The sequence below is a fragment of the Nisaea sp. genome, assembly GCF_034670185.1.
Lineage (GTDB): Bacteria > Pseudomonadota > Alphaproteobacteria > Thalassobaculales > Thalassobaculaceae > Nisaea.
Window position 1 is genome coordinate 569889 of the sequence record NZ_JAXMNY010000002.1, and the last position, 56882, is coordinate 626770.

A 56882-nucleotide genomic window follows, 5' to 3' on the forward strand; every position below is an offset into this window, starting at 1 on the left:
CTCGAGTACGATGAGTCGCGTATTCAGAAACGACCAACCTTCAAGCATAGCTTAAACGAACTGGAGATGAGGTTTGGGTGAATCAAACGCAAACGATGCCGAATTACACAACAGCATTCTGATCTCCGTCTATACAGCCGAAAACGCAGAGCAATTTGATGTTGCGGAAGAGATTCTCGCGAAAGCGATCCGACAGCAAATATCGCCGGGGCATACGGCCCTCTATCTTGGCGAGCTCGCCCTTATCAATCTTGCACGCGGACGGTACGAAAAGGTTTTGGATATCTGCGGAAACTTGCTTGCCAACAGTTCCCAAATCGAAGCTCAATTCCCATACCTCTATTTGAACCTCCTTGCCTGTCAGGAGATAACGATCTTTCTGCAGGCAGGAAACGATGTCGCTGAAGTCCCGTTCCACGGCCATACCCTGAAATTCGCGATCTCCGGGCTCAACAGCGAACTCGAGATTCAGCATATCCGGCAGAAGCTTTACGAACCGGAAGAAGTCGACCTTATTCTGAAGCATATGGGTGAGGACGATATCGTCCTCGATCTCGGAGCGAATGTTGGCAACCACGCCATTGCGTTGGCAACGGCCCGCCCGAACGCAACAATCCACGTCTTCGAGCCGATCAAGAAAACCTGCGAGCTTCTGCGCCGGAATATTGCGCTCAACGACCTGAAGAACATCGACGCCTCGAACCTCGATATCGCGGTCGATGCTGAAGACGGTGTGCTCAACATGGTGCAGCGAATCAACCTGGCTAGCAGCCGCGAAGCCACCGAAGGCATCGGCCCTGCGATTCCGAAACGCGCCTTAAGAGCGCTTTGGCCCGAGCGGGTCGATTTCATCAAGATGGACGTCGAGGGTGCGGAGCTGCGCATTATCAAATCGGTGCTGGATCTCATCCGCAGAGACCGCACCAAAATCATTCTAGAATGCTACAAAACCACGGCAGAGCAGGATTTTGCGGACCTGGCCGCACTCGGCCTGGAACAGATCGAGTGCATCGAACAATCGGCCGTTTTCAACGTCCTCGTTCAGCCCAGATAGCGCTCCGGCAGGCCGGCTTCTCAGCTGTATCGGATATACGGCGCGTCAGTTCTGTAGCTGAAGAATGGATATTTTTCCCGCGGCGCCAGGTTTTCCGCATATCGGCGCTGCACCTCCAGCAACATGAACTCGGTCACGTCCACCAGGGGAAGCTTCAGGGCTTCAGCCAGAGGGAAAAAATCGAGGTCGCTCAGCTCACCGCTGCCGCCGATATCGCCCGTCATATCATCGGCCCAGGCGAAGAAGAACCGGGCATTGAAGCGCGCCTTGCGCTTCGCGGGCGTGATCGCATGGCCAACATAGCCGAGCTTGCCAAGATCCGGTGCAATGCCGCGCTCGGCAAAACCCGTCCAGGTCTCGTGCTTGGTCGCGCCGACATCCGCTGGCCCCGCCAGCAACAGGCCGGTTTCCTCGAACGTTTCCCGAACCGCCGCCACGGAGAATCCCCGCGCGCGGCGCTGGTCTTTGGATATGCGGGTGAGGACATCGGGTGCGAGATCGCTGGCGAAACCGACAGAGCGGTCCGCAGCATCGACCTTGCCGCCCGGAAAGACGTAGACACCGCCGAAGACGGCCTTCTTGGCCCGCCGTCCCATCAGGACATTGAGGCCATCACCCTGACGCTGGAGCACAATCAGGCTGCCTGAATCCTTCGGGCGTACAGGCTTCTGTCCAGGCTCGGCAAGGCTGGGGAGGGATTTCGGCGGGGCGCGTCTCATGAGAACTCATAAACCAAGCGTAATTGATACCGCCCAGTCTAGGCCGGTTGGAGCAAGACCTCCAACCCCGATCGCGCGCCCTTCCGAAAGAGCAGGTGTTAGATGTTGTTCATCGCACCGTAATAAGCGACGGAACCAAGCAGGCTGAGAATGCCGGCACAGGTCAGGAGGGTCTGGGTGATGCTGAACTGGTTCATGTTCGTGTTCCTTTCGAAGGTGAACGAATGCACAAACCGAATATAGGTCGCGAAGAGCCATGCAAGATTCGCATATATTGCAATGCACAATTGCGCAAAATTCATGGGTTGCGCAAAACAACCTCCATTAATGCCCAAACATCACGAGTAATGCTTTCCTTACGCGGACACTCCCCCGTCCGCCCGAGAGGCATCCATCAATACGGAAAGGCGTCTTGCGGCCGTTCTCGCCAGCTTCAAGGTAAGGGACTTGCGACGCGCGGCATTCAATTTCGTCAGCTCCGCATCCCGGACAATCACAGCGTCATATTGATCCGCCAGAATCAGCCCGCAACGCGGATCGTCCGGCAGGATCTGGCGCGGGAAATCCGGCGTTACGGCGAAATAAAACCGGTCGCAGAAATCAAGGTACTCGTGCCATTTCCCGTCTGCATGATAGTCGGCCTGATCTGACTTAACCTCGACAATCGCGATGCCTCCGGAGGCATCCAGCGCCATGACGTCAACCCGACGCCCGGACCGCAACGGCATCTCGGTCACATGACACCAGTCGAGATTGGAAAACAGGCGCGTAACCCCGCGGGTAACCTGGAGCGTTATTTCGGGCCGGATCAGCATGCCCGCAGCCATCAGTCCAGAACGAGATTGGTCGCCCCGCGCGTATCCGCTCCGGAGAGGTCCGCACCACGCAGGTCCGCGCCATCGAATTCTGCATCGCGGAGCACTGCCCCCCGCAGATCACAGTCCCGCAGATCGGCACCGGTGAAAACAGCGCCACTCATCTCCGCCTGATGGAAATCACCGCCGCGCAGCACAGCTTTGTCGAACCGGGCCCGATCGAAATGCGCAGGCCAATGTTGCGTTTTCGCCCCGACAATCTGCACCGGGCTTGCCTGTACGCCAACAAGCTGCGCTTCCATCAGGTTGGCGCGGCGCATGGTGGCTCCGCGCAAATCCGCATTGGACAGATCCGCTGTCCGCAGATCGGCCAGCGCCATGTCCGCCATCAGCAGATTGATGCCGGAGAGATCGCATCCCGTCAGGACGCAGCATTCCATATTCGCCGCCGCCAGGTTAAGACGGCTGAGGCTCTGACGGCTGATGTCCCGGCGCGCAAGATTGGCCCGCTCGCCTTCCTTGCCGTTACTTTTGATCCAGACGTCATGGCGGACCATGATATCCGCCATTTCCGGACCGAGGGTATCCAGCAGCTTCGGCATCCGCGCCAGGCGGAACTGCGGGTCACCCGGGTTCATGTTGGAGAACACCGCTCCGGCAAGATCCGCGTCCGTCAGGTCCGTGCCGCTGAAGACCACATTGTAGAGGATGGCTCCGTTCAGGATCGCGCCGGTCAGCACTGCCTCTGTCAGGTCCGCTCCTTCAAGGTCAGCCCCTGTCAGGTTGGAGTGACTGAGATCTGCGCGAACGAAGCGTGTGTTGCGCAACTTCGCGTCCGTCAGGTCGGTCTGCACGATGAAGGCGTTGGAAAGGCGGGCCCTGCTCATATCCGCGCGGGTCGCGTTGGCGACAGCCAGATCCGCATCGACGGTATTGTAGGTCACCGCGACGAGATTACCCTTCCGGTCCGGCTTCAGCAGAACTCCGTCCCGGAGATCCGCCTCCATGAGCAATACATCGCAGAGATCTGCCCCGCGCAAGCAGGCGCCCCGGAGGTCGGCACGGGAAAGATCAGCGCCCTTCAGGATGGCTTCACGCATGTCGCACGCGAAGAGATTCGCCGTCTGAAGGTTTGCCCCCTCGATATTGGCGTTTCGCAATGAGGAGCCGGACAACTCGGCACCGCGCAGGTCCTTGCCGGCAAGATCCATATATTTCAGATCGTAGCCCGGCAAGTTGGCGCGCCCGCCACCGCTCTGGCCTCGCAGAAACATGCCGTGACGCTCGATGATATCTTCGAGCTCCGGAACAGAGATTTTCCTCAGGGGAAGGTCGCCGGTCGCGGAAGCGCCGAGATCCAAACGTTTTTCCGATGCCGCCCAAGCGACTTCGGACGGGATGCCCGTCACCGCATCGATGTCAGGGTCTTGATCGTTGTCAGGGTCTTGTCCCGGCAAGAAGCGCGCCTACTCTCCAACTCTGTGCATCGGCACGAAGCCTGAATGCGTATCTTTCAGTAAATTGTGTTTTGAGCGTGGATTGCAAAACAATAGTGACGGAAGAGACGCTACATCCAATCCTGGGCTTGCGGAAAATTATACGCCACAAACCTATAAGTTGACTGAACTGCCTCACGAATGCCCTTGGAGCGCGTCGAAAGGTCAATCTCCCAGGTCTCAATCACCTCATCCCAGATCATGATCTTCTTGTGCAACTCGTCCCGCATTTCACGAATGAAGTTGATCGTCTTGTCATAACTTCTCAGCACCGTGAGGATTTCACCGGTCTGGGCATCGACCTGATCGAAGATGAAGCTGAAATCGCGGATCGGCGGCTCCATCAGGGTGCGCACGCGCTGCACCTCACTGATGAACTGTCTGTCACCGCGATGCAGGGCAATCACCTGGACCAGTTTCGTTTGGATCGCGCTCGCATGGGCAAAGCGGTCGCGCAGGGCTTCAATATAGGCGAGCTCACGCGCGACCCGGTCCACCAGGTCGAGCACTTCCTGTTTACGCTCCTTGCCGAGGCCCAGCTTTTCAGCAATGTCGGCAACGCCGTTCTGGATGCGTGCTTTGGTCTCTGGCTTTGCCAGCTCAGCCTGAATATCCGACTCCTCCATGGAGACATTTTCGCCGGAGACCCATTTGGCAATCTGCGCCATCAGGCGGTTCTTCGCGCGCTCGAGATGCTTTTCTTCAATTGACCAACTGGCCGAACCGTCAAGCAACTCGCGCGGTATAGTATCGCCAGGCCGGATATCCTTGACGAAATTCAGCCCCTTACGGACCGTGACAAGCAGTTTCCCGTCCTGGGAATCCTCCTCGATACCAAACTCCGTACACAGGGATTCAAGCGGGACCGACGCTTCAAGATCGCCGACTTTCACGCGCAAAGCCGGAATCCGGTCCTGGCCGGTCAGCTTGAAATGCGCGCCGTTAACCTTGAAAATCTTATGCTCGAAAGCGAAGTGCGTGGACGGGTCCAGCGCGCCTTCTTCTTCAGCAGCGGTCATTTTCGCTCCAGATCACAGGGCCCAGATCACATGTAAAGGGCCGGTCGCCCTGTCTCATAATGCCGTCATACGCCAGAAGACTGAACGAATTGCTAACATCATTATCAATCTAATCCAACGTATGCCATCAACAGAACTTTGATAGACAAAATTGATTAACGGAAAATTAGGAACGCTGAGGTTATGGTGTAGTCTAATTGGAGTGGCGTCGCACAGAGTAAAAATCGGGCGCGCCCTGAAGTCTAACAAGTGCTGAGGTCGCGCCGTGGGTGATGCTAAGGGAAGAGTTTTCTCGGTGGAGCGCCGCGCTCAAGAACGCGGATATCCGGTCCAATCGCCAACCACTGCGAAGGACATCATGCCATCTTTCTCTTCCAGCGCGTTCGAAGAAGCCCTTCTCGCCGAAATTTCGAGCTTGAGAACCGAGCTTTCCGAGATTCGCAAGGCCATCGGAATGGGTGTGACGGCTCCCGAGCGGCTGCCCGAGCCTGAAGAGACCCACGAAACCCAGGAAACCGGGGCGCATCAGGAAGCAAACCCGATCGACCACGATCTGCGAATCGAAATCGCGCAGATGGTCCGCTCGATCGGTAAGGCCAAGACCCAGATCGCAGCGATCAAACACCCGATGTCAGCGGAAGACCAGATGCAGACAGCTTCCCTGCAGCTGGACACGATCGTGCAGACGACGGAAACCGCGACCAACGAGATCATGGAATCGGTCGACGCCATTGAAGGCACGCTGAAGCAGATTCACGGCTTCACGCTCGACGATCCGGAAGTCCAGCAACTGATCGATCAGGCATCCAATCAGCTCATTTCGATCATCGAAGCCTGCAGCTTCCAGGACCTGACCGGCCAGCGGATCAATCAGGTGGTGAAGACACTGCGCTTCATCGAGAGCCGGATCCTGGCCATGATCGACATCTGGGGCGGCCTTGAAGCATTCAAGGATCTGCCGATCCCCGAGGACGAATCCAGAACCGGTGACGGCGTGTCAGAGGAGGAAGCAGGCCTTCTCAATGGACCCGCACTCGGGGCCCCGGGCCTCAGCCAGGACGATATCGACGCCCTTTTCGACTAGGGTTTCCCGCAAACGGCCTGTGCCGCGTGTCAGGGTAAATTCACCGGGAAACACGGGACGAAGGAGCCGGATCTTGATCCCGGCCCGAGGATCACCTACATGAAGTAGGCGCGTGATCAATGAGGATGCGCGCCCTGAGTGCCGCGACGCGGGCTCGAAGATCGTCTCGCTCATGCCATGAGGGGTTGGTCCCATGTCACGTATGTCAGTTTTCAATTCTCCGCTCCTGCTCGGATTCGACCATTTTGAGCGGACGCTCGACCGGATATCGAAGTCCACGGCCGACGGTTACCCGCCCTACAATATCGAGCAAACCTCCAGTGACGGCCTCCGCATCACGCTTGCCGTAGCCGGTTTCGGCTCCGACGAACTCAGCGTGCAGATCGAGGACAATCAGCTGGTCATTCGCGGCCGGCAGATCGAGGAAGACGACAGGATTTACCTGCATCGCGGTATTGCCGCGCGCCAGTTCCTGCGCACGTTTGTTCTGGCAGAGGGTATCGAGGTTCAATCCGCAGACCTCGACAACGGCCTTCTCCACATCGATCTCCGCCGCCCGATGCCCGAGGTGAAGGTTCAGACGATCGAGATCAATGCCGGCAAGAAGCCGGCGGCATCGAACACAAGCACAAAGCTCGATGTCGAGCGGGCTGACTAACGTCCGTCGACTTGCGGATTAGCAATCAGGACGTCAACAGGACATTGTCCGGAATCGGAGATGTAAATGGGAACCGAAATGAACGGATCTAACAGCGTGCGCCAGCTGAATACGCGGGACTTTGCCGCGCTCGGGCTGTTCGATATCGCTTTTGTTAAGCCGGTGACCAGTGATGGTGAAGAGAATTTCGAAATCCGCACCGCGGATGGAAAGCTGGTCGCCGACGCGCCGAGCTGGGAGGCCGCTGTCTCTCTGATCGCCGAGAACGAAATGCAGGCGGCCCGCATCCAATAGGATGCGGACACGCTTGAACCATTCAAAAAATAAAGTGTAACGGAGGCGTCAGGCCGCGTTGCTGGCAGTCGCTTCAGTCAGAAGCGCATAGATCGCATCGACACTGTCCGCGCCGCGGATCTTCTCGCAGATCCCCTTGTCGCGCAGAAGGCGGGAGACCCGGGCCAGGGCCTTCAAATGATCCGCACCGGCGGATTCAGGCGCAAGCAGCAGGAAAATGACGTCCACCGGCTTGTCGTCGATCGCATCGAACTCGACGGCACGGTCGGCGCGCGCAAAGATCCCATAGAGACGATCAAGCGATGGCAGCTTGCCATGCGGTATCGCAATGCCATTGCCCATGCCGGTCGTGCCCAGGCGCTCACGCTCCAGCAGCACGTCAAAGATTTCTCTCTGCTCAAGTCCGGTCACGTCGGCAGCACGGCGGGAAAGCTCCTGCAGTGCCTGCTTCTTCGAGGTGACCTTCAGATGAGGGAGAACTCCCTCCGGAATTAGGATGTCCGCGATTTCCATCGGGTCTACCCTGCTCTCGTTTCATATCTGGCACCGCGCAGGCTTTCTCCATCGAGGGAGCAGCCTGGACGCCGTGCCGGTCCACAAAGGGACAAGCTCATCCCTGAGCCAGCCCCTTCGGATCGATCCAACCGATATTTCCGTCACTGCGACGGAAAATCACATTCAATTCACCGTGTGCCCTGTTCCGGAACATCACGACCTGTAGTTCCCCGAGCTCGAGACGCATCACGGCTTCTTCAACCGAGAGATCTTCGATCGAGGTCGTCATTTCCGCGACAACCACCGGCTGCCACTCATCCTCGACCACGGGTTCCGTAGCGGCTTGGTCCGCTGCGAGGACATACTGCTGCGCTGCAACTTTTACGCCAGCCTCCCCGCGATGATGATCGCGGACGCGGCGTTTGAACCGGCGCAGGCGTTTGTCGATATGCTCGCCGGCCTTGTCCGCGGACGCATAAGCATCCGCCGCAATACCCTGGCCGCGCACGAACATCTCGCGCCCGACATGGACAGCGATATCGGTACGGAAATCGCTCCCCTCCTTGGAAACGGTCACGCTTCCGTCGAGAGGATCGCCAAAGTATTTCTCGGAGATCGCAGTGACTAGACGCTCAATATGTTCATTGAGTGCCTCGCTGACCTGGACCTGCTTGCCTTTAATCGATAATTGCATGCTTCTTTCGCGGTCGATGAAATCGGACCTGTCTGTGTCTGGCTCGAGGCACGCAAGCCCAAAAAATCCAGCCTGAACGTCGCCTCTCCGACGAAGGCGCGGAACTTATTCGCGCCCAAGGGGAGAGTCAAGCGTTGCACTTACCGGATTCCTAAGTGCCCGACAACTAGATCAAATTCGCATCGATTTTTCGCGCCTCCTCTGAACCGACGAGGGAATTTTCATCGCTTCACGATACTTTGCGATTGTTCGACGTGCGATATCGACGCCTTGCCCCTTCAGTATTTCCACGATGCGATCATCCGATAGCACTTTGGTTGGTGGTTCCTCGTCGATCAATTTTTTGATTTTGAACCGAACCGCCTCCGCGGAAAGGGCATCTCCACCCGCCGATGATGCGATGGCACTGGTGAAGAAGTACTTAAGCTCATAAATACCGCGCGGTGTCGCCATGAACTTGTTCGATGTGACGCGGCTGACGGTGCTTTCATGCATCTCGATCACCGTCGCGATGTCCCGCAACACAAGCGGCCGGAGATACTGAATACCATGCTGGAAGAAGCCATCCTGCTGACGGACGATCTCGCCTGCCACTTTCAGGATCGTCGTCGCCCGCTGATGCAGCGAGCGCACAAGCCAGTTTGCCGACTGATGACACTCGCTTAGATATTCGCGGTCGGACTTCTGTTTCGGCGCCCGGCTGACCTGCGACAGATACGCGTTGTTCACCAGCACGCGCGGCAAGGTGTCCGGGTTAAGCTCCACAATCCAGGTTCCGTCCGGTGCCGGGCGTACCAGCACATCCGGGATGACCGCCTCGCTGGTATCCCGCTCGAAGGCGAGACCCGGCTTCGGGTTGAGGGAACGGATCTCCTCGACCATCTCGGTCATGTCCTCGACATCGACACCGCAGATCTTTAGCAGCCCCTGCATGTCGCGCTTGGCCAGCAGAGGCAGGTTATCGAGCAGTGCCTGGATCGCCGGATCGAGCCGGTTCCGGTCCTTCAGCTGCAAGGCGAGGCATTCCGAAAGGTTTCGGGCAAAGATACCGGGCGGGTCCAGGCTCTGCATTTTTCCGAGTACGGCCTCGACTGTTTCGAGGGGACAGGCAAGCTGCTCCGCCACGTCCTCGAGGTCGCCGGTGTAGTAGCCGGCATCGTCCAGAGAATCGAGCAGATCGGCGGCGATGATTCGCTCGTCCGGCTGCACGATATCGAGTGTTATCTGTTCAAGAAGATGCTCGCGCAGGGTCTTGTCCTGGCCGACGGACTCTTCCAGGCCCGGCAGATCCTCTCCGCCACGCCCGCCGCCGCTGCCCGCGTTCTCCCAACTACCGAGGGTCGGCGACAGGGACGGGTCCGCCTCCTCGACACTGGCACTGCTCCAGTTGTTGTCGTAATCCGCATCACCGGGATCATCGTTGCCCGCAGGCAAGGATTCCGCACTTGTCCGGTCCATCGTATCGGGGCCGTCGGGCGCCTCTTCCCAGCCGCTGTCGGCGGCTGCATCGCTCGGAGCACCCTCCCCCTCGACCGCCTTGTCATAGGCCGCAATATTATCCGCCTCGAGCGCTTCAAGCGTCGCCGGCCCGTCGCCGTCATCCCGCTCAAGCAGCGGGTTCTGTTCGATTTCCGCTTCGACGAATTCGTTCAGCTCAAGGTTGTTGAACTGCAGCAGCTTGATCGCCTGCTGCAGCTGCGGCGTCATGACCAGGTTCTGGGACTGCCTGAGGTCCAGTCTGGCAGAGAGCGCCAAATCCGGTCTCCCTAGAGCCTGAAGCGCTCGCCGAGATAAACCCGGCGGACGTCATGATTGGACACGATCTCATCCGGCGCGCCGTCCATAAGGACCTTTCCATCGTGCAGGATGAAAGCTCGGTCGACAATATCCAGGGTCTCGCGCACGTTGTGATCGGTGATCAGGACGCCGATGCCGCGATCCTTGAGATGGGAGATCAGATCGCGAATTTCCCCGACCGCGATCGGGTCGATACCCGCCAGCGGCTCGTCGAGCAGGATGAAGTTCGGATGCGATGCCAGGGCGCGGGCAATCTCCACCCGGCGCCGCTCGCCGCCCGACAGCGCGATGGATGGGGTCCGGCGCAAATGGCTGATCGAGAATTCGGCAAGCAGGTCTTCCAGCAACGCATCACGTTGGCTGGGATTGTCCTCGACGATCTCAAGGACCGCGCGGATGTTCTGCTCGACCGTCAGTCCCCGGAAGATCGAGGCCTCCTGGGGCAGGTAGCCGATACCGAGACGGGAGCGCCGGTACATCGGCAGATCCGAGATATCGGCGCCATCGAGATGGATGGAGCCGTAATCCGCTGAGATCAGCCCGGTAATGACATAGAAACAGGTGGTCTTGCCGGCGCCGTTCGGGCCGAGCAAACCGACCGCCTCGCCACGCTGCACGGAAAGGCTGACATCGCGCAGCACCGGCCGCGATTTATACCGCTTGCCGAGATTCCGCACGACAAGCCCGCGATTGCTGCTGACAAGGCGCGGGCCATCGCCAGTTCCCGAGGAGCTGTCCGTCTCGCCGATATTACTATCGTTCATCCCTAGCCTATGCCCCGCTTTCCGGTGTGCCGTTTGCCGTGCCGGGTCATTTCTTGCCCGACTTCGGATTGAACAATCCCCTGACCCGCTGCCGTGTGCCGTCCGGACCGGCCAGCAATTTGCTGATACCAGTCTTGAGATTCACTTCGGCCCGTTCGCCGTTCAGCTGGTTCTCTCCCCGGGTAATCCGCACATTTCCCTGAAGGATGGCGGTCTCCGAATCAACATTGTAGATGCCTTCGTCCCCGCGCGCGACCTCCTCGGCCGTGGTGATCACAACATTGCCGACCGCATCCATGCGTTTCGCGACCAGAGTACCCGCGGCATCTTCCTCGAAACGGGCAATCAGTGTATCGGCCCGGATCGTCCGGTCATCCTTCTTCGCCTCCGCATTTCCGCGAGCAACGGCGATCTGACGCTTGTCCCAATATTCCAGACTGTCGCGTGCCGTGATGGTCTCGGTTCCGGTTTCCAGCCGGGGCGGCTGCTTGGTGCCGAGCAGGACGGCAACCGCCTCGTCCAGATCATAAACCGCCCGCTCGCCATATCCGGTCTGCTTTTCGGAGGTAATCACCACATTGCCGATCGCCTCAATCCGATAGATGTCCGTGGCACCGCTCTGGTCACGATAAAGCGCGGTCAACGTATCGGCGGCGACAACCACCCCGCCCCGCTCGGCCCTGGCATTGCCGCGCGCCACATACATCTGGTCTTCGCGGATCCATTCAATACCGTCATCCGCCTCGACAGTGACAGGCGCGTCGTCGCCGTTGGCAGATTGAAGGGATTGGCCATAAGCGCCGGCAGAGCCATAGAGGATTACGGCGAGAAGGGACACGGCACCAAAAACAACGCTGAAATACCGATGAAAAGACTGATTGTGCATTAATTCACGCCCTGGGGCTTGCCGCCCTGGAGTTGAGCCGGGAAGAAGATGATCTTGCTTTTGCCGGTGAACACAACGCGTGCGCCCCGATCATAGATCCGGAAGCCCTCTCCGGTCGCGATGCCGCTCTGGCCATGGGCGCTTACCGGATCGTCGCTCCTCGCCATGCCCTTATCCAGCAACACCTGCGCGGTATCGGACGTCACCGTGTAGCCCTGATCGTGGAATACCGTCACACCGCCCGCCAGATCGATCGTCTTCTGCTTTTTATCATAGACCCCGGTGGCGGCGGAAAGTGCCATCCATTCATCGTCGCTGACCTCAAGGTCAGCCTGCGGATTGACCAGATCGAGCCGATCGTCGCCATGGGACTGCTGGCTCGCGCGGGAGGCCGTTACTTCGTAGGGCCGGTGCTCCTCATCGACGCCGACATAGCGCGGCTGATCCATGCTGAGACCGTCCGTCGCCGCGACAAAGACATTCTTTACCTTGTCGCCGAGCCGGAATTTCGTGTGATCAGGGATCAATTGAGGCCAACTGACAATGAGCGCGATGATGGCCAGCGCCAATGCCGGCAGGATCAGCTTCATGAAGACCACAAGGCGACTGGCGCGAAACTGGGCTGCTCTCAGCGTGCGCGGGCCGTCCGGAATGAAACGCCGACCGTCGGGGTTTCCACCCACATTTTCCGCGATATGGTCGGCCATCCAATCCTCTTTCGTGAATCCCATGGAATCACTTCGGATTCCCGCACGCGGCACCAGTCCGTTCAGGTCGGCACCACCATGCGCGACATTTTGGCCCGACAATTGCTTGTCTATACGGCGGAAGTATGGCGAATGAGCGCCAAAGGGTCAACGAATCCCGATGGTTCCGCCATCAATGAGAGAAAATATCCTCGCCGCCATAGCCGATCAGATCAAGCGCAGCGCGGGTCGGCAGGTAGGCAAAGCTCGCAGCGGCGATCGCATCACGACCCTCACGCACGAGCCGACGATCCAGCTCTTCGCGCAACTTGTGCAGATAGAGCACGTCCGATGCCGCATAGGTCATCTGCTCCTCGGTCAGCTCGTCCGCGCCCCAATCCGAGGATTGCTGCTGCTTTGACATGTCGACGCCGAGCAACTCCCGGCAAAGATCCTTGAGACCGTGGCGGTCCGTGTAGGTGCGTACCAGCTTGGACGCGATCTTCGTGCAATAGACCGGAGCCGTCACCACGCCGAGATAGGCCTGCATGACAGCCACGTCGAAGCGGGCGAAGTGGAACAGCTTCAGGACATTCGGGTCCGTCAGCAGCCGGACCAGGTTCGGGGCGTCATGAGCGCCCTTGGCGAACTGAACAAGATGCGCATTGCCGTCGCCTGAGGAAAGCTGGACCACGCAGAGCCGGTCGCGCTCCGGGCGCAACCCCATGGTCTCGCTGTCGATCGCCACCACCGGCCCGAGATCGAGGCCATCCGGCAGATCGCCCTTGTGCAACGTAATCGTCATGGGGCTCTCCTGCTCCATCTGGTCCAAGGCCTCTGAACGGCCACACGCAAATCAGGTCCTACGACAGAATATCGGGACCCGCCAACGGTTTTGCTATTTCTTTTAGGAGAGTCGGTGCCCAAGTCGAAGCCGGATCGGATAAGCATCCGGGTATCAGATCGACTTTAGGAGAGATGGTGCCCAGGAGAAGACTCGAACTTCCACGACCTTGCGGCCACTGGCACCTGAAGCCAGCGCGTCTACCAATTCCGCCACCTGGGCACAACCAGCGGGTAGGTGTCCGCCGGTGAGGCCGGGTAAATGCCAGCACGCGACGCGTCTGTCAAAGGCTTTTTACGGCGATATGACAATCCGCCTGCCCATCATGTCGTTGGTCGGGATTTTTGATCGCCCGGGCCGCTCTGCTATATTATAAGCGGCGGTAAGATTATGGAATGCGCCTCCGGTTTTGCTGGGACCGAAATGGCGCGCTTGAAAAGGACACCAACCATGTTCCGAGGCAAGAAGGTCACCGTTTTTGGCGGCTCCGGTTTTATCGGCCGTAACATCGTGCGCGAACTCGCACAGCAAGGCGCCCGGGTGACCGTTGGCTGCCGCGATGTCGAGGGGGCCAAGCATCTCAAGGTTCAGGGTGTCGTCGGACAGGTGACCCCGGTGCATATCGACGTGACCAAGGGCGACGGCATTGCCGCGGCCCTGGAGGGCGCGGACATGGCCATCAATCTCTGCGGCATCCTGTTCGAGAGCGGGCGCAACCGGTTCGACGCCGTGCAGAGCACCGCCGCGGGCCTGATTGCTACAGAAGCAGCGAAAGCAGGCGTCACCAAGTTCGTCCATGTCTCCGCCATCGGCGCGGATGCCAATTCGGCATCCCGTTACGCCCGCAGCAAGGCCGCTGGCGAAGCCGCCGTGAAGAGCGCCTTCCCGACAGCGACCATCCTGCGGCCGAGCATCGTATTCGGTCCCGACGATGATTTCTTCAACCGCTTCGGCACGATGGCGGAAGCATTTTCCTTCCTGCCGCTTATCGGTGGCGGTCAGACGAAGTTTCAGCCGGTCTATGTCGATGATGTCGCCCGTGCCGCGCTTGCGGTGCTGACGTCCGACGCGGCGGAAGGCCAAACTTACGAGCTCGGTGGCCCGACGATCTACAGCTTCAGGGATCTGATGGAACTGGTGGTGGCGCAGACCGGTCGCAAATGCCGACTGGTCCAGATCCCGTTCTGGCTTGCCTCCCTTGAGGCAACCTTCCTCGAACTGTTGCCGACACCGCCGCTGACCCGCGATCAGGTGGTTTTGCTGAAATCGGACAATGTGGTTTCGGAAGGGGCGGCAACTCTGGCAGACTTGGGTATTAAGCCGACAGCCTGCGAGGCGATCCTGCCGACCTATCTCGACCGGTTCCGTTCCGGCGGCCGCTACAACCGCTTTCGCGCCGCCTAGAACCGTCAGCTATCGGTAGCCGGACCTGGAGGCCGGTGCGGGGCAACCCGCATCGGGGTTTCCGCGTCCAACGATGACTCTACGTTCCCCATGAAGATATGATTGGGCTGCACCGGGTCGCCACGACTCCGGCAACAGAGCCCCAGAGTTGCAGCATCCCGTCATGATGGGCCGGGCGATATCGGCCCATTCCGCGCAGATCATCTCTCATGAACGCTTTGCCGCTCGTCGCCCCCGCAAAAATTTGAAAAAAAATCACGCATACATCAAACAAAAAACCGCCCTCGACGACAAAGTTATTAAATAGTTATTTTATAATATTCAGCATTTTCCTGTAATTTTATTTCTCGTCGTGCCTATATGTATAAAGTCAACTTCTGTAATTATTTTGCTTGTACGAAGCGAAGCACCAGAATTAACGCTGCAGTGCGCTTCGATATTTTCAAATTATTGCATATTGGGAAAGACGGCGCTCACTGAGTGCGCCTTATTCTGCCTGAAGAAACGCGACACCCGGATATGAACCTGCGGCCATGGCGCCGCCAGATGGAGTATACACTTTGACATTACCTGAATGGGTTAAGCCGAGCATTCTTGGCTGCGGATTTGGTGCTATCGCCATCACAATAGTCGGCTTTACCTGGGGCGGCTGGATTACCAGCAGCAAGGCGGACAAAATTGCTTCCGACAGGGCGCAAACAGAAGTCGTTAAAGCCTTTGTCCCAGTCTGCGTCGCCCGATCCAAGACAGACCCTAATGCGGCCAAAATACTGGCCGACCTGGAAAAAGCGCAATCCTACCAGCGTGACGATGTAATGATGGATTCCGGCTGGGCCACACTGCCTGGCGCAGGTAGCCCGTCACGCCCGCTGGCGCTGGCCTGCATCGAAATAGTCATGGCAAAAGCCTGACGAACACTGAGCCGCTTCGGCGGCGCAGTGTCCAGCATGCCCCCATAACCGGGCAAGCGGGATCCCATTGGGATGCTTGCTTGCTCGGCACCAATTTGATCAGGTCCCAAGCTGTGATGACCGACATTTCCCGACACCTTCGCGCAGAAATTATGTCGCTGCTTCCACCGCGGCAAAAAAGGAAGCCGTGTCTCCGCTGGCTCCATAGCCCTGGGATGACCGGGATCAGAGCGGACTCGAGCCCGAACTATTTCCGGGCGCCGTGATGCAAGCCGACACCTATCTCCGATAATGCGCTACATAGTCACGGTTCGCGTAGGGCCCCTGTGCTGAAGTCAGGACGGCGTAGATATATGCCGGAGCGAGAGCCGAAATACAGGCAAACGGAACAGTAAGTATATCCGAGATCAGTGCGACGCCCGGCTGATGGCCAAGAAACAGGTATGCTTCCCAGAGAGTGAACGGGAAGCGCGCGTCAAACCGACCATCGTACCATGAGGTTACCAGCCAATACCCATACTGGACCATTGTCTCTGACAGCACGGTCGCCAGGAAGAGAAGCGTGATAACTCCCAAAATCTGGAGCTGGTACCCGCGCACCATCGCTGCGCTGCTTTCAGTTGCCTCGAGTGGACCGACGCGCTCCATCGCGGCAATCGGCGCTGCGAGGAACCAGGAACAAAGCGCCATCACACCTGGCACGACAAGTAGCAGGAATCCTATCGTGATTCCGAGCTGAGCCAATGCCGTCGCCATGAAGACCCAAGGGGCGCACGATGATCCGGCCCTTACAGCCGCTGATGACGAAATGCGTGCTGAGCGAAGCTGCTTGATAGAGGCAACGGAAACGATCGCGATGCTAAGACTCCAGACGAAGTGTTTGAGTCCCACGATCCACAAAACTTCCCAACCACGCGGCCACCATCCACCGAACTCGCGTACGATGAGAAGCGCTGCGTTCAGAGCTATCCCCGGCAAAACCAGCACGAGCGTGTAGAACAAGAACCGATCGCTGTACAAACCGAATGTGTTCGTCAGAATTTCCCTGAGCGTCAAGCCAAAGGCCTTCACGTGGTAATAGGAATCCATTGGCTAGAACCATAATTCTGTGAGATTCGACGCTAATAATCAGCCGCATCGATCCCTGCTTGGCAATACCGGAATTCTCCGGCCGCTCGGTCGCGTCGGAATGTGCGACCTGCCCCAGAAGCACCAGTCATCCTGTCGGAAACAAACCCAGTAACGGACGAAGCCCGCAGGTTTCCCTGCGGGCTTCGATGGTGGAGCCAAGCGGGATCGAACCGCTGACCTCTACAATGCCATTGTAGCGCTCTCCCAGCTGAGCTATGGCCCCGATAACCATGCGCCGGTTTGGGCCCCGGCGCGGGTGGGCTCGCTATGTAGCGAGCCCAGCCCAATGGATCAAGTGCTTTTTAACGATATCGTCAAAACACCCGTGATCAGAGATCATCGTCATCTTTTTTGACGACAACGACATCAGCGTCGTCATCGTCATCGTCATCGAGAAGAGAGTCGTCAACAACATCATCATCATCGTCGTCGAGATCGGCAATCAACGTGTCTTCACCGTCATCGTCATCGTCATCGTCATCATCGCTGTCATCATCAGCGTCATCTGCGACGACGACCTTGTCCTCATCCGAGGCAAGCTCCTCGACACCATCGTCCTCTTCTTCGAGTTCGGCGTCCTCAGCCTCGGCTGGTTTCTTTTTCTTCACATCCGCCACCGGAACCGGACGCGCCCGACGGCTTTTCAGCACCGCCTCGGGATCGTACTCGGTTTCGCATTTTGGGCAGACGATGGGAGATTTCATCAGGTCATAGAAGCGCGCGCCGCAGGATTGGCAGGTGCGCTTGATGCCCCATTCCGGTTTCGCCACGTCGTTCCTCCGACAGTCACTTGACTCTGGATCGCTATTGCAAGAGGCGCCGAATAACTGTGATGCGCCCATCTGTCAAAGTGAAAATGCGCAACGGAGCCCCCGGAATCCCGCCAATCGTGCCTATTTCCCCCAGACAGGCCGCCAGCCTCTGTGATAGAGAGCCTGCGGTCAACCCGAAGCCGACGCGATTTTGTCCGCGAAAAGCCCGTGAGAATCCCATGACATCCCTTACCTCATCAAAAAGCGCTGCACTCACCGGAACCCTCAAGGTGCCGGGCGATAAGTCGATTTCCCATCGCTCCCTGATTCTTGGCGGCCTCGCCATCGGCCGGACCGCGGTTTCGGGCCTGCTGGAAGGAGAGGATGTGCTCGCGACGGCCGCCGCCATGCGCGCACTCGGCGCCAGCGTGAACCGGCTGGACGACGGCACATGGGAAGTCTTCGGACGCGGCATCGGCACGCTCGACGAGCCGGAGGACGTGCTCGACCTCGGCAATTCCGGAACCGCCGCCCGGCTTCTTATGGGACTGGTCGCCGGTCATCCGATCAATGCCGTCTTCACCGGCGACGCTTCCTTGCGCCGCCGCCCCATGGGCCGCGTCATTACCCCGTTGAGCCAGATCGGCGCCGCCTTTCACGGCCGCGCCGGCGGCCGCCTGCCGCTGTGCGTCGAAGGCGCCACTGACCCGCTGCCCATCCGCTACACACTTCCTGTCGCCTCGGCCCAGGTGAAATCGGCGATCCTGCTCGCCGGCCTGAACACGCCGGGCGAGATCACAGTGATCGAGCCGGAGAAAACCCGCGACCACACGGAAACCATGTTTCGCCATTTCGGCGCGGACGTGCGGGTCGAGGATCTTCGCGAGGGGCGCGTCATCACGCTGACCGGTCAGCCCGAGTTCAAGGCAAGCGATATCGTCGTTCCAGCCGATCCCTCCTCCGCCGCCTTTCCGGCCGTGGCCGCACTGATCACCCCGGACTCCGACATCACCCTGCCGGCGGTCGGCCTCAATCCGCTGCGCTTCGGCGTGTTCGAAACGCTGATCGAGATGGGCGCGGATATCGAGATTTCGAACCGCCGTATCGAGGCCGGAGAGCCTATCGGCGACATCCGGGTACGCAGCAGCGCGCTGAAAGGCATCGAGGTTCCGGCGGAACGCGCGCCGAGCATGATCGACGAATATCCGATCCTCTCCGTCGCCGCCGCCTTCGCCGAGGGCGCCACCATCATGCGCGGGGTCGGCGAGTTGCGGGTCAAGGAAAGTGACCGTCTGGGAGCGATGGCACGCGGCCTTGCCGCCACGGGCGTCCGTGTCGAGGAGGGCGAGGATACGCTAGCCGTCACCGGCTCCTCGAATGGCGTGGCTGGTGGCGCAACCATCGCAGCCGATCTCGACCACCGGATCGCCATGTCCTTCCTCGTCCTCGGCATGGGGGCCCAGGCTCCGGTCGCCATCGACGATGCCAGGACCATCGACACCAGCTTCCCCGGTTTCGCCGACCTGATGCGCGGCGCCGGTGCGAAGATCAACAGCGGAGCTGTCGCATGATCATCGCCATTGACGGGCCGGCAGCGGCCGGCAAGGGCACGCTCGCACGGCGTCTGGCCGATCATCTGGGATATGCCTATCTGGATACCGGCTCGCTTTATCGCGCTGTTGCCGTGATGGTGCTGCGCCGGAACGGCGCACCCGACAATGCGGAGGCCGCCACAGAAGCGGCCCGCACGCTGGATCTCGACCTGCTGGGAAGCCCCGATCTGCGCACGGGCGAAGCCGGGGCCGCTGCCTCCAAGGTCGCGGCAATCCCCTCAGTCCGGGCAGCGCTGACAGATTTTCAACGGCAGTTCGCCACGCATCCGCCGGGCAATGCGGGCGGGGCCATACTGGATGGCCGGGACATCGGCACGGTGATCTGCCCGGACGCCGACCGGAAACTCTTCGTCACCGCTTCTGTGGAAGCCCGGGCCGAACGGCGATTCAAAGAGTTGCAGGAACGGGGCGAGGCCGCTATATATGCGCGCGTTTTGCAGGATATGCGTGAACGTGATGCCCGCGACGCCGGTCGGAGCGATGCCCCGATGAAGCAAGCGGACAATGCGATCCTGATCGACACGTCTTCGATGACCCCGGACGAAGCTTTTACAGCAGCGCTGGACGTGATTGAAGACGCGGGCTGATCACCGCAGTCTGTGGAACGTGAGAACTGCGGAACGTGAGAGATGCCGGTCATTAGGTCCGATGACCGGTTTTGGAAACCAACGGTGGCTGACAGGCTCAGCCGCGTTCCAACCCTGGACCGGGTGGAACGGTTCCGCGATGCGGGACGCAAATCCAATTTGCACAGCCACCATGAACAGATGCCGGCAAACTTCGGTTTTCCGGCAAGATCCATTGAGGAGCTTACATGGCTGATACAGCCGGAGCGGTCCAAGAACCGGAAATGACTGAGAATTTTGCTGCCCTGCTCGACGAGTCGTTTGGCGACGTCACGAGCATCGAAGGCAGCGTCGTAAAGGGTACCGTTATCTCTGTAGATAACGATGCGGCCCTGATCGACGTCGGACTTAAGTCCGAAGGCCGTGTGTCGCTGAGGGAATTCGGCGACCCGGGCAAGAAAGCGGAACTGAAGCCCGGCGACATCGTCGAGGTTTATGTCGAGCGTATGGAAGATCGCAACGGCGAAGCGATGCTCAGCCGTGAAAAGGCTCGCCGCGAGGAAGCCTGGGCGGTTCTGGAAACCGGGTTCGAAAACAACGAACGCGTCACCGGCACCATCTTCGGTCGGGTCAAGGGCGGCTTCACCGTCGATCTCTCCGGCGCCGTGGCATTCCTGCCGGGCAGCCAGGTCGACATCCGTCCGGTCCGCGACATCGGCCCGCTGCTGGGTACGCCGCAGCCGTTCCAGATCCTGAAAATGGACCGTCGCCGGGGCAACATCGTCGTTTCCCGCCGTGCCGTTCTTGAAGAGTCCCGCGCCGAAGCTCGCTCCGAGCTGGTCGCGAACCTCCAGGAAGGCCAGGTCCTCCAGGGTGTGGTCAAGAACATCACCGACTACGGCGCGTTCGTGGATCTCGGTGGCGTCGACGGCCTGCTGCATGTCACCGACATCGCGTGGCGCCGCATCAACCATCCGAGTGAAGCCCTGCAGATCGGTGCGACCGTCAAGGTCCAGGTCATCCGCTTCAACCCGGAAACCCAGCGTATCTCTCTCGGCATGAAGCAGCTCGAGGCGGATCCGTGGGAAGGTGTGGATCTGAAGTATCCGGTCGGCACCAAGTTCACCGGTCGCGTCACGAACATCACCGACTACGGTGCGTTCGTCGAACTCGAGCCGGGCATCGAAGGCCTGGTCCACGTCTCCGAAATGAGCTGGACCAAGAAGAACGTGCATCCGGGCAAGATCGTCTCCACCAGCCAGGAAGTCGAGGTCATGGTCCTCGATGTCGATCCGGCCAAGCGGCGTATCTCTCTCGGTCTCAAGCAGTGCATGGCCAACCCGTGGGACGATTTCGTCACCAGCTACCCGGCCGGCACCGAGATCGAAGGCGAAGTCAAGAACATCACCGAATTCGGTCTGTTCGTTGGCCTCTCCGGCGAGATCGACGGCATGGTTCACCTCTCCGACCTCTCCTGGGAGCAGTCGGGCGAGGAAGCCATCAAGGAGTACAAGAAGGGCGACATGGTCAAGGCAAAGGTCCTTGACGTGGATACCGACAAGGAGCGTATCTCCCTTGGTATCAAGCAGCTCTCCGAGGATCCCTTCGAGTCCGGTGCATCCGATCTGCGCAAGGGTGTGGTTGTCACCTGTACCGTGACCACGCTGACCGACAACGGTCTCGAGGTTGCTGTCGGTGAAGGCCTGCACGGCTTCATCCGCAAGTCCGACCTGTCCCGGGATCGCTCCGAGCAGCGTCCGGACCGGTTCGCGGTTGGCGAAAAGGTCGATGCCAAGATCACCCAGATCGACAACAAGACGCGCAAGCTGACCCTGTCGATCAAGGCTCGCGAAGTCGAAGAAGAGAAGAAGGCCATGGCCGACTACGGTTCGTCCGACAGCGGCGCCAGCCTGGGCGACATTCTGGGCGCAGCCCTGAAGCAGCGAGAAGAAGGACAGCAGGACTAAGGCATCGCCTCTGTCCGACTGTTTCTGGAAATGCGGCGCCGCCCCTGTTTGGGCGGCGCCGTTTTCGTATTCATCGTGACAAATCCGCACTTCTGATTTGATGAAGTGCGTTTTTATTATGCAAAAGAGAGACTTACACTTGACGAACCACGATAAAATTCGGTTTTATTGTGGCGATGTCCAGTCCGGGCGCGACATGTGTGAGCTGGACTGTCAATTGGGGGAGCGCGGCAAACATGACCAAATCTGAGTTGATCATGCGTCTTGCCGAGGCAAACCCTCACCTTTACCAACGTGACGTAGAGCGGATTGTCTCCGCTATCTTCGACGAGATCTCCGATGCCCTTGCCAGTGGCGATCGCGTTGAACTCCGCGGTTTCGGCGCATTTTCCGTGAAAAAGCGCGATGCCCGCGTCGGCCGGAACCCGCGCACCGGAGATTCAGTCCCGGTTCAGGAAAAGTTCGTGCCCTTCTTCAAAACCGGCAAGCAACTGCGCGACCGGATCAACGACGGTTAAGGCCTTTCCGACTGCCCCGCAGTTGGTCGATTGAGAAAATTCACTCTGATACCGCGCCGCGGGGCTTCGATCTGCCTGTCTGATCGCCTATATTCATCTGATCGCCTGTATTCGATGGCAATTTCGCAATCACGGTAGCGCCATGGCCCGCAGATCCTTCATCGCAAAAACAATGAGCATGCTGATCGGCCTACCGGTCGCGCTGGTCATCGTCCTGTTCGCGATCTCCAATCGTCATCTTGTCGAGGTCGGCTTCTGGCCTCTACCGGTCATCGTCGAGGTGCCAGCCTATATTCTCGGTCTGTGCACGATGGCGTTCGGCTTCATCCTCGGCGTCGTCGCCACCTGGATCAGCGGCGGCTCGACCCGTCACCGGGCGCGCCTGGCCGAAGGCAAGGCGCGCCGGCTGGAAGAGGACCTCGATCACAAGGCGCACGAAGTCGAGGATCTCCGGAAAGCCCTGCCGGCTCCGGAAAAACGCTGATCCCCGGGAAAGTCGATACATCAATGGATGTCAAAATCTGCGGGCTGAAAACGCCGGAAGCCGTCGAGGCCGCCGCCGCCTCCGGAGCCAGCCACATCGGTCTGAATTTCTTTCCGCCCTCCCCGCGCTCGATCACGCCGGAAGCAGCGGCGGACCTCGTCGCCCACGTCCCGGACGGGGTGAAGGTCGTCGCCCTCGTGGTCGATGCCGACGACGCGCTTCTCCAGGCTATCCGGGATGCAGCCCATCCGGACATCTTCCAGCTACACGGCACGGAGAGCCCCAATCGGGTGCGGGAAATCAAGGCGCGTTTCGGCGTATCGGTCATGAAGGCCATCCGGGTCGCCGATGCGGCGGACGCGCGCAGCGCCGAAGCCTATGACGGGATCGCCGACCTTATCCTGTTCGATGCCAAGCCGCCGAAAGACAAGGACAAGCTGCCCGGCGGCAACGGGCTTATTTTCGACTGGATGGCACTCAAGGCCTACAAGGGCACCACGCCCTGGATGCTGGCTGGCGGGCTTGATGCGTCGAACGTTGCCGAAGCCATCCGGGTGACCGGTGCGAAAGCCGTCGATACCGCCTCCGGTGCCGAGGATGCACAGGGTGAGAAGAACCCGGACAGGATCCGGGCCTTCGTCAGTGCCGCTTTACAGGCACAATAGCACCCGAAATGGCCTTCCCAGCCTTGCCTTACAAAAGCGCTCAACGCATTATGCGGCGTTTCGCGAGCCGCCCTGAACCCGCGCCTCGAGTCCGCAAGCCCCGATCCGACGAGGAAGCCTGATAAATGGCAAGCTCCACGCCAGCCCTGAATTCATTCCGCAATGGCCCCGACGAGAACGGCCATTTCGGTATTTTCGGCGGTCGCTACGTCGCCGAAACCCTGATGCCTTTGGTCCTGGAGGTCGAAAAGGCCTACCTGACGGCGAAAGGCGATCCGGATTTCTGGGCGGAGATGGAATATTACCGGAAGCATTATATCGGCCGGCCGAGCCCACTCTATTTCGCGCCCCGGCTGACGGAGCATTTCGGCGGCGGCAAGCTCTACTTCAAGCGCGACGAGCTGAACCATACCGGCGCGCACAAGATCAACAACGTGATGGGTCAGGCCCTGCTCGCCAAGCGCATGGGCAGGACCAAGATCATCGCCGAGACCGGCGCTGGTCAGCACGGCGTTGCGACCGCGACTGCCTGCGCGCTGTTCGGCATGGAATGCGAAGTCTTCATGGGTGCCGAAGACGTCAAGCGGCAGAAGCCGAACGTCGACCGGATGCGGCTGCTCGGTGCCAAGGTCGTTTCGGTGACATCCGGCTCCTCGACCCTGAAGGACGCCATGAACGAGGCGCTTCGCTACTGGGTCTCGAAAGCGGAAACCCACTTCTACATCATCGGCACAGCCGCCGGCCCGCATCCCTATCCGGCAATGGTCCGGGATTTCCAGTCCATCATCGGAGAAGAGGTCCGCTGGCAGCTTGAGGAGGCCGAAGGCAAGCTCCCCGACGCGCTGGTCGCCTGCATCGGTGGCGGCTCCAACGCCATTGGCCTGTTCCATCCGTTCCTCGATGACGAAAGCGTGGAAATCTTCGGTGTCGAGGCGGCCGGTCACGGCATCGACAGCGGCGAGCACGCGGCATCGCTGACCGGCGGAAACCCCGGCGTGCTGCACGGCAACCGGACCTACCTCTTGCAGGACGATGACGGGCAGATCACCGAGGCGCATTCGATCTCGGCCGGTCTCGATTATCCGGGTATCGGGCCGGAGCATTCCTGGCTGCATGAGAGCGGTCGGGTGAAATATGTCAGCGCCACCGACACGGACGCACTGAAAGCCTTCGCCCTGTGCTCCAAGCTGGAAGGCATCATTCCGGCTCTGGAGCCGAGCCATGCGCTGGCTTATGTCGGCACCATGATCGGCGATCTGGCGAAAGACAAAATCGTGGTCATGAATCTCTGCGGCCGCGGCGACAAGGATCTGGATGCGGTGATTCCGCGGCTCGAGGAAATGGGCGAACTCTGATGAATTATACCGCTTCCCGCCTGGACAAATGCTTCGCGGCTCTCAAGGACGAAAACCGCGCCGGTCTCGGCATTTTCGTCACTGCCGGCGATCCCGATGCGGAGACCTCGCTCGCCATCATGAAAGCCCTGCCCGGTGCCGGTGCCGACATGATCGAATTCGGCATGCCCTTCTCCGATCCGATGGCGGACGGCCCATCGGTCCAGGCCTCAAGCCAGCGGTCGCTGAAGGCCGGCGGCAGTATGGTAAATACCCTCGCTCAGCTCCGTGCTTTCCGGGAAGACGACAAGACCACGCCGGTCGTTCTCATGGGCTACTACAACCCGATTTATATTTATGGGGTCGAGCGGTTCCTGACCGACGCAATCGAGGCTGGAGCCGATGGCCTGATCGTCGTCGATCTGCCGCCTGAAGAAGACGAGGAACTTTGCCTGCCCGCAGTCAAGCGCAACCTGCCGTTCGTCCGACTGGCAACGCCGACGACAGACGATGCCCGCCTGCCAACGGTACTGACCAACACCAGCGGTTTCCTGTATTATGTCTCGATCGCCGGAGTCACCGGAACAGCCGAAGTTCCGATCGACATGGTCACGGCGGCCTTGGCACGCTTGCGCAAGCATACCGATATTCCGATTGGCGTCGGTTTCGGTATCAAGACGAAAGAGCAGGCCGCAGCCGTTGGCACGGTCGCCGATGCCTGCATCGTCGGCTCGGCCGTGGTCGATGCCATCAGAGATTCGCTCGACGCTTCCGGCAAGGCGACCGGCAAGACCGTCGGCGCCGTGACCGCGCTTGTCTCCGACCTTGCAGCCGGGGTACGGAACGCCCGGTCTTAGAACAGTATAATCACCGCACCCTGCGGAGAGGACGGATATGAACTGGATCACCAACTCGGTCCTGCCGAAGATCAAAGCCCTCGTGCAACCGCGCGACGTTCCGGATAATCTCTGGATCAAGTGCGGCGGCTGCGGAGAGATGATCTTCCACCGCAATCTCGAGGAAAATCAGCAGGTCTGCCCGAACTGCCAGCATCACCTGCGGATCGGCGCCGAGACCCGGATGAAAATGCTGTTCGACGACGACAGCTTTAACCGGATCGAGCTGCCGAAGCCGGTTCTCGACCCGCTGAAATTCCGGGACCGCAAACGCTATACGGACCGCCTCAAGGAAGCCCAGCACAAGACCGGCGAAGATGATGCGATCATCGTTGCGCATGGCAAGATGGGCGGTGCGCCGGTGGTGCTGGCCCTGTTCCGCTTCGATTTCATGGGCGGCTCCATGGGTGTTGCCGTCGGCGATGCACTTGTCCGTGCGGCCGAACTTGCGAAGGCCCAGAAAGCCCCGCTGGTGGTCTTCCCGGCATCGGGCGGCGCCCGCATGCAGGAAGGCATCCTGTCGCTGATGCAGATGCCGCGCACCGTGATCGCGCGGGAGATCGTCCGCGAGTCCGGCCTGCCCTTCGTCGTCGTGCTGACCGATCCGACCACGGGCGGCGTCACCGCCTCCTTCGCCATGCTGGGCGACATCCATATCGCCGAGCCCGGCGCGATCATCGGCTTCGCCGGTCAACGGGTTATCCAGGAAACCATCCGCGAGCAGCTTCCGGACGGCTTCCAGCGCTCGGAGTATCTGCTTGAGCACGGCATGGTCGACATGGTCGTGCACCGCAAGGACATGCGCGACACGTTGATCCGCGTCTTCTCCATGGTCCGCGATCCGTTGCCAAAGGCCGTGGTCGTCGCCATGCCGAAAGCGGACAAGCCGGAGAGCGAAGAGGACGACAGCGAGAGCTGATCGCCCGCCGGAGGATCCTGAAATTTCCGTACCCGCGCTTTCGCCGCAAACGATCCTGGACCGGCTGCAACGTCTGCATCCGAAGCTGATCGACCTGTCTCTGGACCGCCTTGAAAGGCTGCTCGGCCTGCTCGGCAACCCGGAGCAGAAGCTGCCGCCGGTGATCCATGTCGCCGGGACGAACGGCAAGGGCTCGACCATTGCCATGCTGCGGGCGATCTACGAAGCGGCGGGCCGGAAGGTCCACGCCGACACCTCACCGCATCTCGTCCGCTACAACGAGCGCTTCTATATCGCCGGCAAGGAGATCGAAGACGCGCCGCTGGTGGATATTCTGGAAGAGTGCGAGCGGGTCAATGGCGGCACACCGATCACCCATTTCGAGATCACCACGGCGGCGGCTTTCCTCGCCTTCTCCCGCACCCCGGCGGACGTTCTGCTGCTCGAGGTCGGGCTCGGCGGCCGGTTCGACGCGACCAACGTGATCGACAAGCCGGCGGTCTCCATCATCACGCCGGTCTCGATGGACCATATGGGTTTTCTCGGCGACACGATCGAGAAGATTGCCTTCGAGAAAGCCGGCATCCTGAAGCCCGGCGTGCCGGCAGTGATCGGCCCGCAGGACCCCGCGGCGCTCGCCGTGATCGAGGCCCGCGCGGCGGACGTCGGCGCTCCGCTCTACCGCTATGGTCATGAATGGACGATTGCCGAGGGCGGCGACGGCATGCTTTTCAGCACCGGCGGCAAGACAAGGCGCTATCCGCGCCCGGGGCTGCTCGGCGCGCATCAGATCCTCAATGCGGGCCAGGCGCTGATGGCGGCCGATCTCGCCGAAGCTTCCGTCAAGACAACCGAAGGCGCCCGCGCCAAGGGCATTGCCGAGGCTTCGTGGCCCGCCCGGATGCAGCATCTGGAAAGCGGCGCGCTGACCGAATATCTCAACCCCGGCTCCAGCATCTGGATCGATGGCGGGCATAACGAGAGCGCCGGCGAAGCGGTCGCGAAAATCCTCGACGGCTGGGCGGCCGAGCCCGGTGCCCTGCCGGTCTATCTGCTGTTCGGCTCGCTCAATACCCGCGATCCGGCAGCCTATCTGAAACACATGCGGGGACGGGCCCAGCGGCTCTACGTCCTGCCGATCCCGGGCGAGGAAAACAGCCTCACCGAGGACGCACTGATGGACGGCGCCAAGCGCGCGGCCCTACCCGCCATTCCGGTCTCCACCGTCCAGCAGGCGCTTCGGGACAGCCAGAAAAAAGGCAAGTCCGTGCGTTTCCTGATCTGCGGCTCTCTCTATCTCGCCGGCCATGCGCTCGGTCTTAATCGAAACGCCTGAAGTCTCGGGCGTTACCACATTTTCAGTCGTCATCCCTGCGAAAGCAGGGACCCAGCGATCGTAGGATTGTTCCTGCGGTCCCTGGGTTCCCGTATGCACGGGAATGACAGTTTTCAAATGGGAGCAGCAGTATGGACCTCGGACTCAAGGGCAAGAACATCATCGTCACCGGCGGCACACGCGGCATCGGGCTTTCGATCGCCGATGCCTGCGCGGCAGAAGGGGCTGCGGTATCCGTCTGCGGGCGCAGCGAGGAAAGCCTGAAGAAGGCCGAAGCCTTCCTCTCCCGCCATGGCGGCAAGGTGCATACGGCACCCTGCGATGTTGCGGATGCGGATGCCGTAGCCGGTTACATCGCGGCAGCGGCCGAGACATTCGGCGGCATCGACGGGCTGGTGAACAACCCCTCCGGCTTCGGCGCCTCCGACGATGAGGACGGCTGGAAAAAGAGCATGGATGTGGATCTGATGGGCGTGGTCCGGGCGACCTGGGCGGCCTATCCGCACCTCGTCGCCAGCCAAGGCGCGGTGCTCACAATCTCCTCGATCTCCGGCATCGGCGCCTCCGGCTCGATTCCCTATGGCGCGGTCAAGGCGGCCGTGATCCAGCTGACCCAGAGCCACGCGCAGAAATTCGCCGCCGACCGGGTCCGGGTAAACTGCATCGCCCCCGGTTCCATCGAGTTTCCCGGCGGCAGCTGGGAACGACGCAAGACGGAAGAGCCGGAGAAATATACCTCCACCCTCGCCAAGATCCCGTTCGACCGCTACGGCACGCCGGAGGAAATCGGCACCGTCGCCGCCTTCCTGCTCTCCCCCGCGGCACGCTGGGTGACGGGTCAGACCATCGCCGTCGATGGCGGGCAGAACCTGTAAACATCCGACACCGTCAAACGAAAACCGTCATCCCGGACCTGATCCGGGATCTCTGGGCGGCGGTCGCATTCCCGGAGGTCCCGGCTCTTCGGCCGGGATGACGTCCAATGCTGGGTAAGACAAAAAGGGCCTCCCCCCCCACGCAACAGGAGAGAGCAATGCCGCAGGCCATCAATCTGGCGGAAAAGCTGGAGAGATTCAGCGATCACTGGTCGCCGAAAATCGTCTCCGCCTTCAACGGCCACGACATCATGGTCGTGAAGGTAAAAGGCGAATTCAACTGGCACGACCATGCCGACAGCGACGACTTCTTCCTCGTCCTGAAAGGCTCCATCCGGATCGAGACCGAGCAGGGCAATGTCACGCTCAATCCGGGCGAGCTCTATGTCGTCCCGCGCGGCGTCAAGCACCGCCCAGTCGCCGAGGAGGAAGCCCATCTGCTGCTGATCGAACCGGCAGGCCTGCCGAACACGGGCGACGATGCCACGGCGGCGGTGAAAGAAGAAATCTGATCGGAACGCTCCGGACGGATGGGAAAACCGTCCGGAGCAGCTGACCTAGCGCGACTTCGGCCGCATCGCGAGCACGGAGCCGGGCATGGACCGCTCCAGCCAAGCCTCGATTGCTGCGTGTCGACGCTGCAGCAATATGCCCAGCAAAACGACAAGCGCCCCCGTCACTGTCAATGCGATCGGGAAAAGCGCCTCGTCCGGGAAAATTTTCAGGGAGAGATGGCCGAGATACCAGATCACGCCAAACGCTCCGAAGATGATGAAAATCCGGCGCCGGAGATAGACCGAGGCAAGTATCAGGACGAGATTGATCAGGAAATAACCGAAGCGGGACAGCTCCGAGCTCGAGTCCAATAGGCTCAAGCCGCCCCAGAAACTCGTCGCGCCGGCGAGATAGAGCCAGAAGGCGAAATCCGTGCGCGACCGCAGGTCGACACTATAGGCCACGCCCAGAATCACGAGCCCGAAGACGAGGGACACCAGCCGCCGTTCCTGCCAAGCGAAATCCGCGCTCCCGAACAGGATCGGCGTCAGGTCCATCGACAGGTACCAGAGCATGAAGGCGATGATCGCGGTCAGGAATGGAAACCGCACCCGGCTCAGCACCAGCACGGCAACGGCAATCGTCGCCACTTCCATGGCGAACCAGCCACCGCGGATCCAGCGGAAGAAATTCCGGTATTCCCCCGGATCGTCGAATGCCCAGAGCCCGAAATGGCGCTGCAGGCCGTAGACGAACAAGGGCGTGAGCGCGACCGCCATCGCGATCCAGAGACCGCCCGGCGTCCTCGTCTCGGGGGCCTTGCGCCAAAGGTACGCGCCGACGGCGCCGTAGAGCACTGCATAGGCGGCAGCGATGAGTGCGATCGCCCCGCCGCCCAGATCGTCCCATTTCAGGCCGAGCCACCAGCCCATGGCGCCGATGGCGATGAGCGCACCCATGTAATAGAGCACATGCACCATGTCGAAACGCCGCTCATAGGCAGCGTCCCGCGTCAGTTCCTGCCAAATCCGCCCGGCGATGTCAGGCTCCGCACCGGCGCTCGCCGCCGCCTCGACCAGTTTCTGCCGGCCGAGGCGGATCACGCGGCTGTCAGGACTGTCCCGGTCACTCATCCGCAGGTCAGTAAACCACGACGCTGCGGATGCTTTTGCCCGCATGCATCAGGTCGAAGCCCTTGTTGATGTCTTCCAGCGGCATGGTGTGGGTGATCAGGCTGTCGATGTCGATCTTGCCGTCCATGTACCAGTCGACGATCTTCGGCACGTCCGTCCGGCCCCGTGCGCCGCCGAAGGCGGTGCCGCGCCAGGAGCGGCCGGTCACCAGCTGGAACGGGCGGGTGGAGATTTCCTGGCCGGCGCCGGCAACGCCGATGATGATGCTTTCGCCCCAGCCCTTGTGGGCGCATTCCAGCGCTTGGCGCATGGTGTTCACGTTGCCGATGCACTCGAAGCTGTAATCGGCGCCGCCGCCGGTGAGGTCCACCAGATACGGCACCAGATCGCCCTCGACTTCCTTCGGGTTGACGAAGTGGGTCATGCCGAATTTCTCGGCGATTTCCTTGCGGGCCGGGTTCAGGTCGACACCGATGATCTTGTCGGCACCAACCATACGGGCGCCCTGGATCACGTTCAGGCCGATGCCGCCGAGGCCAAACACGACCACGTTTGAGCCCGGCTCAACCTTGGCCGTGTTCACCACCGCGCCGACGCCGGTGGTCACACCGCAGCCGATGTAGCAGATCTTGTCGAACGGGGCGTCCTTGCGGACTTTCGCCAGCGCGATCTCCGGCATCACCGAGTGATTGGCGAAGGTCGAGCAGCCCATGTAATGGAAGATCTTCTCGCCATTGATGGAGAAGCGGCTAGTACCGTCCGGCATCAGGCCCGCGCCCTGGGTGGTGCGGATCTTCTGGCAAAGATTGGTCTTCGGGTTGAGGCAGTATTCGCACTCACGGCATTCCGGCGTGTAGAGCGGAATGACATGATCGCCCTTTTGCAGGCTGGTCACACCCGGTCCGATATCGACCACCACGCCCGCGCCTTCATGACCGAGGATCGCCGGGAAAATACCTTCCGGATCGTCGCCCGAGCGGGTGAATTCGTCCGTGTGGCAGAGGCCGGTCGCCTTCATCTCGACCAATACTTCTCCCGCGCGCGGGCCGTCCAGCGTGACGGTCTCGATGCTGAGCGGTTTGCCGGCCTGGAATGCAACGGCGGCTTTGGTTTCCATGGGATGCTCCCTCTCGTGCCTCTATCGGAATTGGAGGCATACAGTCTTTCATCAGTCCTGTTTTTGCAATGCGCGTCTCCGAGCATACTGAAACCGCCACCGCTCTCGACCTGTTCGAAAAAGCAGGGAAAGATAGAGGCAACAATAAAATTGGGAGGAGCCCGGATAATGAGTATCAAAGCAGTGGTTACCGGCGGGGCCAGCGGCATTGGATATGCTACCGCGAAGAAGATCCTCGCGGACGGCGGAACCGTCTGCCTGCTGGATATGAACGAGAAGGCGCTGGCGGACGCGCAGACAAGTCTCGGCGGCGACCGGGTGATGACCGCCGCGACGGATGTGCGCGATGCGGCGGCATTGGATATCGCCATCCGGGCCGGGGCGGAGTTCATGGGCGGGCTCAATGCCTGTGTCGCCAGCGCCGGGATCGGCTACCGGGTGCCGATCCTCGAATCCGACACAAACGAATTCGAACGTGTCCTGTCCATCAACCTGACCGGCGTCTATTCGACGCTGCGCGCGGCGGCACTGGTCATGGTCGAGCAGGGAAGCGGCGGGTCCATCGTCACGCTGGCGAGTGTCTGCGGTGTGCGCGGCTGCGCCGACCGGGCCGCCTATGGCGCCGCCAAGGCCGGGGTGATCAACCTGTCGGAGACCGCCGCCATCGAGCTCGCCCAGCACAGGATCCGGGTCAACGCGCTTTGTCCGTCACCGATCAACACGCCGCTGATCGCGGGGGTGCAGGACGAGGCGGCCGTCGCCGACTGGATGGTTGGCATCCCGATGGGCCGCTATGGCGAGCCGGAGGAAGTCGCGGAACTTGCATCCTTCCTGCTCAGCGACAAGGCCTCTTATATCACCGGTCAGTCCATCGGCGTCGATGGCGGCTGGATGGGCGCGGGTTTGCAGAATTCCGCCTACCGGGTGGCCGTCCAATGACCGGCGCGAAAGACATCAGGATCGGCAGCTTCCGAGTTCGCACTGTCACCGCGCCCCTGCCGCAGCCGCACAAAACCGCGTCGGGGACATTGCACGCGGCACCGCTGGTGCTGCTGGATATCGAGACCGATGCGGGCGTCACCGGCTCGTCCTATCTGTTTCCCTATGCCGCCTTCTTCCTCCGCCCCCTCGCTCTCCTGGTCTCCGAACTTGAAGAGCTGATAAAGGGCCAGCCCCTGATGCCGCGCGACATCTGGACAATGCTGAAGACCCGCACCCGTCTCGCCGGATATCCGGGACTGATGGCCTGCGCCGTCGGCGGCATCGACATGGCGCTCTGGGATGCCCTGGCAAAAGCGCATGGACTACCGCTCGCCTCCCTGCTCGGCGCAGAACCGCGTCCGGTCTGGGTCTATGATAGTCTCGGCCAGATGGGGCCGGAGGAGACTGCCCGGGACATCGAGCGCTCCCTGAAAGACGGCTTCCGGGCCTTCAAGGTAAAGTCGGGCGATCCCGACCCGAGGGTCGATGTCGCCGTTGCCCGAGCCATCAAGGCGGTTGCCGGAGACGACGCCTGGACGGCGATGGACTTCAATCAGGCCTTCACCGCCGAGGAAGCCGTCAAGCGCATGCATCTGCTCGACCATGAAGGCATTGCCTGGATCGAGGAGCCTGTGGCGTGGGACGATTTCGAAGGACACGCCAATGTCCGCGCGGCGATCTCGACGCCGGTGCAGAGCGGGGAGAACTGGTACGGCGCCCGCGATATGGCGAAGATGCTGGAGGCTGGCGCAATCGACCATGCCATGCCGGATGCCATGCGGATCGGCGGAGTCACGGGCTGGATGGAAGTCGCAGGCCTCGCCGCCGCGCACAATATCCCGGTCTCGAGCCATCTCTTCCCGGATCATTCGGTGCACCTGCTGGCGGCGACGCCGACCTGTCACATCCTCGAATGGTTCGACCTTGCCGCGGAGATCCTGGCGGAGCGGCCGAAGATCGAAGACGGCATGGTCAGCCCGCTCGACATGCCCGGCGCCGGGATCGTCTGGGACGAAAAGGCAATCGCGGAATACGCGGCCTAGCCGCCAAACCGCTTAGCCGCCAATCTGGCCTAGCCTATCGACATCAGGCTGGCATTGCCGCCCGCCGCTGCCGTGTTGATGCTGACGGATTGCTCCTCGACCAGCCAGTCGAGGCAGTAATCCTCCCGGCCCGACGCGATCCCGGCGGGCGACACGCCCTGCACGCCGACCAGCGGGCCGTCCCTGTCCGCCGCCTGCTTCTGCACGGTGATCAGCGCATCCGCATCGCCCTCGAACAGCACGGCGGCGAGATCGGTCTCGGCGTGCCAGTCCTGTGTCAGGTGCACCCGGTCCTTCAGATCTGCGGGCAGGCTGCCGACCAGTGCACTGGCCGTCGCGTTCTCCTGCAACACCGCTTCGTCACCCGCCGCAAGGATGGCAGCGACCTGCCGCAGCAAACCGGCCTCTCCCTGTGCAATCGCCGCGACCCGACCTTTCGGGTGGACGAGATAGCGGTTCCGCTCCCCGACCGGGCCCGGCAGGTTGAGATCGGTGCCGAGCGGCGACCGGGCGATATAGGCCGCCGTCATCTCCGCTTCTTTCGTCCGGCCAGCCTCACGCAGCCAGGCTTCGAGCTGATGCGCCGGCTCCGGGCCGACATCCGGCGCCCGGTCCGAGATCGCCGAGCTGAAGGGACGACGGGCCAGCAGCCGGGTGAGATAGAGCGGGCCGCCCGCTTTCGGGCCGGTGCCGGACAGACCCCGGCCGCCGAACGGCTGCACGCCGACAATGGCGCCGATGATGTTGCGGTTCACATAGACATTGCCGACCCTGATGCGGCGGGCCACCCGGTCGATGGTCTCGTCGATCCGGGAATGCACCCCGAAGGTCAGGCCGTAACCCGTGGCGTTGATATCGTCGACCAGTGCATCCAGCCCCTTCCGCTTGAAGCGGACCACATGCAGCACCGGGCCGAACACCTCGCGCTCAAGCTCGGCGAGGCTGCCAATCTCGATCAGGGTCGGCGGGATAAAGGTGCCGTGCCGTGTGTCGGCGGGCAGATCGAGCTGCTCGACCTTGTTGCCACGCTCCCGCATGCTCTCGATATGCGTGCGGATGCCCGCCTGCGCTTCCGCCGTGATGACCGGGCCGACATCGGTCGAGAGCCGGTCCGGATTGCCGATGGCCAGCTCGTGCATGGCGCCCTTCAGCATCTCCAGCATGCGGTCGGCGACATCTTCCTGCAGGCAGAGCACACGCAATGCCGAGCAACGCTGCCCCGCACTGTCGAAGGCGGACATGATGACATCGGCGACGACCTGTTCCGGCAGGGCCGAACTGTCGACGATCAAGGCGTTCTGGCCGCCGGTCTCCGCGATCAGCGGGATCTGCGTGCCGTCCGGCGCAAGACGCCCGGCGAGACCCGCCTGGATCAGCCGTGCGACTTCGGTAGAGCCGGTGAACATGACGCCGCGCACGCGGCTGTCCGCGACCAGCGCCGCGCCGACCTCTCCCGCGCCCGGAACCAGTTGCAGCACACCTGCCGGAACCCCCGCCTCATGCATCAGCCGGACCGCCTCGGCGGCGATCAGCGGGCTTTCCTCCGCCGGTTTCGCCAGCACCGGGTTGCCAGCAGCCAACGCCGCCGACATCTGGCCGGTGAAGATCGCCAGCGGGAAGTTCCATGGGCTGATGCAGACCACCGGCCCAAGCGGACGGTGGCTGTCCATGTTGAATTTCGCCTCCACCTCCATCGCGTAGTAGCGCAGGAAGTCGACGGCCTCGCGCACCTCGGCGATGGCATTGGCCATGGTCTTGCCAGCCTCGCGGACGCAAATGCCCATCAGCACCGGCATGCGGGCTTCCATCAGATCGGCGGCCCGCATAAGCAGGGCCGCACGCTCGGACGGTTCCGTCGCCGCCCAGACCGGCGCCGCTGCCTCGGCGATCTCGAACGCCTTGTCGATCACGGCCTCGTCCGCATCGCGCACGGTGCCGACCAGATCGCGCCGGTCGGACGGGTTGCGCACTTCGCGTACAGGTCCGGTCTCGGAGGCGCCCTCCACCGTCGGCGCCGATTGCCAGAAGGTCTCCGCGCTGGAGAGCAAAGCGGCGGAAAGCGAGGCCAGTCGGTGTTCGTTTGACAGATCGAGGCCCTGCGCGTTCGGCCGCTCCGGGCCGTAAAGCGTGCGCGGCGCGCTGATCTTCGGATGCGGCGCTCCGACCGGCTCGATCTTCAGGGCCTCGGCCACCGGATCGGCGATCAGATCGTCAATGGAGAAGGCAGGATCGGCGATCCGGTTCACGAAAGAGGTGTTGGCACCGTTCTCCAGCAACCGCCGGACCAAATAGGCCAGCAGGGTCTCGTGACTGCCGACCGGGGCATAGACCCGGCAAGGCCGGTTCAGCTTGTCACGCCCGACGACTTCCTCATACAGCGGCTCGCCCATGCCATGCAGGCACTGGAATTCGTACTGGCCGGCATAATAGTTCGGCCCGGCCATCTGCATGATGGCGGCGAGGCTCTGGGCATTGTGGGTGGCGAATTGCGGATAGACCGCGTCCGGCGCCGCCAGCAGCTTCTTGGCGCAGGCAAGGTAGGAAACATCGGTGTGGATCTTCCGGGTGAAGACCGGGAAATCTTCCAGCCCGTCGACCTGGGCGCGCTTGATCTCGCTGTCCCAATAGGCGCCCTTCACCAGCCGGATCATCAGCCGGTGACCGCTGCGCCGGGCCAAGTCGATCAGGTAGTCGAGCACGAAGGGGCAGCGCTTCGAATAAGCCTGCACCACAAAACCGATGCCGTTCCAGTCCGCCAGATCCGGATCGAAGCAGACCGCTTCCAGCAGATCGAGGGAAAGCTCCAGCCGGTCCATCTCCTCTGCATCGATATTGAGGCCGATGTCGTAGGAGCGGGCAAGTTCTGCCAGACCTTTCAGGATCGGTAGCAGCTCCTCCATCACCCGGTCCTGCTTCATCCGCCAGTAGCGCGGATGCAGGGCGGAAAGTTTTATGGAGATGCCCGGCCCCTCGTAGATTCCGCGGCCCTTCGAGGCCTTGCCGATGGCATGGATGGCCTGCTCATATTCCTTCAGATACCGGGCCGCGTCCTCGGCGGTCGTCGCCGCCTCGCCGAGCATGTCGTAGGAATAGCGGAACCCCTTCTTCTCCATCCCCCGGCTGTTGGCCAGCGCCTCGGAGATGGTCTGCCCGGTGACGAACTGCTCCCCCATCATCCGCATGGCGACGTCGACACCACTGCGGATCAGCGGCTCGCCGCCGCGCCCGATCATCTTGGTCAGGGCTGCCCCCATGCTGTCCTCGCTCTGGGTCGCGGTCAGCCGGCCGGTGACGACAAGACCCCAGGTCGCGGCATTCACGAACATCGACGGGGAATGACCCAGATGGGATTTCCAGTCGCCGTTGGAGATCTTGTCGCGAATCAGCGCGTCGCGGGTCTGCCTATCCGGGATCCGGAGCAGTGCCTCGGCGAGGCACATCAGGGCGACGCCTTCCTGACTGGAAAGATCGTATTCGTGGATCAACCCCTCGACGCCGCCACGCACACTCTTCTCACGCAGGGCCTCGACCAGAGTGCGGGCCAGATTTTCCGCTGCCTGCTTCTTGGCGGGCGTCAGGGACGCCTCGGAGATCAGATAAGGCAGGCATTCCATCTCCGGCTTGCGGTAGGCCGCCGTGATCGCCGCCCGCAGCACGCTCTGGGCCTGCACTCCCTGGGCGAATTCAAGGAAGGGGCGCGGCGTCTGCTCGGCCGACTCCCCACCATCCTCGAAATCGAGATCGGCATCACCCGAAAGATACCCGTCCAGCGGCTCGCCGCGCTCGATCCGTTCAATGGCGCCGACGAGGGACTGCTTCACCAGCCAGTGCGGTGTGCGGCCGATCCTGTCGGCGGCACTCTTGAGCCGCGCCCGCAAGTCCTCGCTGACCTTCACACCTATGGTCTGTGCCGCCATTACCGCCTCCCCTGGATCGATCCGAAAGCGAAGGTTACACCAGCAACGCCTTGCAGGTGCAACCTGATTCTTTTAAAGGGTAACCGAGACCGATTGCATCGACTCCAGTAGCGGCCGGCGGTCATGAAAACCCGTCTCGAGCGGCGCCGAGACAACGCAGTCGGACGATATCTTTCCGATATACAGCCACATCAACAATCGAAGTACATTCCTCATAGCCGGCGCCAGAAAATTGCTCCGCAGACAAGGATCAAGAACACCCTTGCAAGAGCAGGCCCTGACTTGGACGGGAGGATTCGTCAATGCCACTTTCAGGTTCTAAGCTGATCGTTTTAGCTGCAGCGATTGCCGTGACACTCGCATCGGCACCTGATGCAACCGCACAGTCAGCAAGAGAGACCGACCCGCGCGTAATGGGCTGGATGGACGGTTTCCCGCCCGCGCCCGACAAGCTGATTACGCAGCCGGATTCAGACTATTTCAGTTTTCCGAAGCTCCGGTGGTCGGTCTGCCACCTGCGAGAATTCCTTCCAACTAAACAAATCAGCCGCGGACTCGGCGCCCCCATTTCACTGCAATATCTTCCACCTGAGGAACTCTCCGGCGAACAGCAGGCAATCGACAAGTTGACCTTCAAGCCGTCGAACAGCAACGACGAGATGACATGGGAGGAATCGCTCTATGCCAATTACACCGACGGCATACTGATCATCCATAAGGAGCGGGTCGTTTACGAACGCTACTTTGGCTGCCTCAGAGAAGACGGCAAGCATGCAGCCATGTCGATGACGAAGTCGCTCACCGGGCTTCTGGCCCAAATCCTGGTCGAAGAAGGCGCCCTGGACGAAACACTTCCGGTGCGCGACCTCATCCCCGAAATCGAGAATAGCGCTTTTGCGAACGCCACCGTCCGCCAGGTCATGGATATGACCACCGGCGTCCGGTATTCCGAGGACTACTCCGACCCCAAAGCAGATATCTGGATCTATTCAGCTGCGGCAAGCCCGCTGCCCAAGCCCGAGGGATACAATGGTCCGGACGGATATTGGGAGTACCTGCAGCAGGTGAAGCCGGACGGCAAGCACGGCGAACAGTTCCACTACAAGACAATCAACGCGGACATGCTGGGATGGATCATCTCGCGGGTCTCGGGCAAGTCCGTAGCCGATCTCGCCTCGGAACGGCTCTGGCGGCGGATCGGGATGGAGCAGGATGCCTACCAGACGGTCGACGGCAAGGGGGTCCCTTTCGCCGGCGGCGGCCTCTCAGCAGGCCTGCGCGACCTCGGACGGCTTGGACTCGTCATGCTGAACGAAGGCGTGAACAACGGCGAACGCCTGTTTCCGGCGGAGGTGGCGCAAAAAATCCGCACCGGAGGCGATCCGGCAAAGTTCGCCGGTTTCCCGACGATCCCGCAGGGTAGCTACACCAGCCAGTGGTGGGTTTTCCACAATGCCCATCAAGCCTATGCCGCACGTGGCGTTTACGGGCAGACGATCTATGTGGACCCCACGGCTGAGATGGTGCTGGTACGCTTCGCCTCATTCCCAAAGGCGCAGAACAGCTTCATCGACCCTACGTCGTTGCCTGCCTATCAGGCAGTGGCCGAATACCTGATGTCGAAGTAAGCGCGCCGGGTCACGCGCGGCATATCTGACGGGCCGCCATGCCGTGAGGAGAACCAACCCCTCGAAACGCCGGCAACCTGAACCGATTACATCGGCTCCAGACGCAGCAAGTCGCCGGCGGAGCTGTCCGTCAGAACATAGAGATATCCGTCCGGCCCCTGCTTCACCGCGCGGATGCGCTCCTCCAGCCCCTCGAGCAGCATTTCCTGCTCCGTGACCCTGTCGCCATCAAGCACCAACCGTCGGAGATGCATGTGCGCCAGCGCGCCGACAAAGAGATTGCCGCGCCAGTTCGGGAATTTGTCGCCGTCATAGAATTCCATCCCGCTCGGCGCGATGGACGGCACCCAGTAGACCACCGGCTGCTCCATGCCGGGCGCGGCCGTCTTGTCGGAAATGATCGCACCGCTGTAGTCAATTCCGTAGGTGATCGCGGGCCAGCCGTAATTCCGGCCGGGGCGGAGGATATTCACCTCGTCGCCGCCGCGCGGCCCGTGCTCCTGCGCCCAGATCGTCGCGGTGCCCGGCCGCAGCGCCATACCCTGTACGTTCCGGTGCCCGTAGGAATAGATTTCCGGCAATGCGCCCTCTCGGCCGACGAACGGATTGTCCGGCGGCACGGAGCCGTCGTCCATGATCCGCGCGACAGTGCCGATATGAGTGCCGAGATTCTGTGCCTCGTTCATATGGCTGCCCCGGTCGCCCATGCTGATGAAGAGCGTGCCGTCAGGCGCAAAAACCAGCCGGGAGCCGAAATGCCGTCCGCCGCCGACCTTCGGGTTTTGCCGGAAGATGACCTCAAGACCGGTCAGGGCATTACCGTCAAGACGCCCCCGCGCAACCTCCGTTCCGGCGCCACCGTCGCCCCGCCCGGCAAAGGACAGATACACCAGCCGGTTCTCGGCAAAATCCGGATGCAGCACCACGTCGAGCAAACCGCCCTGGCCAGAGGCATAGACTTCCGGCGTGCCGCGCACCGGTTCAGACGCCAACCCGTCCGGCCCGACGATCCGCAGCGCCCCTTCCCGCTCGGTAACGAGGATGCGGCCATCCGGGAGAAAGGCCAGACCCCACGGGTGATCCAGCCCGCCGGCTAGCTGCATGACGCGGAAATCATGGACATCGGACCGCTCGACCCGCGGCATATCGGCGCCTGCCGTACAGGCAGCCGCACCGAAAAGCAGAGCACTGGCAGCAAGCCGCGACGACACTCGAAACAATCCTGAGCACAGATCCAACCCCATGATTCCCTCCGTTCTGTCACCTGACATCTAGATGGCGCCGCAACGCCGCTCAGCAAGGGGGAGGTCAGGAAGCAGGTTACAGGAACGCGAGGTCACATAGGAGATTCCGGGAGCTACGAACAAATTTCCGAAAATGTCCTGAACATTATTGTACTATTAATGAAATCAATCTCAGACTGAGGAAAGTCAAAATATTTGGGGCAAGGCTGGATCAACGGCCAACCAGAATAACAAGGGGGAAACAACCCATGGCGGAACAGACTGAAACCTGGCGGCAGGCATTTAACGAAATCGATCAAGGGGCCCTGCTGGCCCTCAAGCAAACCTGGCCTCTCGTCGAAAAGGGGCTGCCGTCCATCCTGGATCAATTCTACCGCCATATCGCCTCCGACCCGGAAATCGCCGCAAACCTGGAACAGGGCCCGGACCCTGACATCCTCAAGCAGGCGCAGAGCCGGTTCTGGGAATCGTTCTTCAATGACGGGTTCAACGACGATTATCTCGCGCGCTCCCGAGAGATCGGCGAGCTTCATACCGGGATCGGCCTCGGCCAGCGCTGGCATACCGCCGCAGCCGCCTTCATCCAGCCGCGCCTTTTCAGCCTGATTGCCAGCAAGTACAAACGTGCCGACGATGCTGTGCGGTATTGCGGCGCCGTGGCAAAGGCCATCGCGCTGGGTATGGATCTCGCGCAGGGTGCCGCCGGCTCGTCAGATGAGACAGAAAAACTCAAGCATCAGGTCCTCAACCTCGCCGACACCCTTGAACGCGAGATCGATCAGACCGTGGAAGAGGTCATGCTGCAGGCCGGACGGGTCGCCGAGCTGACAAACGGCTTGGCCGTTGCTGCCACCGAGATGGCGACGCTGATCAACGAAGTGCGCGGCGCGACCGACATCACCGCCGGAAATGTGAACTCCGTCGCCGCCGCGACCGAGGAGCTCAGCGCCTCAAGCCAGGAAATCGCCGAGCAGGTCTCGGACTCAGCGCGGCTGACGGCAGAGGCAACTGACAGCGCCGAGGGCGCGCGTGAGAGGGTTTCGGCCCTCGAAGAGGCCACGAAAAACATCAGCTCCGTCGTCGGTCTGATTAACTCCATCGCAGCACAAACGAAGCTGCTTGCCCTGAACGCGACAATCGAGGCCGCCCGTGCAGGCGAGGCCGGGAAAGGCTTCGCGGTCGTCGCCTCCGAGGTGAAATCGCTGGCACAACAGACCGAAAATGCCATCCAGGAGGTCAGCCAGCACACCGCCGGCGTGCAGACCGCGACCCGTTCCTCGGTCGAGGCCATCACCGGGATCGCTGCAAAAATTGCGGATGTGAATGGAATCTCATCCGGGGTTGCTTCCGCCGTCGAGGAGCAATTGGCTGCAACCAGCGAGATCGGCCGATCCTCGAACGAGGCATCGGAAATGACCGGTCAGGTCGCCGCCTCCATCGCCAAAGTTGCCGAACATGCGGAGCGCACCAGCCAGTCGGCAACCGCGATCGAAACCCTAGCGAAAAATGTCAGCACGAATGTGAGCGACATGAAACGCCGGCTCGGCATCGTTGTGCGGGCAGGTGAAGATACGAACCGCCGGGGGACCGACCGGATCCCGACCGTGATCAACGGGACGATCCAGTTCGGCCCCATCAAGGCAGAAGGCTTCATCGCCGATCTCTCGCCACGCGGCGCCCTGCTGTTGTGCGACGGTCAGGAAACCGTAGAGCCGGCAACGCTCGGCAGCGTCACCCTTCCCAACGGGGTCCGCATTCCGGCCCGCGTGGTTGCCGCCACCTCTCTCGGCATCCACGCCGCCTTCGAGAATATCGACGCCATGGCCGCCGAAATGATCGGCGCCATGATTGAGCAGGCCATGGGTGAAAATGACGTCTTCCGGGACATTTGCGTCACGGCCGCACAGGAAGCCGAGAACGCCTTTGCCAGCGCCGTCAACTCGGGGCGGATTTCCATCGAGGATATGTTCGACAGCCAATACGCGGCGATGCCGGGCACCAATCCGGCACAATATTCGACCAGGTTCGTCGATCTTACCGACGAGTTGCTGACGCCCATACAGGAGCACCACAAGGACCGGGACGACCGCATCCGGCTGCTCTGCGCTACCGACAGGAACGGCTATATCGGCACGCACAACGCCGCAGTTTCGCAGCCGCAACGCCCAGACGATCCGGTCTGGAACGCTGCGAACTGCCGCAACCGGCGGATTTTCGACGACCGGGCGGGGCTGCTGGCGGCGGGCAACAAGGAGCCGCATCAGCTTCAGACCTATGTCCGGGATATGGGCGGCGGAAAGAAAGTGCTGCTGAAGGAAATCGATGCGCCAATCACGCTTTCCGGACGCCATTGGGGCAACATGCGCTGCGCCTTCGTTCCCTGAGCACGTCCCCTGAGCACGCCCGGTCAATGGCGCTAACCGGCATACCGCCCGGTTAGCTGCCCACCTTGCAATAGAGCTGCCGGACGGTCCCGATCTGCTCCAGCTCGGAGAAGGACGGGGCCCCGGCCCACCCGGCCTGCTTCGCTTCCTGAACCGGAACTTTTCCGCTGTTCAGCATCTGCTGGATCGTGCGCGGCGCAACCGTTGAGACACGCCCGCGCCTTGTGTTCGAGGCTATGGCGATGCCGACCAGACGCCCCGATGCATCCAGCGTTGGCCCACCACTGATTCCGCCGAGGCTGCCCGGCGCCACACCTTCACGCCCGGTTTCGGCCCAGACCAAAACAAGACGACCTATGCCGCGCAACGACTTTCCATGAAGCTCACCGCGCCCAAGCAGCGCAGAGGAAACACGCCCCTTCCCGGTTCCGGGAAAACCGTAATGGTATCCGACATCGCCGATATCCGGCAGCGGACCAAGAGAGAGCGCTGGTGACCGCCCGGCATCAGCGCGGACAAGCGCAATGTCAGCATCCGGATGCAACACCGCATCACTCCTGATAGGCACCACATGCTGCCGGTCGACGACAAACCCCAACCGGTCACATCCCTCGACGACATGCCGCGCGGTCAGCCAGTAATCCGGCGATACAACGAACGCTGTACCAACGCCGCTACCGATCTTTTCGCGCTCTTCGATCCTCAGCTTTATATCGTACAGGCTCGGTGGCGGCAGAGGCCGGCGCGGCGTCCGGCCCGGCGGCAGATCCCGAACCGGCGGCGCTGCATATCCGGAGCGGTCAGGAAAAGCTTCCGGTGCCGGCCGCATGAGATCCCCGCCCCACTCGAACAACCCGGCCAGCACAATAGCTGACACGGCGCCGAGTATTCCCAGTTTCTCAGGCGGAAGAGAGCGCATAGCCGCTAGCCCGAAACAGCCGCCGCATTAAGGGCAGCAACCGAGAGCTTGATCGAGACAAGGAGCGTTGCGGCCCCGATCTCGCCTTCTTCAATGCGCGTGGAAAGATTGCGTATGGCGAGATCCGTCACCCTGAAGACCAGGATCTGGATCACCAGAGTCACCGTGCCCCAGATCAGAATGTCGACAAGGCTGACACTGGCCGCCAGACAGAAAGCAAGCGGGATCGCCAGGCCGAGTATGGCGCCGGCAAGCGACAGCGCGGCGGCGACGTTGCCTTCCCGGATCAGCTTCATCTCGTCATGTGCCGTGATCCGCATATAGATCAGGGTTCCGATCAGCAGCATTCCCAAACTCGCCGCGAAATGCGCGATCAGATACGGAAGACCAGCCATCAGACTGCTGAAGACACCGGACATTTTCGCACCTCACCTTAAAACAACCCCGCCGGGAATGCGGCAACAGAGACATTCCCCCTACAGACACGACATATGCGTCAGACCGGGCGTGGGCGCCACTAAATATTCGAAATTTTAAGGATATTCATCGTAACTTCAGTTTATAATAAACGCTCTGCTGGACAATTATAGGTCCGGTTTGATATTTTAAGTCAATTGATCAAAAATGGTTTAAGATCAGAATCTAAATTTTAAAAATACCTTCAAAAGGAAACGATTTTCGCTAATGACACGCTACCTCATCCTTGACGAGCAAGCCGAACGTGAAGCGCGTGTCATGCACCGCTATCGTGTCGAGGTTGCCGCGTATTGGATGAAGTGGCACCTGTGCGCCGGGTTGGCCTCCGCCCTCGGAATGATCTTTCTGACCGGCCTCGTTGTCGCCCTGTACAACGCGGCCATCCTCGGCATCGGCCCGACCCTGAATGACTGGGGCGATTTCTCGTTCCTGCTTCACGTGAACATCTTCAACTGGCGGGTCGATCCGGACTATTACCAGCGCCTGGTGACCTACCCGATGACCCCGGTCACCCTCGACCATATGCCCTGGGCGCATCTTTTCGGCTTCATCACGATGGGCACATGCCTGATCACGGCGATGATGAGCGTGCTGCATTTCGACCCGATCGTCAGCCACGACCCGAACCGGTATATCCGGATCGAGCCGGTACGGCTGACGCCGCCGATCGAGGTTTATTTCGAAAGCGATCGCGGGCTTGACCAGAAATTCGTGATCGACGTCATCTTCACCGCGCCGGGCCCAGCCAGCGCCCAGGTGATCCGCGAAAAGTCCAAAGCTATATCGCTGCATTGCCAGACCGAGATCCAGCGTCTGGTCGATAGCGCGGTCTGGCAAATCCGCCTGCCGCAGCTCCGGCGGCAACTGGCCCGCATCGCCGTGGAATACGTGCCACGCGATGCGATCCACGATCTGAAGATCCGCTCGATCAAGATGCACCCGGTGGTCCGCCCGATGCCGCTCACACCGGCGGCGGTGCAGGGCGTCGACGTGGAAGGCTCAGCAGAAATGCCCGCCAGAGTCGAAGGCCTCTCCCCGGAACCGGTTCCGGCGGAATAGCCGCCCGCGGCTTCGATCTGACGATCCCCGGTCAGACTCAGGCACGCTCCCAGACACTCACATTCTTTTGCTCGATCATCGGCGCGACGCGACTGTCGAAGGCCTTGAAATGGTCGCTTGCGAGATGGTCCTTGAAGGCCCCTTCGTCGTCATAGAGCTCATAAAGAAAGCAATGCGCCGGGTCTTGCGGATCGAAGCAGACATCGAACTGATTGCATCCGGGCTCGAACCTCAACGAGGCCACCGCATTCTCCAGCATTGCCTCCCTGAACGCCGCCGCCATGGCCGGCCGGATATGAAATTCGACGGTGATGACATACATCGCTTTCGTCCCTCCAAGGGCAAAGTGGATCGGTCCGGATCAGGACCCGATCAGGCTGCTGACGCCGACCCAGAGCAGACGCGCCGCCAGCAATGTCAGAACGGTCTTGAAGCCGATCGCAAAAGCACGCTCGGGCATCCATTCCAGCACTTTCTTGCCGGTTGCCGTGCCGAGGAACCCTGTCGCAATCATGGCGACGATCAACGGGATCCATTCCGGAAAGGCGAAGCCGACGATGCCGAACGCGACGACCTTCACACCGTGCTGCACCGTCATGCAGGCACTGTGGGTCGCCACCGTGACCATCTTGCCGTAGCGATCAGGCGGCAGAAAGGCGGCCAGCAGCGGGCCGGTCGCGCCAACGAACATCGTGGCGAAACTTGTAACCGCGCCGACCCCGATAAAACCCGCCGCCGGCACCTTGTGCTTGCCGAGCTTCGGTCCCCAGACCGTGTAAAGGATGAAGCAGGCCAGCACCGCCTGCAGGGCCGCCTGCGGCAAGGAAACGACAATCTGCGCCGCAAGCGCGACACCGATCAGGGCGCCGATCAGAAAAAACCAGAAGAGCTTCCGCTCCGTGTGCTCACGCATCACAAAGGCGCGCCCGGCATTGGAGCCGAACTGGACAACGCCATGTACCGGGATCACCGCCAGCGGCGGCAGCACGGAGCCGATCGCGACCAACATCATGACCCCTCCCCCAAGACCGAAGGCCACAGTCACAGCGGACGTCACATAGCTGAAAAGGATCAGCGATATACACGCCCATAGCGGCACGGAGTCAGGCAATAAGGATTCAATCACGGACGGCGTCCCCCAACGCAGGAATTCATCAAAAGCGGCCGCAGCTTACCCCATCACCGCCCCGCTGCCACCCTATCGCTTTGGTGACTTGTGCCAGAGCACGCGCCATGTAGATTGAGGACCCGATTGCGGGCATATTGCTACCGTACTCTGCATCAACCCGGCACCGTCTCCCCATGGACGGCACCAATTGGAGACCACTGTGAAGAAACTGGTTCTCACGGTTCTGGCGCTGATTGTCGTTCTGGGCGTTGTCGTCCTTGTCGGGCCCAGTTTTGTCGACTGGAACAGTTACAAGGCCGAGATCACCCGGACCGTCGAGGAACAGACCGGCCGCCGGCTCGAAATTGACGGCGATATCAGTTTCCAGGTGCTCCCGGCCCCCCGGCTGTCGGTTGAAAAGCTGAAGCTCGCAAATGTCGAGGGCGGCAGCGCCGACACCTTCGTTTCGGCGGGCGCGCTGCAAATCCATGTCGCACTCGCGCCGCTACTGAGCGGCAAGGTCAAGGTGGCGTCCGTCACCCTGAAAGACCCGGTTGTCGCGCTTGAGCAGTTTCCGGACGGCCGCAACAACTGGACATTCAGCACCCCCGCCAGCAAGCCGGAAGAGACGGCGGGCTCCGCCGGGAACACAAGCGCTGACAGCGGAGGGGATATCGATTTCAGCCTCGATGGCGCTACCATCGCGAACGGCCGCATCTCCTTTTTCGATCACGCAACGGGAGAAACACATAGCGTTGCCAGCCTGGATGTCGCCCTCAGTGCCAGCAGCCTGAACGGCCCCTTCAAGCTGACAGGCGATTTCACCTACAAGGACATCCCGATCACGCTGTCCGCCGCGACCGGCACAATCGACGCCGGCCACGCGACACCGCTGGAGACCATCGTCACCCTCGGTAACAAGGCGGCGGAGCTGAGCTATAGCGGCACCCTCGTGCTTGGCGACATGCCGCGGCTGATGGGCACCATCGGCGCCACCGGCAAGGATCTTGCCGCCGCCGGCGCGACACTGGCCCCGCTCGGCACGGGCACCGACAGTCTTCCGGCCGCGCTGGCCGGACCGTTCAAGCTGTCGGCAAAACTGGAAGCCTCCGCCGAGCGCGCTGTTCTCGATGAGCTTGCCCTGAGCGCGGGCGGACTCTCCGCGAAAGGTGCCGTAACGGCCCTTCTCGCTGGCGGCATAGACGTCGACGCGAGACTGGCCCTGGAACGGTTCGTGCTGGATGACGTGCTGGCAGCACTGGCCAGCGGCAAAGAAGCTGGCGGAGCTACACCCGCCGCCACACCGGCCCCCGCAAACACAGCCACTGCGAATTTCGCCCTCCCGGCCGGGATCAATGCGGATCTGGTTCTGACAGCCGATGCCGTCGATTATCGCGGCGGGGTCATTCGCCAGCCTCGGCTCGAGGCCTCGCTCGCCAATGGGGCGGCAGTGCTGAAAGTGTTCAGCGCGCAAATGCCCGGAGGCTCCGACCTCAGCCTTTCCGGCACCTTGAAAAGCGCAAGCGGCAGCCCGCAATTCACCGGCCGTGCCGACTTCGTTTCAGACAATCTGCGCGGAACGCTCGGCTGGCTCGATATCGAAATCGACTCTATTGCCGCCGACCGGCTGCGCAAGGGCAGCCTCGGCGCCAACATTTCGGCAAGCCCGGAACAGATCCAGCTGACCGACTGGACCATGGATCTCGACAACACCCGGGTCCGGGGCGGCCTTACCCTGCTTCTGCGGGACCGTCCGGCCTTCGGTCTGGCGCTGGATCTCGGCAAGATCAATCTGGATGCCTATCTGCCCCCGGAAGATCAGGCGGGAAAGACAACGCCCGCCGCATCCGGCAAACCCGCGTCGTCCGGCCCCTCCCCGATGGAACAGGCTGCGGTTGCCCTGAACAGTTTCGATGCGAATATCCGTATCGGGTTTGACGAAATCACGGTGCGCAAGACCCCGATTATCGGCGGTCAGCTTGAGGCACGCATCCAGAACGGAGCACTCTCCGTCAGCAAGCTCGCCATCGCCGACCTCGGCGGTGCGAAGGTCACTCTGAGCGGCTCCCTCGCCGGGGCGGTGTCGGACCCGAATACGAAACTGGAGTTCCAGATCGATGCCAAGTCGGTGACCCGTCTGGCACGCCTCGCCGGCATTGAGCCGAGCGAGACGCTGCAACGTATCGGCGGCGCCACACTGACCGGCAGCATCCTCGGCGACCTGTCCGCCCTGACCATCGATGCGACGGCAAAAGCAGCCGGCGCGACGGCTTCGGTCAAAGGCATCCTGCACCCGCTGGCGCAACCGCTGAATGTCGATCTGGCGCTCAAGCTGCAACATCCGAGCGTGGACAAGCTCGCGGCGACCCTGTCTCCCGGTGCGGTCCCGAAGGACGTTACGCTCGGCTCCCTGGCGCTTGCGGCGACCGTGATGTCGGCGCCGGACGGCGCCTATGGCGTCGACGCGACGATGGATCTCGGCGGCGGCCAGCTCGGCCTGAAGGGGACGATCGCTCCCGGTCCCGAGCAGACGGCGCTTGCACTCGACACGCGCTATGCTCATCCGGATGTGGTTGCCCTGATACGCGGGTTTTCGCCAGGTTACGCCCCGACCAAGCGCGATCTTGGTCCGGCAACCCTGGTAAGCCGCCTGGAAGGCAATACCGATACTCTGAAAATCAACGGCCTGCGGCTCGGTCTTGGACCGATCTCGCTGACAGGGACGGCCTCGCTCGCCCTCACCGGACCGCGCCCGAAACTGACGTTCGCCGCTGAATCAGGCACCATTGCCATTGACCCCTGGCTGCCCAAGGGTAGTGCCGCACCCGCCGGCGGCGTTGCCCCGGTTGTGCCGGTGAAAAGCAGCTCACGGACATGGTCGCGGGAGTCGATCGACACATCGGGACTGCTCGCCGCCGATGCGAATATCAGCCTGAAGGCGGAAAAGGTTCTCTACGGCGCCTATGAGCTGGACAAGCTGGACCTGGCCGCAGCGCTGGAGAATGGCGCATTGACCGTATCCCGCCTGACCTCCGGTCTGTTCGGCGGCACCCTGAACGGCACGGCCTCCCTGAAACACGGCGCCACGCCATCGGCCGGCCTCACCCTCGCCATCAAGAACGCCGATGTGAAACAGGCCGCGGCCTCCGCTGCGACCGGCGCGCCCCAGGTCACCGGCACCCTGGATTATGAAACCAGCCTGAACACCAAAGGCCGCAGCGAATACGCATTGGTTTCCGGACTGCAGGGCAGCGGCGCCGTGAAAGTGGTCAACGGCAGCGTCGAAGGCTTCGACCTGCCTGCGGTAAGCGAGCAGTTGAAGCAGCTCGACCGCTCCGTCGATTTCCTGGTGCTGGCCCAGAGGGCCATGCAGGGCGGCACGACACCGTTCGAAAGCCTGACCGCGAGCTACAAGATCACCAACGGAGTGCTGCAGTCGGAAGACATCTCGCTCAAGTCGAAGGCCGCCGAGGGCCGCGGCACCGCCGTCGTCAATCTGCCGCCGCAGGAAATGGATGTCCGCACCCAGTTCTGGCTCAGCGAGCATCCGAACTCGCCGCCCATCGGCCTGCGGCTCACCGGGCCACTCGACAATCCGCGCAAAATCCTCGATGCCAACAAGCTGCAGACTTTCGTCCTGCAGCGGGTAATCGAGCGCGGTATCCTCAGGCAGTTCAACAAGAGCCCGGACAGCAGCAGCGACGGCACAACCACAACGACACCCGATTCCGCGCCGAGCCAACCGGTCGAGAAGATCGATCCGCAAAAGGCGCTGCGCGGCGTGCTGAAAGGGTTACTCGGGAACTGACGGTTTTCCGGTCAGCAGTTCAGACAGAACGAACACGCGCAGCGCACTTGAAAGATTGCCGCTGCGCGTTGCATCCACCTCGGAGACGAGACCGTTGATCGAGAGATCCCTGGCAGCGGCAATCTCCTTCAACACATCCCAGAACGCCTCTTCCAGCGATACGGAGGTGACATGGCCGGAGACCGTCACGGTCCTTTTGCGTATGCGCGCCGGGTCCGGCATCCCGATCACCCGTCACGCCGAACGAAATGGGCAACAAGCTCGATATGCGGCGTCCAGAGAAACTGGTCGATCGGGGTGACCTCAACGCAGTCGTAACCGCCATCCACCAGCGTCCGTGCGTCCCGGGCAAAAGTCGCCGGATTGCAGGACACATAGACGATCCGCTGCACCTTCGATTCCGCCAGCGCGACCGCCTGCTCCCGGGCGCCGGCGCGGGGCGGATCAAGCACCACAGCATCGAACTTGCCGAGTTCCTTTCCGGCAAAGGGGCGCTGGGTCAGGTCGCGCCGCTCGGTCCGGACACGGCCGCCGAGCCTGGCCGCATCGGCGCCAGACCGGATCGCCGCGAGCAGACTATCATCGCCTTCCACCGCGAGCCGCTCCGCCGTTCCGTCCAGCGCAAGGCACAGGGTGCCGCATCCGGCATAAAGATCGAGCACAGAGCGGGCGCCGTCGGTACCTTCGCGGACCAGCTGCTGAATCGCCGCCTCGCCATCCACCGTCGCCTGCAGAAAAGCGCCAGGCGGCGGCGCCACGGAAACCGGACCGAACTTGATCGTCGGCGTGCGGCGCTGGGCCAGCGGCACCGGGTCCGGCAGAGTGTCGCCCTCGGCATGATAGGAGAGCCGGGTCAAATCCTGCTCTTCGGCGAAGGCCGCGAGCCGCTCGCGGAAATCGAGATCGGGGTGGTCCGGCAGGCGGAGCAGCAGATCAAGCCCGTTATCCAGCTCGTTCACCACGCAATCGACGGATTGCCCGGACTCCAGCACATCGGCGAAAAGCTGCCGCAGCGGCGCCATCAGGGCGAAGACGGCCGGCCGCAGGACCGGACATTCGCGGATCTCGACAATCCGGTTGCTGCCGCGTTCATGAAAACCGGCGACCAGTTTCTTGCCGGTCATGCGGAGCACGAAATCGGCCCTGCGCCGGGCGCCGGGCGCGCAGGTCCGCAGCGCCGCGACCGGCACCGACCCGAGGCCGGCGCGGCCAAGATATTGCGTCACCTGATCCCGCTTCCAGGCCTGATAAGCGCCAGTCTCCAGATGCTGCACGGCGCAACCGCCGCAGATCATGAAATGCTCGCAGGCCGGATCGACCCGTTCCGGAGCCGGCTCCACCAGCTCGATCAGATCGCAGGCCACGCCCTCGCCACGGTCGGACACCGGGCGCACCCGGACCCGCTCGCCGGGCAAGGCAAAGGGAATGAAAAGCGGACGGGTCTCGCTGACATAGCCGGTCTTGATCTCAGCCTGGGCCAACCCGTCGCCGCGCCCGCCAAGCCGCTCGACCACAACTTCGAGGAGCGGCGTATTCGCTGGATATCCCCGACGTTGTGCCGGCCGTTGTGCCGGCCGGCCCCGCTTGCTTCTCTGCCGTCCTCGGCCCATAAAGCGCGCCCTTTCTGCATGCGACGTATGGCGCCTAACCACTTCCGGCGGCGCCTGCTATGGTGATGACATGCGACATGCCACGCTGACAACAACCGAACTGCGGAATCCGGCGGGACACAGCCATGCCCGGCGTCGGATGATTGCGGCTGTTTTTGGCATTCTGGCTCTGCTGACACAGGCCGGGTTCACGCTCGGTGCCTCCGCCGCCCTCACTGCGACGCCTCCGGGCAGCCTTACGGCGGACCTCGCCGAACTCTGCCTTGGCGCCATCGATGATGCTGCCGGCGGCCGGAAAGACAGCCAGCAGGAAAACGCACCCGATTGCAATCATTGCACGCTCTGCGGCGTGGCAGCGGCCACGACCATGCCTTCCGGCAATCCGGACACGGCCGGGCGGATCTCCGCGGCTAGCCATCTCGCGACGGGGCTATATCAGGCCGATCGTCAGAGTTTCACCCGGTTCCGCAATCCCCGGGCCCCTCCCGCCTGAGCTTTCAATTCAGCTTGAAGACAAGCGGCGTCACTGACGCCGCGCCCCAAAAATTGAAAGACAGATCAATGATCCAGTTTGCAAAAATCGCCACGCGGTTCGCCGCACTCGCCATCGTTACCCTGCCCCTGTTCGGCGGCATTGCCTCAGCCGAAGAGTTCAAGGTGGGCGACATCACGGTCGAACATCCCTGGGCCCGGGCCACACCCGGCCGCGCCAAGAACGGCGCCGCCTTCATGAAACTCGAAAATCATGGCGGGGCGGATGACCGCCTGATGGCAGCGTCCGGCGACGTTGCCAGCCGGGTCGAGCTGCACACCCATCTGCATGAGAACGGGGTGATGAAAATGCGGCCGAGCGGCCCTATCACGGTCCCGGCGCACGGCCATGCTATGCTGGAGCCCGGTAGCTTTCACGTCATGATGATCGGCCTGAAGGCACCGCTGGTGGAAGGCGAGATGTTCCCGCTGACCCTGACCTTCGAGAAGTCCGGTTCGGTAAAGATCAACGTCATGGTCAAGGCCGTCGGGGCGGGCGCCGGGAACATGGGCATGAAACATGGTCACGGCATGAAAAAGAACTGATCCGCCTTGCGCGGGAAGCGGTCAGGCGGGATCTTCCTGCCTGATCGTTCCCGGACGGGTCGCGATCCAGGTCGCGACAAGCGCCAGAGTGACACCGGTCGCCGCCGCCAGTCGCCAGTCCTCCAGCACAAAGCCCCAGAGCAGCGCGAAGGAAAAGCCGATCATCGTCACGGCGGCGATCTTGGCCCGCGGCGGGATCACCCCATGCTCATGCCAGGCGCGCACGCCGCTGCCGAAATGCGGATGGTTGTAGAGCCAGAGATGGAACCGTTCGGAAGAGCGGGAAAAAGCCCAGACCGCAATCAGCAGAAACAGCGTCCCCGGCAATCCCGGCAGCACGATACCGGCAACACCCAGCACTGTGCAAAGCATGCCGACGCAAAGCAGCACATAGCGCCAAGGGCCGCATATGGTTTTCGGGGTTTCGCTCAACTCTCGTCTCCGCGCGTTCTGGCTCGCGCGCCGATTATGGTACCGACCCGTTAAAAATTAGTTCGGGCCTGGCATTTTCCTAGAGGCGCCGGGCGAACCATATCACGCGGCCGACTATATTCACTTCTTCAATCGTCCGTTCGTAATCCTGATATCGCGGGCTTTCCGAGCGGATCAGCACCCGTGGCGGGTCGCTGTTGGGAATATATTCGAGCTGCTTGGCAACCAGACCGATACCGTCATGCAGTACGAAAATACCCGGCGGCGAAGGGGCGGTGCGGCTGAGATCGATCATCACCTTGTCGCCGGAATACAGCACCGGCTCCATGGAATCGCCGTCGATGGAAATCACCCGGAGATCCCGGGCCGATGCCCGCAGCTCATACCGAAGCCAGCCCGCGTCGAAATACCAGTCGTTGCCGCCCGGCTCCTGTTCGAGATTGGCGCCGCCACCGGCCGATGCGGAAATCCGGACTTCCGGAACCGCGACGACCCCCGCCGGATCGACAGACCCGGAGCCGGAAAAAGGCGGCATGATCGCTGAAGGGCCGATCCGGCGCGCCGGAGAAGGCGGAGATGCCGCCCCCTGCTCCGGCCGCAGAACAGCCTCGTCGACGCCGAGATGCCGGGCCAGCGCATACCGCACGTCCTCCGGCAACTTCCGTGGCGTTCCCCGATTGATGAATTGATGCAAGTAGGCGTGATTCTTGCCACAAGCCAGCGAGGCCTTCTTCAGATCCGTCGGCGGATCACGATGCGCCACCAATTCCAGGATGCGCTTTCGCTGGAGATCGAGCTTCATAACCGGAACCTAAACTTCCACAATCGGATGATCAAGAGTTTTTTTCCTATTGCCGAATTTTAATCTTTCGCCTAGAACAACCTAAGCGTCAGTGGCAAAGGAATTTTTTGACCGGGAAAATCCGATCTCGTCGCAACTTAACGCTTTCAGCGCAGAAAAGCCACGCCCACATCTTTAACGACGCCTGTTCATCGCGACGCTGATCGGTTCCGATTGGAGGGAGTCAATGACGAGCACGCAGATTGTGCCGGATCCAAAATGGATCAAACACTACCTGAAAGAAGCAGCGGACACTTTGCACCGATTGCCACGGGCATATGGCAAAGCCCGGCTCACAGCATGGCCGGATGTGGCGCAAAACAGCTTTGCGCATGAAATGTCACCGGGAAGAACACGGCCGGCATCACCAAGCCCGGCGGCCATCGACCGGCTTGATGAAAGCCTCGGCTGGATGTTCGCCTGCGATCAGGAGCAACGGATCGTGGTCTGGGCCCGGGCTTGCGGCGTCGCCTGGCGAAAACTGGAGGATATTGACGGGCGCAGTCACGTCACGCTGCGCCGGATAGAGGACCGGGGACTGGCCGCAATCCGCGACCGGCTTCGAAAGACACCCCCGCCGCACGTTTTTCGCAGGCCCGATTAATCGGTTTTTTCCGATTAATCGAAACATCAATATGTTGATTTTAATGGATTAATTGCGAATATCCCCTAAGTCAACATACATACAAATGACGCTCTATCGGAAAAAACCGCTTTACAAGGTTTATAAAATCGGCTAAATACTATTCTATCGTCGGCGCCTTGTGGGAACACCCCGCAGGGCGCCTTTTTTATTGGGTGAAACGCATGGCCGAATCCGCAGCCCGGACACGCAAGAAGCGGCATTTTCTGAAAGCTCTCGCCGAAACAGGAAATGTCAGTGAAGCCGCCCGCAAGGCGCGGCTCGATCGCAGCAATGCCTATCAGATAAGGCGCCAGGATCAGGCCTTCGCCGATGCCTGGGACGACGCACTGGACATGGCGGTCGACCTGCTTGAGGCCGAGGCCCGAAGCCGGGCCGTCGAGGGCGTGGAACAACCGCGTTTCCATCAAGGCAGGATCTGCGGGACGGTCCGGAAATATTCCGACTCGCTCCTGATGTTCCTATTGCGGGCACACCGCCCGGAAACTTTCCGGGAGGGCCGAGATGCCGGATCAGAAGACCTGGAGCGCCACCTCAAAGGAGCCAAGGAAAAACTCGCCGCCCGCCTCAAAGCCCTGTCTCCACCCGCAACCGTGCCGGATGATGAGTCCGATGGAACGGACCCGGTTCCTGAGCGGGATCAGTGACGCCGAAGCCGCCCTTCTGCTATACGACTGGCCGTTCTGGGCGCGCGAGAAACAACTGCCGCCGGCCGGCGACTGGCGTGTCTGGCTGATCTTGGCCGGGCGCGGATTCGGGAAAACCCGGACCGGCTCCGAATGGATCAGAGCCGCGCTCGAAAGCGGCCGCTGCCAGCGCGCAGCCGTCATTGGGGCCACCGCCGGTGATGTCCGCGACGTCATGGTCGAAGGCGAAAGCGGCCTGCTGGCCATTGCCCCGCCATGGGAACGGCCACACTACGAGCCATCGAAGCGCCGGTTGACCTGGAAGTCCGGCAGCATCGCGACCTTGCTCTCGGCCGACGATCCGGACCAGGTGCGCGGACATCAGTTCGACATGGCCTGGGCCGACGAAATTGCCGCCTGGCCCCAGCCCGAAGCCTGGCACAACCTGATGATGGCCCTGCGGCTCGGCACCCGGCCGCAATGCATTGCAACCACAACACCGCGTCCGAAGGACTGGCTGAAGCGTATCGCGGAGGCTGACGGCACAGTGCTGACCCGGGGCCGCAGCACGGAGAACCGTCTCAACCTTGCCCCGGGTTTCCTGGCCGCCATGGAAAGTGCCTATGGCGGCACCCGGCTTGGACGGCAGGAACTCGACGGTGAATTCCTGACCGATGTGCCGGGTGCATTGTGGCGCCGGGAGCGGCTGGAAGCCGCCCGCTTGGCCCCGGGAGAACAACCCGCTCTGGACCGCATCGTGGTCGCCATCGATCCGGCGGCAAGCCACCATTCCGCCTCGAACGAGACCGGCATCCTGGTCGCCGGACGCGCCGCCGAGACCGCTTTTGTACTGGAGGATCTTTCCGGACGGCTTGCCCCGAACGACTGGGCGGTCCGCGCCATCGACGCCTATCACCGGCATGCAGCGGATCGCATCGTCGCCGAGGTCAATCAGGGAGGAGACATGGTGGAGCAGGTGCTGCGCAGTGTCGATCCGTCCGTCCCCCTGCGTCTGGTTCGTGCCAGCCGCGGCAAACAGACCCGGGCCGAGCCGGTTGCAGCCCTCTACGAACAGGGCCGCGTCCATCATGTCGGCCGCCTTGATTTGCTTGAGGATCAGATGTGCAGCTTCACCGGAGCATCGGGCGGCAATGGCTCACCCGACCGGGTGGATGCGCTTGTCTGGGCCCTGACAGAACTTTTGCTGAGCCGAAACCGGACTCAGACCGGGCAATTCCTGGTTTGAGCCCAATCGAACCGAACCTGAACGCTTGGCCTTTGAGCCAGCCACTTGAGGCCAACCACTTGGGGCCAACCACTTGGGGAGGTGGGAGATGCCTGTAATCGCGTACCTCGAAACAAGCGTCGGGCCCGGTACCGGGCAACCGCACGATATAGCTCTCGTTCAGGCCCTGCTCGCCCATATCAAGGACCTGTTCGGGCAACCCTACTGGCCAGGCGGGATCGATGGCGTCGCCAGCGATGCGCTGCTGGATGCCATCAACCGTTTTCAGGAGGAATTCGGCCTGCTCGACGACGCCGGTGACGATATCCGCGCGGTGATCTCGCCGGCCTCCGTGACATTCCAGTGCCTGCGGGAAACAACGGCCCCTGTCCTCGCCGGTCTGCGCGCCGTGACCGGCACGCCTACTCTGTATGTTCCG

The 56882-nt window shown here is 61.5% G+C and carries 55 protein-coding genes and 2 tRNA genes (1 of these 57 only partly in view); 30 read left to right on the top strand and 27 right to left on the bottom strand.

Translation table 11 applies throughout. The annotated features are described in order from the left end of the window. The first annotated feature begins 73 nt into the window (after positions 1–73). A complete protein-coding gene (locus VOI22_RS12290) occupies positions 74–1054 on the top strand; it encodes an FkbM family methyltransferase (RefSeq protein ID WP_323796767.1) in 981 nt (326 codons plus the stop codon). Positions 1055–1074: 20 nt separating this feature from the next. On the opposite strand, the gene VOI22_RS12295 is transcribed toward VOI22_RS12290, so the two are convergent. From VOI22_RS12295 to VOI22_RS12310, 4 genes are all read right to left on the bottom strand, one after another. Next, on the bottom strand, positions 1075–1773 hold the full coding sequence (locus tag VOI22_RS12295) for an NUDIX hydrolase (protein ID WP_323796768.1): 699 nt from the start codon (positions 1771–1773) through the stop codon (positions 1075–1077). 356 nt (positions 1774–2129) lie between these two features. After that, complete coding sequence (locus tag VOI22_RS12300; protein ID WP_323796769.1) at positions 2130–2588, bottom strand: MmcB family DNA repair protein; 459 nt, start codon at positions 2586–2588, stop codon at positions 2130–2132. 11 nt (positions 2589–2599) lie between these two features. Further along, complete coding sequence (locus VOI22_RS12305) at positions 2600–4045, bottom strand: pentapeptide repeat-containing protein (RefSeq protein ID WP_084608468.1); 1446 nt, start codon at positions 4043–4045, stop codon at positions 2600–2602. Positions 4046–4155: 110 nt separating this feature from the next. Continuing rightward, the gene (locus tag VOI22_RS12310; RefSeq protein ID WP_323796770.1) at positions 4156–5103 is read right to left on the bottom strand and encodes a hypothetical protein; all 948 of its coding nucleotides are present in this window, start codon (positions 5101–5103) and stop codon (positions 4156–4158) included. 358 nt (positions 5104–5461) lie between these two features. On the opposite strand from VOI22_RS12310, the gene VOI22_RS12315 reads away from it, so the two are divergent. From VOI22_RS12315 to VOI22_RS12325, 3 genes are all read left to right on the top strand, one after another. Further along, positions 5462–6187, top strand: a complete 726-nt coding sequence (locus VOI22_RS12315) for a protein phosphatase CheZ (protein WP_323796771.1) — start codon at positions 5462–5464, stop codon at positions 6185–6187. A 193-nt stretch (positions 6188–6380) separates the two neighbouring features. After that, positions 6381–6845, top strand: a complete 465-nt coding sequence (locus VOI22_RS12320) for an Hsp20 family protein (protein WP_323796772.1) — start codon at positions 6381–6383, stop codon at positions 6843–6845. A 78-nt stretch (positions 6846–6923) separates the two neighbouring features. Next, entirely contained in the window at positions 6924–7139 is a 216-nt protein-coding gene (locus tag VOI22_RS12325; protein ID WP_036555430.1) for a hypothetical protein, read from the top strand. Positions 7140–7187: 48 nt separating this feature from the next. On the opposite strand, the gene ptsN is transcribed toward VOI22_RS12325, so the two are convergent. The 8 genes from ptsN to VOI22_RS12365 all read right to left on the bottom strand — a co-directional run bounded on the left by ptsN (position 7188) and on the right by VOI22_RS12365 (position 13527). Beyond that, complete coding sequence (gene ptsN, locus VOI22_RS12330; protein WP_028467663.1) at positions 7188–7652, bottom strand: PTS IIA-like nitrogen regulatory protein PtsN; 465 nt, start codon at positions 7650–7652, stop codon at positions 7188–7190. Positions 7653–7749: 97 nt separating this feature from the next. After that, entirely contained in the window at positions 7750–8328 is a 579-nt protein-coding gene (gene hpf / locus VOI22_RS12335; RefSeq protein ID WP_028467662.1) for a ribosome hibernation-promoting factor, HPF/YfiA family, read from the bottom strand. Between the two features lie 171 nt (positions 8329–8499). Then, complete coding sequence (rpoN, locus tag VOI22_RS12340; RefSeq protein WP_323796773.1) at positions 8500–10083, bottom strand: RNA polymerase factor sigma-54; 1584 nt, start codon at positions 10081–10083, stop codon at positions 8500–8502. A gap of 11 nt (positions 10084–10094) precedes the next feature. After that, complete coding sequence (gene lptB / locus VOI22_RS12345) at positions 10095–10889, bottom strand: LPS export ABC transporter ATP-binding protein (RefSeq protein ID WP_323796774.1); 795 nt, start codon at positions 10887–10889, stop codon at positions 10095–10097. Positions 10890–10935: 46 nt separating this feature from the next. After that, a complete protein-coding gene (locus VOI22_RS12350; protein WP_323796775.1) occupies positions 10936–11775 on the bottom strand; it encodes an LptA/OstA family protein in 840 nt (279 codons plus the stop codon). Next, positions 11775–12482: an LPS export ABC transporter periplasmic protein LptC gene (lptC, locus tag VOI22_RS12355; RefSeq protein ID WP_323796776.1), complete on the bottom strand. Its 708-nt coding sequence runs from the start codon at positions 12480–12482 to the stop codon at positions 11775–11777. Before lptC ends, VOI22_RS12350 begins: the two co-directional genes overlap by 1 nt. Positions 12483–12654: 172 nt before the next feature. Beyond that, positions 12655–13266 (bottom strand): ribonuclease D, encoded by a 612-nt coding sequence (locus VOI22_RS12360; protein ID WP_323796777.1) that lies wholly within the window; start codon positions 13264–13266, stop codon positions 12655–12657. Between the two features lie 174 nt (positions 13267–13440). Continuing rightward, positions 13441–13527 (bottom strand) — tRNA-Leu (locus VOI22_RS12365). A 228-nt stretch (positions 13528–13755) separates the two neighbouring features. Here VOI22_RS12365 and VOI22_RS12370 point away from each other — a divergent pair. Together VOI22_RS12370 and VOI22_RS12375 are read left to right on the top strand one after the other, a co-directional pair. Beyond that, a complete protein-coding gene (locus tag VOI22_RS12370; RefSeq protein ID WP_323796778.1) occupies positions 13756–14709 on the top strand; it encodes a complex I NDUFA9 subunit family protein in 954 nt (317 codons plus the stop codon). A 560-nt stretch (positions 14710–15269) separates the two neighbouring features. Beyond that, on the top strand, positions 15270–15620 hold the full coding sequence (locus VOI22_RS12375; protein ID WP_028467656.1) for a hypothetical protein: 351 nt from the start codon (positions 15270–15272) through the stop codon (positions 15618–15620). A 279-nt stretch (positions 15621–15899) separates the two neighbouring features. Here VOI22_RS12375 and VOI22_RS12380 read toward each other — a convergent pair whose 3' ends face one another. The 3 genes from VOI22_RS12380 to VOI22_RS12390 all read right to left on the bottom strand — a co-directional run bounded on the left by VOI22_RS12380 (position 15900) and on the right by VOI22_RS12390 (position 17521). Further along, positions 15900–16709: a hypothetical protein gene (locus VOI22_RS12380; RefSeq protein ID WP_323796779.1), complete on the bottom strand. Its 810-nt coding sequence runs from the start codon at positions 16707–16709 to the stop codon at positions 15900–15902. A 189-nt stretch (positions 16710–16898) separates the two neighbouring features. Continuing rightward, a tRNA-Ala gene (locus tag VOI22_RS12385) sits at positions 16899–16974 on the bottom strand. 106 nt (positions 16975–17080) lie between these two features. After that, positions 17081–17521: a TIGR02300 family protein gene (locus VOI22_RS12390; protein ID WP_323796780.1), complete on the bottom strand. Its 441-nt coding sequence runs from the start codon at positions 17519–17521 to the stop codon at positions 17081–17083. Between the two features lie 221 nt (positions 17522–17742). On the opposite strand from VOI22_RS12390, the gene aroA reads away from it, so the two are divergent. The 12 genes from aroA to VOI22_RS12450 all read left to right on the top strand — a co-directional run bounded on the left by aroA (position 17743) and on the right by VOI22_RS12450 (position 29188). Continuing rightward, positions 17743–19074, top strand: coding sequence for a 3-phosphoshikimate 1-carboxyvinyltransferase (aroA, locus tag VOI22_RS12395; RefSeq protein ID WP_323796781.1), 1332 nt, complete (start codon positions 17743–17745; stop codon positions 19072–19074). Then, a complete protein-coding gene (gene cmk, locus VOI22_RS12400) occupies positions 19071–19703 on the top strand; it encodes a (d)CMP kinase (RefSeq protein WP_323796782.1) in 633 nt (210 codons plus the stop codon). The genes aroA and cmk overlap by 4 nt, the downstream gene beginning before the upstream one ends. Before the next feature lie 227 nt (positions 19704–19930). Beyond that, positions 19931–21649: a 30S ribosomal protein S1 gene (rpsA, locus tag VOI22_RS12405; RefSeq protein ID WP_028467652.1), complete on the top strand. Its 1719-nt coding sequence runs from the start codon at positions 19931–19933 to the stop codon at positions 21647–21649. A gap of 236 nt (positions 21650–21885) precedes the next feature. Continuing rightward, the gene (gene ihfB / locus VOI22_RS12410) at positions 21886–22167 is read left to right on the top strand and encodes an integration host factor subunit beta (protein WP_028467651.1); all 282 of its coding nucleotides are present in this window, start codon (positions 21886–21888) and stop codon (positions 22165–22167) included. Positions 22168–22309: 142 nt separating this feature from the next. Next, a complete protein-coding gene (locus VOI22_RS12415) occupies positions 22310–22651 on the top strand; it encodes a LapA family protein (RefSeq protein WP_323796783.1) in 342 nt (113 codons plus the stop codon). A gap of 23 nt (positions 22652–22674) precedes the next feature. Then, positions 22675–23316, top strand: coding sequence for a phosphoribosylanthranilate isomerase (locus tag VOI22_RS12420; RefSeq protein WP_323796784.1), 642 nt, complete (start codon positions 22675–22677; stop codon positions 23314–23316). 125 nt (positions 23317–23441) lie between these two features. Next, positions 23442–24671, top strand: coding sequence for a tryptophan synthase subunit beta (gene trpB / locus VOI22_RS12425; RefSeq protein WP_323796785.1), 1230 nt, complete (start codon positions 23442–23444; stop codon positions 24669–24671). Continuing rightward, positions 24671–25507 carry a tryptophan synthase subunit alpha gene (gene trpA / locus VOI22_RS12430; RefSeq protein ID WP_323796786.1) on the top strand — a complete coding sequence of 279 codons (837 nt, stop codon included), beginning with the start codon at positions 24671–24673 and terminating at the stop codon, positions 25505–25507. Before trpB ends, trpA begins: the two co-directional genes overlap by 1 nt. 37 nt (positions 25508–25544) lie before the next feature. Then, a complete protein-coding gene (accD, locus tag VOI22_RS12435; protein WP_323796787.1) occupies positions 25545–26465 on the top strand; it encodes an acetyl-CoA carboxylase, carboxyltransferase subunit beta in 921 nt (306 codons plus the stop codon). Between the two features lie 100 nt (positions 26466–26565). Further along, complete coding sequence (locus tag VOI22_RS12440; protein ID WP_323797022.1) at positions 26566–27801, top strand: folylpolyglutamate synthase/dihydrofolate synthase family protein; 1236 nt, start codon at positions 26566–26568, stop codon at positions 27799–27801. A gap of 131 nt (positions 27802–27932) precedes the next feature. Then, positions 27933–28676 (top strand): SDR family NAD(P)-dependent oxidoreductase, encoded by a 744-nt coding sequence (locus VOI22_RS12445; protein ID WP_323796788.1) that lies wholly within the window; start codon positions 27933–27935, stop codon positions 28674–28676. 158 nt (positions 28677–28834) lie between these two features. After that, positions 28835–29188, top strand: a complete 354-nt coding sequence (locus VOI22_RS12450; protein WP_323796789.1) for a cupin domain-containing protein — start codon at positions 28835–28837, stop codon at positions 29186–29188. A gap of 45 nt (positions 29189–29233) precedes the next feature. Here the strand turns inward: VOI22_RS12450 and VOI22_RS12455 are convergent, their stop codons facing one another. Next, a complete protein-coding gene (locus VOI22_RS12455; protein ID WP_323796790.1) occupies positions 29234–30304 on the bottom strand; it encodes a hypothetical protein in 1071 nt (356 codons plus the stop codon). Between the two features lie 7 nt (positions 30305–30311). Next, complete coding sequence (locus tag VOI22_RS12460) at positions 30312–31421, bottom strand: S-(hydroxymethyl)glutathione dehydrogenase/class III alcohol dehydrogenase (RefSeq protein WP_323796791.1); 1110 nt, start codon at positions 31419–31421, stop codon at positions 30312–30314. Between the two features lie 168 nt (positions 31422–31589). Between VOI22_RS12460 and VOI22_RS12465 the strand changes: the two genes are divergently transcribed. Next, complete coding sequence (locus VOI22_RS12465) at positions 31590–32360, top strand: SDR family NAD(P)-dependent oxidoreductase (RefSeq protein ID WP_323796792.1); 771 nt, start codon at positions 31590–31592, stop codon at positions 32358–32360. Beyond that, entirely contained in the window at positions 32357–33445 is a 1089-nt protein-coding gene (locus VOI22_RS12470) for an enolase C-terminal domain-like protein (RefSeq protein WP_323796793.1), read from the top strand. The genes VOI22_RS12465 and VOI22_RS12470 overlap by 4 nt, the downstream gene beginning before the upstream one ends. 29 nt (positions 33446–33474) lie before the next feature. Here the strand turns inward: VOI22_RS12470 and putA are convergent, their stop codons facing one another. Next, complete coding sequence (gene putA / locus VOI22_RS12475; protein ID WP_323796794.1) at positions 33475–37362, bottom strand: trifunctional transcriptional regulator/proline dehydrogenase/L-glutamate gamma-semialdehyde dehydrogenase; 3888 nt, start codon at positions 37360–37362, stop codon at positions 33475–33477. Positions 37363–37664: 302 nt separating this feature from the next. Between putA and VOI22_RS12480 the strand changes: the two genes are divergently transcribed. Beyond that, a complete protein-coding gene (locus tag VOI22_RS12480) occupies positions 37665–38990 on the top strand; it encodes a serine hydrolase (protein ID WP_323796795.1) in 1326 nt (441 codons plus the stop codon). 86 nt (positions 38991–39076) lie between these two features. Here VOI22_RS12480 and VOI22_RS12485 read toward each other — a convergent pair whose 3' ends face one another. Beyond that, a complete protein-coding gene (locus tag VOI22_RS12485) occupies positions 39077–40201 on the bottom strand; it encodes a PQQ-dependent sugar dehydrogenase (RefSeq protein ID WP_323796796.1) in 1125 nt (374 codons plus the stop codon). 281 nt (positions 40202–40482) lie between these two features. Here VOI22_RS12485 and VOI22_RS12490 point away from each other — a divergent pair, with 281 nt between their 5' ends. Further along, complete coding sequence (locus VOI22_RS12490; RefSeq protein ID WP_323796797.1) at positions 40483–42618, top strand: protoglobin domain-containing protein; 2136 nt, start codon at positions 40483–40485, stop codon at positions 42616–42618. Between the two features lie 52 nt (positions 42619–42670). On the opposite strand, the gene VOI22_RS12495 is transcribed toward VOI22_RS12490, so the two are convergent. Both VOI22_RS12495 and VOI22_RS12500 read right to left on the bottom strand, forming a co-directional pair. Beyond that, complete coding sequence (locus VOI22_RS12495; protein ID WP_323796798.1) at positions 42671–43537, bottom strand: serine protease; 867 nt, start codon at positions 43535–43537, stop codon at positions 42671–42673. Positions 43538–43542: 5 nt separating this feature from the next. Next, entirely contained in the window at positions 43543–43956 is a 414-nt protein-coding gene (locus VOI22_RS12500) for a DUF350 domain-containing protein (RefSeq protein ID WP_323796799.1), read from the bottom strand. A 265-nt stretch (positions 43957–44221) separates the two neighbouring features. Between VOI22_RS12500 and VOI22_RS12505 the strand changes: the two genes are divergently transcribed. Next, the gene (locus tag VOI22_RS12505; RefSeq protein WP_323796800.1) at positions 44222–45073 is read left to right on the top strand and encodes a hypothetical protein; all 852 of its coding nucleotides are present in this window, start codon (positions 44222–44224) and stop codon (positions 45071–45073) included. A gap of 37 nt (positions 45074–45110) precedes the next feature. Here the strand turns inward: VOI22_RS12505 and VOI22_RS12510 are convergent, their stop codons facing one another. Then, on the bottom strand, positions 45111–45395 hold the full coding sequence (locus VOI22_RS12510) for a putative quinol monooxygenase (RefSeq protein ID WP_323796801.1): 285 nt from the start codon (positions 45393–45395) through the stop codon (positions 45111–45113). A 39-nt stretch (positions 45396–45434) separates the two neighbouring features. Then, positions 45435–46199 carry a sulfite exporter TauE/SafE family protein gene (locus tag VOI22_RS12515; RefSeq protein WP_323796802.1) on the bottom strand — a complete coding sequence of 255 codons (765 nt, stop codon included), beginning with the start codon at positions 46197–46199 and terminating at the stop codon, positions 45435–45437. A gap of 202 nt (positions 46200–46401) precedes the next feature. Here VOI22_RS12515 and VOI22_RS12520 point away from each other — a divergent pair, with 202 nt between their 5' ends. Beyond that, positions 46402–49989 (top strand): AsmA family protein, encoded by a 3588-nt coding sequence (locus tag VOI22_RS12520; RefSeq protein ID WP_323796803.1) that lies wholly within the window; start codon positions 46402–46404, stop codon positions 49987–49989. Here the strand turns inward: VOI22_RS12520 and VOI22_RS12525 are convergent. Further along, positions 49975–50211 (bottom strand): ribbon-helix-helix domain-containing protein, encoded by a 237-nt coding sequence (locus VOI22_RS12525; protein ID WP_028467630.1) that lies wholly within the window; start codon positions 50209–50211, stop codon positions 49975–49977. The two genes, VOI22_RS12520 and VOI22_RS12525, sit on opposite strands and share 15 nt — an antisense overlap. A 5-nt stretch (positions 50212–50216) precedes the next feature. Then, a complete protein-coding gene (locus VOI22_RS12530) occupies positions 50217–51599 on the bottom strand; it encodes a class I SAM-dependent RNA methyltransferase (RefSeq protein WP_323796804.1) in 1383 nt (460 codons plus the stop codon). A 70-nt stretch (positions 51600–51669) separates the two neighbouring features. On the opposite strand from VOI22_RS12530, the gene VOI22_RS12535 reads away from it, so the two are divergent. Then, entirely contained in the window at positions 51670–52092 is a 423-nt protein-coding gene (locus tag VOI22_RS12535; protein WP_323796805.1) for a DUF2946 family protein, read from the top strand. Between the two features lie 68 nt (positions 52093–52160). Beyond that, entirely contained in the window at positions 52161–52676 is a 516-nt protein-coding gene (locus VOI22_RS12540; RefSeq protein WP_323796806.1) for a copper chaperone PCu(A)C, read from the top strand. Between the two features lie 21 nt (positions 52677–52697). Here VOI22_RS12540 and VOI22_RS12545 read toward each other — a convergent pair whose 3' ends face one another. After that, positions 52698–53108, bottom strand: coding sequence for a YbaN family protein (locus VOI22_RS12545; RefSeq protein WP_323796807.1), 411 nt, complete (start codon positions 53106–53108; stop codon positions 52698–52700). A 79-nt stretch (positions 53109–53187) separates the two neighbouring features. Next, positions 53188–53910: a S24 family peptidase gene (locus VOI22_RS12550; RefSeq protein ID WP_323796808.1), complete on the bottom strand. Its 723-nt coding sequence runs from the start codon at positions 53908–53910 to the stop codon at positions 53188–53190. 226 nt (positions 53911–54136) lie between these two features. Here VOI22_RS12550 and VOI22_RS12555 point away from each other — a divergent pair, with 226 nt between their 5' ends. The 4 genes from VOI22_RS12555 to VOI22_RS12570 form a co-directional block, all read left to right on the top strand. Beyond that, positions 54137–54553, top strand: a complete 417-nt coding sequence (locus VOI22_RS12555; protein WP_323796809.1) for a DUF6362 family protein — start codon at positions 54137–54139, stop codon at positions 54551–54553. A 203-nt stretch (positions 54554–54756) separates the two neighbouring features. Then, a complete protein-coding gene (locus VOI22_RS12560) occupies positions 54757–55239 on the top strand; it encodes a hypothetical protein (protein ID WP_323796810.1) in 483 nt (160 codons plus the stop codon). After that, positions 55205–56464, top strand: a complete 1260-nt coding sequence (locus VOI22_RS12565) for a DNA-packaging protein (protein ID WP_323796811.1) — start codon at positions 55205–55207, stop codon at positions 56462–56464. Before VOI22_RS12560 ends, VOI22_RS12565 begins: the two co-directional genes overlap by 35 nt. An 88-nt stretch (positions 56465–56552) precedes the next feature. Next, positions 56553–56882, top strand: the beginning of a protein-coding gene (locus VOI22_RS12570; protein WP_323796812.1) for a peptidoglycan-binding domain-containing protein. The gene runs 372 nt beyond the window's last position; 330 of the gene's 702 nt are visible here — the first part of the coding sequence; it begins with the start codon at positions 56553–56555; its stop codon lies beyond the right edge, outside the window.

Excerpts from the sequence above, each read along its gene's own strand:
- lptB (WP_323796774.1), bottom strand. The coding sequence starts at position 10,889 with ATGAACGATAGTAATATCGGCGAGACGGACAGCTCCTCGGGAACTGGC.
- VOI22_RS12550 (WP_323796808.1), bottom strand. The coding sequence starts at position 53,910 with ATGAAGCTCGATCTCCAGCGAAAGCGCATCCTGGAATTGGTGGCGCAT.
- VOI22_RS12360 (WP_323796777.1), bottom strand. The coding sequence starts at position 13,266 with ATGACGATTACGTTGCACAAGGGCGATCTGCCGGATGGCCTCGATCTC.
- VOI22_RS12500 (WP_323796799.1), bottom strand. The coding sequence starts at position 43,956 with ATGTCCGGTGTCTTCAGCAGTCTGATGGCTGGTCTTCCGTATCTGATC.
- VOI22_RS12555 (WP_323796809.1), top strand. The coding sequence starts at position 54,137 with ATGACGAGCACGCAGATTGTGCCGGATCCAAAATGGATCAAACACTAC.
- VOI22_RS12470 (WP_323796793.1), top strand. The coding sequence starts at position 32,357 with ATGACCGGCGCGAAAGACATCAGGATCGGCAGCTTCCGAGTTCGCACT.
- VOI22_RS12315 (WP_323796771.1), top strand. The coding sequence starts at position 5,462 with ATGCCATCTTTCTCTTCCAGCGCGTTCGAAGAAGCCCTTCTCGCCGAA.
- VOI22_RS12565 (WP_323796811.1), top strand. The coding sequence starts at position 55,205 with ATGGAACGGACCCGGTTCCTGAGCGGGATCAGTGACGCCGAAGCCGCC.
- trpA (WP_323796786.1), top strand. The coding sequence starts at position 24,671 with ATGAATTATACCGCTTCCCGCCTGGACAAATGCTTCGCGGCTCTCAAG.
- VOI22_RS12300 (WP_323796769.1), bottom strand. The coding sequence starts at position 2,588 with ATGCTGATCCGGCCCGAAATAACGCTCCAGGTTACCCGCGGGGTTACG.
- VOI22_RS12420 (WP_323796784.1), top strand. The coding sequence starts at position 22,675 with ATGGATGTCAAAATCTGCGGGCTGAAAACGCCGGAAGCCGTCGAGGCC.
- VOI22_RS12415 (WP_323796783.1), top strand. The coding sequence starts at position 22,310 with ATGGCCCGCAGATCCTTCATCGCAAAAACAATGAGCATGCTGATCGGC.
- rpsA (WP_028467652.1), top strand. The coding sequence starts at position 19,931 with ATGGCTGATACAGCCGGAGCGGTCCAAGAACCGGAAATGACTGAGAAT.
- lptC (WP_323796776.1), bottom strand. The coding sequence starts at position 12,482 with ATGGCCGACCATATCGCGGAAAATGTGGGTGGAAACCCCGACGGTCGG.
- VOI22_RS12310 (WP_323796770.1), bottom strand. The coding sequence starts at position 5,103 with ATGACCGCTGCTGAAGAAGAAGGCGCGCTGGACCCGTCCACGCACTTC.
- ihfB (WP_028467651.1), top strand. The coding sequence starts at position 21,886 with ATGACCAAATCTGAGTTGATCATGCGTCTTGCCGAGGCAAACCCTCAC.
- hpf (WP_028467662.1), bottom strand. The coding sequence starts at position 8,328 with ATGCAATTATCGATTAAAGGCAAGCAGGTCCAGGTCAGCGAGGCACTC.
- VOI22_RS12295 (WP_323796768.1), bottom strand. The coding sequence starts at position 1,773 with ATGAGACGCGCCCCGCCGAAATCCCTCCCCAGCCTTGCCGAGCCTGGA.
- VOI22_RS12445 (WP_323796788.1), top strand. The coding sequence starts at position 27,933 with ATGGACCTCGGACTCAAGGGCAAGAACATCATCGTCACCGGCGGCACA.
- VOI22_RS12320 (WP_323796772.1), top strand. The coding sequence starts at position 6,381 with ATGTCACGTATGTCAGTTTTCAATTCTCCGCTCCTGCTCGGATTCGAC.
- VOI22_RS12505 (WP_323796800.1), top strand. The coding sequence starts at position 44,222 with ATGACACGCTACCTCATCCTTGACGAGCAAGCCGAACGTGAAGCGCGT.
- VOI22_RS12465 (WP_323796792.1), top strand. The coding sequence starts at position 31,590 with ATGAGTATCAAAGCAGTGGTTACCGGCGGGGCCAGCGGCATTGGATAT.
- ptsN (WP_028467663.1), bottom strand. The coding sequence starts at position 7,652 with ATGGAAATCGCGGACATCCTAATTCCGGAGGGAGTTCTCCCTCATCTG.
- VOI22_RS12370 (WP_323796778.1), top strand. The coding sequence starts at position 13,756 with ATGTTCCGAGGCAAGAAGGTCACCGTTTTTGGCGGCTCCGGTTTTATC.
- VOI22_RS12510 (WP_323796801.1), bottom strand. The coding sequence starts at position 45,395 with ATGTATGTCATCACCGTCGAATTTCATATCCGGCCGGCCATGGCGGCG.
- VOI22_RS12530 (WP_323796804.1), bottom strand. The coding sequence starts at position 51,599 with ATGGGCCGAGGACGGCAGAGAAGCAAGCGGGGCCGGCCGGCACAACGG.
- putA (WP_323796794.1), bottom strand. The coding sequence starts at position 37,362 with ATGGCGGCACAGACCATAGGTGTGAAGGTCAGCGAGGACTTGCGGGCG.
- VOI22_RS12535 (WP_323796805.1), top strand. The coding sequence starts at position 51,670 with ATGCGACATGCCACGCTGACAACAACCGAACTGCGGAATCCGGCGGGA.
- VOI22_RS12455 (WP_323796790.1), bottom strand. The coding sequence starts at position 30,304 with ATGAGTGACCGGGACAGTCCTGACAGCCGCGTGATCCGCCTCGGCCGG.
- cmk (WP_323796782.1), top strand. The coding sequence starts at position 19,071 with ATGATCATCGCCATTGACGGGCCGGCAGCGGCCGGCAAGGGCACGCTC.
- accD (WP_323796787.1), top strand. The coding sequence starts at position 25,545 with ATGAACTGGATCACCAACTCGGTCCTGCCGAAGATCAAAGCCCTCGTG.
- aroA (WP_323796781.1), top strand. The coding sequence starts at position 17,743 with ATGACATCCCTTACCTCATCAAAAAGCGCTGCACTCACCGGAACCCTC.
- VOI22_RS12480 (WP_323796795.1), top strand. The coding sequence starts at position 37,665 with ATGCCACTTTCAGGTTCTAAGCTGATCGTTTTAGCTGCAGCGATTGCC.
- VOI22_RS12495 (WP_323796798.1), bottom strand. The coding sequence starts at position 43,537 with ATGCGCTCTCTTCCGCCTGAGAAACTGGGAATACTCGGCGCCGTGTCA.
- VOI22_RS12490 (WP_323796797.1), top strand. The coding sequence starts at position 40,483 with ATGGCGGAACAGACTGAAACCTGGCGGCAGGCATTTAACGAAATCGAT.
- VOI22_RS12460 (WP_323796791.1), bottom strand. The coding sequence starts at position 31,421 with ATGGAAACCAAAGCCGCCGTTGCATTCCAGGCCGGCAAACCGCTCAGC.
- VOI22_RS12525 (WP_028467630.1), bottom strand. The coding sequence starts at position 50,211 with ATGCCGGACCCGGCGCGCATACGCAAAAGGACCGTGACGGTCTCCGGC.
- VOI22_RS12380 (WP_323796779.1), bottom strand. The coding sequence starts at position 16,709 with ATGGATTCCTATTACCACGTGAAGGCCTTTGGCTTGACGCTCAGGGAA.
- trpB (WP_323796785.1), top strand. The coding sequence starts at position 23,442 with ATGGCAAGCTCCACGCCAGCCCTGAATTCATTCCGCAATGGCCCCGAC.
- VOI22_RS12560 (WP_323796810.1), top strand. The coding sequence starts at position 54,757 with ATGGCCGAATCCGCAGCCCGGACACGCAAGAAGCGGCATTTTCTGAAA.
- VOI22_RS12325 (WP_036555430.1), top strand. The coding sequence starts at position 6,924 with ATGAACGGATCTAACAGCGTGCGCCAGCTGAATACGCGGGACTTTGCC.
- VOI22_RS12450 (WP_323796789.1), top strand. The coding sequence starts at position 28,835 with ATGCCGCAGGCCATCAATCTGGCGGAAAAGCTGGAGAGATTCAGCGAT.
- VOI22_RS12540 (WP_323796806.1), top strand. The coding sequence starts at position 52,161 with ATGATCCAGTTTGCAAAAATCGCCACGCGGTTCGCCGCACTCGCCATC.
- VOI22_RS12350 (WP_323796775.1), bottom strand. The coding sequence starts at position 11,775 with ATGCACAATCAGTCTTTTCATCGGTATTTCAGCGTTGTTTTTGGTGCC.